Genomic DNA, 55409 nt, shown 5'->3' on the forward strand with positions numbered 1-55409 from the left:
TGTGACCGGAAAGGTTCACCGGCTCGCGACGCCCGGCACGGCACCTCGCGGCGTTGTCGCCTCACTCGAGTACATCCAGTACGCGGGTGACGCTCCGCCTTGCGATGCACCGCACCGGACGCCGCGAGCTTCCCGGCAAACCTTCCCAGCCACAGCACTAGGCGGTGGCCTCGGGGCCGACCTAGTGGGGACCGGCGGTGGTGCGGACCTCGCCGGTGCTGGACGGGTGGGCGTGAGCGGCCGCGAGGAGAGTGGCGGCGCCGCGAACGGCGGCCGTCAGGGGCGCGGGGACGGCCCGTACAGGGGCGTGCAACCGGTCGGCGAGCCGATCGGCGAACTCAGGACGCAGCGCACCACCACCGGCGAGCAGCGGCCCTCGGCGCAGCGCGTCGGCGGTCTGCGACGTGCGGTCCTGTCCCAGCATCGCGGTCACCATGCCGGCCACCGTGTCGACCGGATCCGGGACGGCGGTGGCGTCGTCGAGGTCGTCCGTGCCCAGGAACGTGGAGCGGGCGTCGACGACCGCGCCGTCCGCCAGCAGCACGACCTCGGTGAGCTGGGCGCCGATGTCCGCCACGAGCAGCGGGCGCGACAGATCGGCGCGCGCGGCACACGCCACGGCCCGCGCCGCCGGGACCGTCAGCACGCTCCGCGGACGCAGGACCTCGACGGCCGCACGGACGTCGGTCCGGAAGGCGACACCGCCCAGGGCGGGCACGGCCACGACCACCAGAGGACAGTGCGGGCCGGACAAGCGGTCGCCGAGCAGATGCTCGAGCACCCGGGCGGTACCCGGGGTGTCCACGATCGCACCGCGCCGCACGGGACGGACGGCGCCGGGGAAGGCGATGGTCGGCCGCTCCAGGACGGCACCCGCGCCGCAGATCCAGGCGCGCGTGCGGGCACTGCCCAGGTCGAGCGCGACGCCGGAGCACCTTCGGCACCTGGGCCACGACCCATGGCCGTCCGCGGTGGTACGGGGTCGGCGTGCCGTGCTCACCGGCCGGCCTCCCGCACCTGCTGGCAGCGGGAGCAGTAGCGGGCCTGGGGAACGATCATCAGCCGTTCACAGGCGATCGGACGCCGGCACAGATGACAGACGCCGTACCGCCCCTGGGCCATGCGCTCCAGGGCCGCCTCCACGTCGGCCAGTACCATGCGGGCGGAGGCGGCGAGCCTGACACGCACCTCGGCCCGCGAGGAGGACCACTGCCCGCGCGAGGCGTCCACGCAAGTTCGGGACGCGGCTGTCATCTGCCGCAGCTGTTCCCGGCGGAACGAGCGCTGCTCGTGCAGCAGCTCACGGAGCGCGGCGAGGTCCTCGACGGACAGAGCCGGCTTCGGCACGCCGGTGACCTGGTTGTTCACCACTTCACCCCACGGACGGGAGACGGAGGACGGCCGGTACGGCCGGGACACGGTCAGGAACTGTGGCGCTGGCACGCAACGCAGAACGGTGTGTACGGCAGGATCTCCAGGCGTTCCGCGGGCACGGGCCGGGCGCAGCCCAGGCACGTTCCATAGGTGCCGTCCTCGACGCGGTCGAAGGCCTCGTCGATCTGCTGGAGCACCTGCCGGATGGCTTCCTTCTGGTGGGAGACCAGCGGGTCGTCGTTCGCCGGGCCGGTCTCCCCGAGCGCCCGCAGCTGGATCAGCCGCGCGTCGCGGGCATGCTGGAGGCGCCGGCGCGCCTCGTCTGCGGTCGGAAGCTCGCTGCGGGACGTGTCGAGTGACAAGACGGTCCTCTCCTTCGGGCGGTCGGCTGCTCTTCCCCAGCCTGGCCGTCCGAACGGGGAAGTCCCATCGGGTGCGGGACCCATCTCCCGGGGGTCGGAGGACCCATCCGGGGGGAATGGGTGTCCCGCCCCCGGCGAAATGGGGTCCGGCTCCCATCGCCCCGTGCGCCGGGGTGGGACAGGCTGGCCGCGGACCCGACCGGAGCAGGGGACCGCGGGTCACTCCCGGACGCGCGATGACGGAGAGTGGAAGCAGACAGTGTCTGGAAGGAGGCGTACCCCTGTGTCGTTGTTCTGGCGGATCTTCGCGCTGAACGGCGTGGTGCTGGGCACCGCCACGGCACTGCTGCTGTGGGGCCCGGTCACCGTCTCGGTCCCCGTCGTGCTGACCGAGGCGGTGATCCTGGTGGGAGGTCTCGTCGTCATGCTCGTCGCCAACGCGGCCCTGCTGCGGCTCGGCCTGGCTCCGCTCGCCCGGCTCACCCGGCTGATGACCACCGTGGATCTACTGCGTCCCGGCCAGCGGCTGCCGGCGGACGGCAGCGGCGAGGTCGCCGAGGTGATCCGCACCTTCAACCTCATGCTGGACCGGCTGGAGACGGAACGGGCCACGAGCAGCGCCCGCGTCCTGCTCGCCGCCGAGGCCGAACGGCGCCGTATCGCCCAGGAACTGCACGACGAGGTCGGCCAGAGCATGACCGCGATCCTGCTGTCGCTGAAGCGGGCGTCCGACGAGGCGGACGAGCCGTTGCGCGGTGAGCTGCGGCAGGTCCAGGAGATCACCAGGGAGAGCCTGGACGACGTCCGCCGGCTGGTGCGCCGGCTGCGACCGGGAGTCCTGGACGACCTCGGCCTGGTCAGCGCCCTGACCTCGCTCAGCACCGAGGTCGCCGCGCACACCGGCCTGCGTGTGGTGCGCCGCTTCGACGCCGATCTGCCCGTACTGGATCCGGAGACCGAACTCGTGCTGTACCGGGTGGTTCAGGAGGGGCTGACCAACGTCGCCCGGCACGCGGACGCCTCACGCGTCGAGGTGAGCCTGAGCCACAGTCCGGGCACCCTGGAACTCGCCGTCACGGACGACGGCCGGGGCACGGCCGCCGCCTGCGAGGGCGCCGGAATCCGCGGCATGCGTGAGCGGGCCCTGCTCATCGGCGCCACGCTCGACATCTCCTCCGCGCCCGGGTCCGGCACGCGGATCCGCCTGGCTGTGCCCGTTCCGGTCCCGGCTCCCGAGCCCGGACCCGGCGACGCTTCCGCCCCCGAGCACCCCGCTCCCGTTCCCGGAAAGCAGTCATGACCGTCTCCGCCCCGTCCCCGATCCGCATCCTCCTGGCCGACGACCACGCCCTGGTACGTCGCGGGGTGCGGCTCATCCTCGACCGGGAGCCGGACCTGGAGGTCGTCGCCGAGGCCGGGGACGGCGCGGAGGCCATCGCGCTGGCCCGCACCCACGACATCGACCTCGCCGTCCTGGACATCGCCATGCCGCGCCTGACCGGTCTCCAGGCCGCGCGGGAACTGGCCGCGCTCAAGCCGGGGCTGCGCATCCTGATGCTGACGATGCACGACAACGAGCAGTACTTCTTCCAGGCACTGAAGGCCGGCGCCTGCGGATACGTCCTGAAGTCCGTGGCCGACCGGGACCTGGTCGCCGCCTGCCGGGCCGCGATGCGTGACGAGCCGTTCCTGTATCCCGGCGCGGTGACCGCCCTGATCCGCAACTACCTCGACCGGGTCCGCCACGGCGAGGAAGCCCCCGACCAGGTCCTGACGCCCCGCGAGGAGGAAGTCCTCAAGCTCGTCGCAGAAGGGCACTCCTCCAAGGAGATCGCCGAGCTTCTCTTCATCAGCGTCAAGACCGTCCAGCGGCACCGCGCGAACCTGCTGCACAAGCTTGGCCTGCGAGACCGTCTCGACCTCACCCGCTACGCCATCCGCGTCGGCCTCATCGAACCCTGAACCCGGCGACAACGGGACAGACGCCAGGAGGGAGGGGGAGAGGCATGCCCCGGTCACCGCGTGACGCCCCCGCCCGAGGCCGTCTACGGGCGGTGTGCGCGCTCGTGGTGCTGGTCGCGACGGTTCTGGCGCTGCTCGGCGCCGGCACGGCGGGCACACCGGGGATGGCACCGGTGCTGGCCTCCATGCTGAGTGCCCTGGTGATCACCGCGTCCTCGCCGAATGGGCCGTTGACCGTGCGTGGGTGCGGCGGCGCCTACGCCTCACCGGCATCGCGGGAACCGGTACCGTCCGCGACCGTCTCCTGCGCCGCAACCCCCAGCTGATGCGCCGCCCGCGGCGGTGGCTGGCCGCTTCCGCGGCCGTCCTCGTCCTGGCCGGCTCCGGCATCGCGGTGCGTGGTGTGGACCTCGGTGTCGAATTCACGGGCGGGCGGCTCATCGAGTACTCCACCGCGACCCCGGTCGACCCGGACCGGGCCCGCGCCGCCCTCGCGGACGCCGGGTTCCCGCGCGTCGTCGTCCAGTCCTCGGACGAGGAGCAACTCACGCTGCGCACCGGCCGGTTGACCGACCCCGAAGAGGCCCGGGTCACCGACACCGTACGCAATCTCGGGGGAACGGCGGACAAGGTCGGGGACCACATGGTCGGTCCGAGCCTCGGCAAGGAACTGCGGCAGGCGGCACTGAGCGCCCTCGTCCTGGCCCTCGGCGCCCAACTCCTTTACCTCGCCGCGCGGTTCCGGTGGGTCTTCGGTACGGCCGCGGTCACCGCCCTGGCCCACGACGTGATCGTTCTCGTCGGTGTCTTCGCGTGGCTCGGCAAGCCGATCGACGGCGTCTTCGTCGCCGCCCTGCTCACCGTCATCGGCTACTCGGGCAACAACTCCGTCGTCGTGTTCGACCGCATCAGGGAACGGTGGCGCTCCGGGGCCGGTGCGTCCTTCGCGCAGCTGACGAACCGGGCGATCCTGCAGACGCTGCCGCGCACCCTCAACACCGGCCTAGGGGCGGCGTTCATCCGCACCGCACTGGCCGTGCTCGGCGGCGAGGCGCTGGGCGACTTCGCCCTCGCCCTGCTCGTCGGACTGGTGATCGGCACCTACTCCTCGGTCTTCACCGCCGCCCCGGTGGCCCTGGAACTGCAGGCGCACATCTCCTCCACTCCTCGACGCAAATGACTTGCGTTTCTTGCGCTATTCTTGCGTGCATGACGCGACGACTTGCGGAAGTGGCGAAGAAGGTCGGGGTCAGCGAGGCCACGGTCAGCCGGGTGCTCAACAACAAGCCCGGGGTCTCCGAAGCCACCCGGCAGGCGGTGCTGTCCGCCCTCGACGTCCTCGGCTACGAGCGGCCGACCCAGCTGCGCGGCGAGCGGGCGCGGCTGGTCGGGCTGGTCCTGCCCGAGCTGCAGAACCCCATCTTCCCGGCGTTCGCCGAGGTCATCGGCGGCGCCCTCGCCCAGCTCGGTCTCACCTCCGTGCTGTGCACGCAGACCAAGGGCGGCGTCTCCGAGGCGGACTACGTGCGGCTGCTGCTGCAACAGCAGGTCTCCGGCGTCGTGTTCGCCGGCGGCCTGTACGCCCAGGCGGACGCGCCGCACGACCACTACCGGCTGCTCGCGGACCGCAACATCCCGGTGGTGCTGGTCAACGCGGCCATCGAACACCTCGGCTTTCCCGGCGTCTCCTGCGACGACGCCGTGGCCGTCGAGCAGGCGTGGCGGCACCTCTCCTCGCTGGGGCACGAGCGGATCGGGCTCGTGCTCGGGCCCGGGGACCACGTCCCGTCCGCGCGCAAGCTCGCCGCGGCGCGGGCGATCGCCGGGGAGTTGCCGGAGGAGTTCGTCGCCCGCGCCATCTTCTCGATCGAAGGCGGTCACGCCGCGGCGTCCAAGCTCATCGACCGCGGCGTCACCGGGTTCATCTGCGCCAGCGACCCGCTCGCGCTCGGGGTCGTACGCGCCGCCCGCCGCAGGGGACTTGACGTCCCGTCACAGATATCCGTCGTGGGATACGACGACTCGGCGCTGATGAACTGCACGGAACCGCCCCTCACCACCGTCCGGCAGCCCATCGAGTCGATGGGCAAGGCCGCCGTCGAGCTGCTGAACGCGCAGATCGGAGGCAGTTCCGTACCGGCCGACGAGCTGCTCTTCGAGCCCGAGCTGGTGGTCCGCGGGTCGACGGGGCAAGCGCCCCGTCGCTGAGATCCGCTCTACTGTCGAATAATTACAGATTCTGCGCGACATCTTGCGGACGGATGTCGGCGGTGCTTGAGTGTGCGGCGCCCACCGCTCCTGCCCAGAGGGGTCCACCGATGAGAAGCACCGGGTTCCGCCGTACCTTCGCAGCGCTCAGCGTCTGTTCCCTTGCCCTGGCCGTCTCCGCCTGCGGGTCGAGCGACGAGTCCTCCGGCGGCAAGACCCGCATCACGGTCAACTGCGAGCCACCCAAGAGCGCCAAGGTCGACCGTTCGTTCTTCGAGCAGGACATCGCGTCCTTCGAGAAGCAGAACCCGGACATCGACGTCGTCGCGCACGACGCGTTCCCCTGCCAGGACCCGAAGACGTTCGACGCCAAACTCGCCGGCGGTCAGATGGAGGACGTCTTCTACACGTACTTCACCGACGCGAAGCACGTCGTGGACATCAACCAGGCGGCCGATCTCACGTCGTACGTCAAGGAGGTGAAGAGCTACGACACCATCCAGCAGCAGCTGCGCGACATCTACACCGTCGACGGCAAGATCTACGGTATCCCGCGCACCGGCTACTCGATGGGCCTGATCTACAACAAGAAGCTCTTCGCCCAGGCCGGCCTCGACCCCGAGAAGCCCCCGGCCACCTGGGAGGAGCTCCGCGCGGACGCCAGGAAGATCGCCGCGCTCGGCAACGGCACCGTCGGCTATGCCGACTACAGCGCCCAGAACCAGGGGGGTTGGCACTTCACGGCCGAGCTGTACTCGCAGGGCGGCGACGTCGTCAGCGCCGACGGCAAGAAGGCCACCATCGACACCCCCGAGGGCCACGCAGTCCTGCAGAACCTGCACGACATGCGGTGGACCGACAACTCGATGGGCAGCAAGCAGCTCCTCGTCATCAACGACGTGCAGCAGCTGATGGGTTCGGGCAAGCTCGGCATGTACCTCTCCGCGCCGGACAACATCCCGATCCTGGTGAAGGAGAAGGGCGGCAACTACAAGGACCTCGCCCTCGCCCCCATGCCCGGCGGCAAGGGCACGCTCATCGGCGGCGACGGCTACATGTTCAACAAGAAGGCCACGCCCGCCCAGATCCGCGCCGGCCTCAAGTGGCTCGACCACATGTTCCTCACCCCCGGCAAGGGCTTCCTCGGCGACTACGCCCGCGCCAAGAAGCAGGACGCCCCGGTCGGACTGCCCGAGCCGCGCCTGTTCGCCGGCGCCGCCGACGCCAAGGACCAAGAGGTCAAGAAGGCCAACGCCAACGTCCCGGTGGAGAACTACCAGGCCTTCCTCGACGGCAACCAGAGCCTCGAGATGAAGATCGAGCCGCCGAACGCGCAGCAGATCTACTCCGTCCTCGACGGCGCGGTCTCCGCCGTCCTCACCAAGAAGGACGCGGACATCGACCAGCTGCTCAAGCAGGCCTCCGGCAAGATCGACAGCATCCTGGCCCGGAGCTGACGGAGATGACGAAGACGGCCGCACGGCGACCCGCCGAGGTCATCGCCGTACGCCAGGTCCCGGCACCGCCCCCGGTAGGGGGCCGGGGGCGGCGCCGCCTCCTCGACCAGGTCCACGCCTACGGCTTCCTGCTCGGCGGGGTGCTCTGCTTCGCGCTGTTCTCCTGGTACCCGGCGATCCGCGCGGTCGTCATCGCCTTCCAGAAGTACACGCCCGGCTCCCCGCCCGAATGGGTCGGCACCGCCAACTTCACCCGCGTCTGGCACGACCCCGAGTTCGCCGCGGCCTGGCGCAACACCCTCACCTTCACCCTGCTGGCCCTGCTCATCGGCTTCGCGATCCCGTTCGTCCTGGCCCTGGTCCTCAACGAGCTGCGGCACGCGAAGGCGTTCTTCCGGGTCGTGGTCTATCTGCCGGTGATGATCCCACCGGTGGTCAGCGCCCTGCTGTGGAAGTGGTTCTACGATCCGGGAGCCGGCCTCGCCAACGAGGCGCTGCGCTTCCTGCACCTGCCCACCTCGGACTGGTCCAACGGCGCCGACACCGCACTGATCTCCCTGGTGATCGTGGCCACGTGGGCCAACATGGGCGGCACAGTCCTGATCTACCTCGCCGCCCTCCAGTCCATCCCGGGCGAGCTGTACGAGGCCGCCGAACTCGACGGCGCCAACCTGCTCCAGCGCATCCGGCACGTGACGATCCCGCAGACCAGGTTCGTCATCTTCATGCTGATGCTCCTTCAGATCATCGCCACGATGCAGGTGTTCACCGAGCCGTTCGTCATCACGGGCGGCGGCCCAGAGAACGCGACGGTCACCGTCCTCTACCTCATCTACAAATACGCCTTCCTCTACAACGACTTCGGCGGGGCCTGTGCGCTCAGCGTCATGCTCCTGGTCCTGCTCGGCGTCTTCTCCGCCCTGTATCTGCGGCTCACCCGCTCCGAAGGGGACGCATGAGCACCCGGACCCTCGTCTCCCCGGCAACCCTGGCCCGCCCGCGTGGCAGGGCGGCGTACTGGACCGTCTTCACCACGGTCGTCCTGCTGTTCGCGCTCGCGTTCCTCTTCCCCGTCTACTGGATGGTGACCGGCGCGATGAAGTCGCCGGACGAGGTGGCGCAGACCCCGCCCACCCTCGTGCCGAAGCAGTGGCATCTCACCGGCTACACCGACGCCTGGGATCTGATGCAGCTCCCGCAGCACCTGTGGAACACGGTGGTGCAGGCCGCCGGCGCCTGGGTGTTCCAGCTGGTGCTCTGCACGGCCGCCGCCTACGCCCTGTCCAAGCTGAAACCCGCGTTCGGCAAGGTGATCCTCGGTGGCATCCTGGCCACCCTGATGGTGCCGGCCCAGGCCCTGGTCGTACCGAAGTACCTGACTGTCGCCGACCTGCCACTGATCCACACCAGCCTGCTCAACGACCCCCTCGCCATCTGGCTGCCGGCCGTCGCCAACGCCTTCAACCTCTACCTCCTGAAGCGGTTCTTCGACCAGCTGCCGCGTGACGTGCTGGAGGCCGCCGAGATCGACGGCGCCGGCAGGCTGCGCATCCTGTGGTCGATCGTGCTGCCCATGTCCCGGCCGGTGCTCGGTGTTGTCTCGATCTTCGCCCTTGTCGCCGTGTGGCAGGACTTCCTGTGGCCGCTGATGGTGTTCTCCGACACCGACAAACAGCCGATCAGCGTGGCCCTCGTCCAGTTGTCGCAGAACATCCAGCTGACCGTGCTCATCGCCGCGATGGTGATCGCCAGCATTCCGATGGCCGCGCTGTTCCTCGTCTTCCAGCGGCACATCATCGCCGGGATCAGCGCGGGCAGCACCAAGCGCTGACACGGCCCCCTCGACAGAAAGGCACACGCAGTGGGACAGCCCACCCATGCCCGAAACAGCCAGGAGTGGTGGCGCTCCGCCGTCATCTACCAGGTGTACGTCCGCAGCTTCGCGGACGGCGACGGGGACGGCACCGGCGATCTCGCGGGCGTCCGCTCCAGGCTGCCGTACCTCGCCGAACTCGGCGTGCACGCCCTCTGGTTCACTCCCTGGTATCTCTCACCCCTGAAGGACGGCGGCTACGACGTCGCCGACTACCGGGCCATCGACCCGGCCTTCGGGACCCTCGCCGAGGCGGAGAAGCTCATCTCCGAGGCGCGGGAGCTGGGCATCCGCACCATCGTCGACATCGTGCCCAACCACGTCTCCGACCAGCACCCCTGGTTCCAGGCCGCGCTCGCCGCAGGCCCCGGCAGCCCCGAGCGCGAGCTGTTCCACTTCCGGCCCGGACGCGGGGAGAACGGCGAACTCCCGCCCAACGACTGGCCGTCGCAGTTCGTCGGCTCGACCGAGCCCGTGTGGACCCGGCTGCCCGACGGCGACTGGTATCTGCACCTGTTCACGCCGGAGCAGCCCGACCTCAACTGGGCGCATCCGGCGGTCCGTCAGGAGCACGAGGACATCCTGCGCTTCTGGTTCGAGCGCGGCGTCGCGGGCGTGCGCATCGACTCCGCCGCGCTGCTCGCCAAGGACCCCGACCTGCCGGACTTCGTCGAGGGCCGTGATCCCAACCCCCTCGTCGACCGCGACGAACTCCACGACATCTACCGCTCCTGGCGGACGGTGGCCGACGACTACGACGGCGTGTTCGTCGGCGAGGTCTGGCTGCCCGACGCCGAACGCTTCGCCCGCTATCTGCGCCCCGACGAACTGCACACCGCCTTCAACTTCTCTTTCCTGTCCTGCCCCTGGGACGCCGGCAGACTGCGCGCGTCGATCGACACGACCCTCGCCGAGCACGCTCCGGTGGGTGCCCCGGCCACCTGGGTGCTGTGCAACCACGACGTGACGCGCACGGTCACCCGGTACGGCCGCACCGAGACCGGCTTCGACTTCGCCGACAAGGCCTTCGGTACCCCCACCGACCTGGCCCTCGGCACCCGCCGTGCCCGTGCGGCCGCCCTGCTGTCGCTGGCCCTGCCCGGCGCGGTGTACCTCTACCAGGGCGAGGAACTGGGCCTGCCCGAGGCCGACATCTCCGTCGACCGCATCCAGGACCCGATGTACTTCCGCTCGGGCGGCGCCGACCCCGGCCGGGACGGCTGCCGGGTTCCGCTGCCCTGGGTGGCCGGGGCGCCGTTCGCCGGGTTCGGCTCCCGCGAGGAACCGTGGCTTCCGCAGCCGGCCGGGTGGGCGGACTACGCCGCAGACCTCCAGGCAGCGGACCCGAAGTCGATGCTCGCCCTGTACCGGGCAGCGATTCGGCTGCGGCCCGCGTTCGGCGACGCCCCCCTGACCTGGCTCCCCGCCCCCCAGGGTGTCCTCGCCTTCATCCGCGCCGACGGCGTGACCTGTGTGGTGAACCTCGCCGACACCCCCGCCGACCTCCCCCCGCACACCCAACTCCTCCTCTCCAGCGGCCCGTTGGACGACCAGGGCCGGCTGCCGCAGGACACGGCGGCCTGGCTGCGCGCCTGAGCCGCCGCCGTACCACCCCTGCTATCCCCGCACCGTTCCTAAGGACTGGGCGGGAGTGAGTCCTGGTGCCAGAACCCGTGCTCAGCCGTATGCCCCGAACGGTGCTGGGCATGCTGGTCGCCCGCTTTCGCTCCGCGTCCAGCGCCGGCGGATCGTGTCCGTGGTCCGGGAATGCGGGGGCGGGGTCCCTCACGCCGTCGGGTGCCTGGTCCGGCCTGGGCGGTCCGAGGCCCGTGCCCATCGCTCTGGTGGGTGCGGGGCGGTGTCGTCCGTCGCCGGATCGGGTGCCCGAGGGCGCGTCTTCCGATCGCCACGGCGGCGGCGTCGTGGCGAGTGGTCTTCCTGGCGCTGGTGGTCAGTGGCTTTTGCCAGTGCTGGGCGCCCCACCGGGAGGTGTAGGCCGGGTCGACCGCGACGAGCGCGATGCCCTGCCCGGCGGGCGTGACGCTCACCCACGCACGCCGGCACCCACATGAACCCGCTCAACCGGAAGCAGCTCCGCACCCCCACCACGAAGGGATCAGCACATGGACAGCAGCACCCGCAGATATCCCTGCCCAGCGGCACCAGCCTGCGTCATATGCGGCTGACCGTCAGCGCCAACACCGGCTGGCCGGCGGGGCAGTTCAGTGAAGTGGAGGCGTATCTGACTTCGTGACCGTGACGACCGGTGTCCCGCGCTTCGCCGCCTGGATCTGCTCGTACACATGGGTCCGCAGTTCGGCGAAGCGCGGGGCCACCCGGGTGTGCAACTGGTCGCGCTCGTCGGGGAGATCGACCTTCAGCTGCTCCTGCACGACGGTGGGGGAGGCGGACAGGACGACCACGCGCTCGCCCAGGTACACGGCCTCGTCGATGTCGTGGGTGACGAACAGGATCGTGATCCCTCGTTCCCGCCACAGCCCCCGGACGAGGTCCTCCAGATCGGCGCGCGTCTGCGCGTCGACCGCGGCGAACGGCTCGTCCATCAGCAGGACACGCGGTTCGTAGGCCAGCGCCCGCGCGATCGCCACCCGCTGCTGCATCCCGCCGGACAACTGCCACGGATACGCCCCGGCCGCGTCCGCGAGCCCGACCGACCGAAGGGCGTCGGCGACCAGCTCCCGACGCCGAGACCTGCTCAAGTTCTTCTGTTTCAGCGGCAGTTCGACGTTCTCGCCGACCCGCATCCACGGGAACAGACTGCGTCCGTACTCCTGGAACACGAACGCCATCCCGGGCGGCGGTCCGGTCACCCGCCGGCCCTCCAGCAGGACATCGCCCGCCGTCGGTGCGAGCAGACCGCCCATGCACTTCAGCAGGGTCGTCTTGCCGCACCCCGACGGGCCGACGAGACACACCAGTTCCCCCGCCTCCACGGTGAAGGTGAGGTCGCGGACCGCCTCCACCCGGCGGCCCGACCCCTCGTAGACCTTCTTGAGGCCGCGTACGTCGAGCATGGAACGCCCTTTCGCGTCAGTCACGGCGTCCGCCGGGTCGAGGCGCGCAGACCGTGGTACCAGCCGAGCACCCGCCGCTCCACCAGCTGGAAGACGACGGACAGGAGGAAGCCGAGCAGACCGAGGACGAGGATCCCGGTCCACATGTCGGGGATGGCGAAGCTCCGCTGGAACTGGACGACGGTGAAGCCGATGCCGTCGCTCGCCGCGAACATCTCGCTGATGACCATGAGGATGATGCCGATGGACAGCGCCTGGCGCAGCCCCGCGAAGATCTGCGGGCTCGCCGAACGCAGCACCAGATGGCGCAGCCGGGTCACGCCCGTGATGCCGTACGAGCGGGCCGTCTCCAGCATCACGGAGTCCACCGCGCGCACGCCCTCGACGGTGTTGAGCAGCACCGGCCACACGCAGCCGCTCGCGATCACCACGATCTTCATCGTGTCGCCGATGCCCGCGAACAGCATGATGACCGGGACCAGCACGGGCGGCGGCACCGCGCGCAGGAACTCCAGGACCGGTTCGCACACCGCGCGCACCCGCCGGGAGGAGCCGATCAGTGTGCCGAGCCCCACGCCGACGGCGGCCGCGAGCGCGTAGCCCGCGGCCAGGCGCAGCACGCTCGGGAACACGTCCGTGCGCAGCCGGTCGGCGGTCCAGACGTCCGGGAAGGTCTTCAGGATCGTGCGCAGCGGTGGCCAGTAGACGTCCGTGCTGCCGTCGGAGGCGAACCACCAGGCCAGCAGGAGCAGCACGGGCAGGGCGAGGACGAAGACCGTCCGCAGCAGCAACCGCCTCACACCGCCACCTCCCCGCGCACCGACTGGTGCCAGGCCAGCGCCCGCCGCTCCACCGTACGCGCTCCCACGTTGATGCACAGCCCCAGCAGGCCCGAGACCACGATGAGCGCGTACATCTCCGGCACCGCCTGCGAGGTCTGCGCGACGGCGATCCGCTTGCCCAACCCCGGTGCCCCGATGACGAGTTCGGCGGTGATGGCGAGGATCAACGCCACCGAGGCCGCAAGCCGCACCCCGGTCATGACGTACGGCAGCGCCGTCGGCCACAGGACGTGGCGCACCCGCGCCCAGGTGCCGAGGCCGTACGAGCGTGCCGTCTCGTCGGCGACGGGGTCGACGTCCTGGACGCCGTACAGGGTCTGCACGAGGACCTGCCAGAAGGAGGCGTACACCACCAGGAGCAGCACCGAGCGCAGTTCGGTGCCGTACAGCAGCACGGCGAGCGGGATCAGCGCCACCGACGGGATGGGGCGCAGGAACTCGATCGTGGACGCCGTCGCCTCGCGCAGATACGGCACGACGGAGACGAGCACGCCCACCACGACGCCGGCGCTCACCGCGATGGCGAGGCCGAGCGCCCAGCCGGTGAGGGTGTCGCCGAGCGCCGTCCAGAACGCGCCGTCCCGCACCTCGTCCACCAGGGCGGAGGCGATCCGGCTGGTGGGCGGGAAGTAGGCCTCCTTGACCAGACCGAGCCGCGGTACCGCCTCGCCCAGGGCGAGGAAGGCCGCGAGTCCGGCCGTACCCAGTGCGATCCCGGAGCCCCTCACGGCAGCAGCTTGTCCAGGTCCGGGGCCGTCTTGAACAGGCCGTCCTGCTCGCCCAGCTTCTCCAGGGCCTCGATGGAGGCGCGGTTCGGGTCGGCCGGCCACTTCGGCAGGGTCACCTTCGCGAGCACCGTCGCCGGGATCTTCGTGTACGTCGTGACGATCTGCCGCACCTCGTCGGGGTGGGCGTCCGCGTAGGCCAGGGACTCGGCGGTGGCCTCCTGGAACTTCTTGACGAGGTCCGGGTTCTGCTGCGCGTACTGGTTGGACGTGAAGTACATGGCCACGGTGAGGTTCGCCGCGACGTCGACGAGGGAGGAGGTGACCTCGTGGCCGCCCTGGCTGAGCACCGTGGCGAGGGCGGGTTCGACCACCATGGCGGCGTCGATCTGGCCCTGGTCGAGCGCGGCCGGCATCTGGTCGAAGGCCATCTCGACGAACTTCACCTTGTCCGGGTCGCCGCCCGCCTTGCGCACCGACTTGCGCACCGCCGACTCGTTGATGTTCTTCAGGGTGTTGACGGCGACCTTCCTGCCCTCGAAGTCCTTCGCGGTCTTGATCGGGCTGCCCTTCTTCACGACGACCGCGCCGAAGTCCTTGCCCGCCACACCCGTCGAGGCCACACCGTTCGCGACCGCCTTCACCGGCACGTTCTGGGACTGGGCGATCATCAGCGAGGTCATGTTGGAGAAGCCGAACTGGAACTGGCCACTGACGACGCCCGGCACGATCGCGGCGCCACCCTGCGCGGTCGTCATGGCGAGTTTCAGGCCGTGCTTGGCATAGATTCCCTTCTGCCGGCCGAGGTAGATCGGGGCGACGTCGACGATCGGGATGACGCCCACCTTGACCGTGGTGGTGCCGCCCGGCGAGGCGTCCTTGTCCGATCCGCCTCCGCCGTCGGACGAGCCGCAGGCCGTCGCGGCGAGCAGCAGACTTCCGGCCGCCAGGCCGACGAGCAGACGACGCATGGCTCCTCCTGAGCAATGGGCGGTGCGACGGTGTTCCGGCAGGCTGTGCGCACAGCGCACAGTGGTGCTCGTTCGGTGCTGAGCCGGAAGGTAGAGCCGCGGCACGACCGGGTCAATGCCTCGTGCTCACAATATTGTTGACAGTTATCGAAATGGGAGGTTCCGTATGCCCGCAGCAGATCGTGAGCCCCACTTCGTCCGGTCCTTCGAACGCGGCCTGTCCGTCATCCGCGCCTTCGACGCCGATCACGCCGAACTGACCCTCAGTCAGGTCGCCCGCGCCTGCGACCTCACCCGCGCCGCGGCCCGCCGCTTCCTGCTGACCCTGGCCGACCTCGGATACGTTCGCACGGACGGCCGTCTGTTCCGGCTCAGCCCACGCGTCCTGGAACTCGGCTACGCCTACCTCTCGAGCCTGACGCTGCCGCAGATCGCGCAGCCACACCTGGAGCAACTCGCCGCACGGACAGGGGAGTCGGCTTCGCTGTGCGTCCTCGACGGCGACGACGTTGTGTACGTGGCGCGGGTGCCCACCCGGCGCATCATGACCGCGACGATCACCCTGGGCACCCGCTTCCCGGCGCACGTCACCTCCCATCCCCGTGCACGCCGGACGCACCTCACTGGAGTCCGTGCGCCGGGACCTGCTGCCGCATCTGCTCGACTCGGTCGCCCGGATCGGCGCCGACCTGGGGATGGCGAAGGGACCTACAGGTCGAGCACCAACCGCCGCCCACGGCACCGGGACACGCAGATCATCATCGTCTCCCCCGCCTCCCGCTCCGTGTCCGTGAGCACCGAGTCCCGGTGGTCCGGGGTGCCCTCCAGCACATCGGTCTCGCAGGTGCCGCAGGTCCCCTCGGTGCACGAGTAGAGCACGTCGACGCCTGCGGCCCGGACGGTGTCGAGAACGGAGACGCCGGGAGCGACGGTCAGCGTGCGGTCGCAGCGGGCCAGTACCACCTCGAACTCGACGTCCCCGCCAGCCTGTTGTTGCTCCTTGGGCCGGAACCGCTCGACGTGCAGTACGTCCGGCGGGCAGCGCTCCTCGACCGCGTCCAGCAGCGGCCCGGGACCGCAGCAGTAGACGAGGGTGCCCACCGGCAGCCCGTCGAGCACCGAGCCCAGGTCGAGGAGCCCGGTCTCGTCCTGCGGCGCGACGGTCACCCGATCGCCGTACAGCGCCAGTTCGTCGAGGAACGCCATCGACGCGCGGGTACGGCCGCCGTACAGCAATGTCCACTCGGCGCCCGCCGCCCGGGCCGCGGACAGCATCGGCACGATCGGCGTGATGCCGATGCCACCCGCGATGAACCGGTAGCGACGAGCGGGGCGCAGTGCGAAGTGGTTGCGGGGACCGCGCACCCGCACCTTGTCGCCCCGCCCCATCCGCTCGTGCACATGCGCCGATCCTCCCCGCCCCTCCGGCTCCCACAGCACCGCGATCCGCCACCCGGACCGGTCCGCCGGATCGCCGCACAGCGAGTACTGCCGCTCCAGACCCGGCCCCAGAACCAGGTCGACATGGGCGCCCGGCTCCCAGGCCGGCAGCTCCTCGCCGAGCGGATGGCGCAGGGTGAGGGAGAGCACGCCGTCGGCCACCGACTCCCGCCGGTCGACGACGAGTTCGGCCTCGAACTCGCTCATGACGCGACCCCGCGCGGTTCGTGCCCCTCGGGATGTCCGAGCATCCACTCCCACATCTCGACCGGGTCCGGTGCGGTGTGCTCGGCCCCGCAGTGACAGGTGCCGTGCAGCAGGTCGGTGCCCGGCACCCAGTCGATGCGGTAGATCTCGCCGGTGGGAGCGGTCACAGGGCCGGCTCCTGAGGCTTCTCGCCCTCCTCGACCAGCCGCGCCAGGATCCGGCGTGCGGCCAGCCCACCGGTGTCGATGTTGATGCTCAGCTCCTGGTAACCGGTGCGCTCCGTGCCGAGCGTGCGCTGCAGCAGGTTGAGCGCGTCCACGTCCTGCATGACCACCGTGTGGTTGTTGGCCCGCAGGAACTCGGTGACCTCGGCGTCGGCGGTCGCCCAGTCCCGGGAGACGGCCCAGAAGTCGTACACCTTGCCGTCTGCGGACGGCGTGATGGCGTACGTGATCTCGGTGTGGAAGCCGCCCGGGTCACTGCCGTCCGCCTCCGGCAGCACCCCGACCGGTGCGATCCGGCTGTGCAGCAGATACAGGCACGGCGCGTGGTACTCGATGTCCTGCCAGCGCGTGATCCGGCCCTCGATACCGGTGGACTTGGCGTAGAACGGCGGACACGCCGCGTCGGCCATGCGCCGGCTGACGCGTACGATCCCGGCGCCCTCGTCGACCTCGGTGGTGATCGGGGTCTCGGCGACCTCCGGGGTGCCGATGTAACCGCCGTGCAGATACGTCTCGTGCGACAGGTCGAGGAGGTTGTCGACGAGCAGGCCGTAGTCGGCGTCGATCGGCTCCATGCCGCGCACGCTGACCCAGCCGGGGGAGTCCAGGTGGCGGGCCCGGGGAATGGTGACCGGGTCGGCCAGCGCCGGGTCGCCGATCCACACCCAGATCAGGGAGTCCAGTTCGGCCACGGGGTAGGAGGCGACGCGGGCCGTGCGCGGGATGCGTTTCTGGCCCGGCACGTACACGCAGGTGCCCGTCGTGTCGTAGGTGAACCCGTGGTAGCCGCAGACGATCCGGTCGCCGTCGAGCCGGCTCGCGGACAGCGGGTAGCGCCGGTGCACACAGCGGTCGTGCAGGGCGACGGGCGTGCCGTCCTCCTCGGTCCGGTAGAAGACGAGCGGCTCCCCGAGGATCGTCCGGCCGAGCAGCTCCTCGCGCCCGACCTCGTGACTGTAGGCGGCGACGTACCACTGGTTCCTGGCGAAGGCGGTGGTGTGAGGCATGGATGCGGCTCCTGTCCCTGTCGGTGGCGTCATCGTCGGGACGGTCGCCACGGGACGGCAACGCTCCTTCCGCCTCACGGAAGGAGCGTTGGAAGACCGCCTCGTCCGCCTTCACGAACGGGGGACACCGGTATGCCCATGGGGACGTTCTCGGCCAACCGGAGCTTTCCGCATCGGAATTCACGGTCAACCACCGCTTGGCGAGATCTTGGGTGCACGTACCTCCGGCCGTCACATCCGCGCCACCCGACCCTTCCCTGCCGTTCGCTGCCCTTGGAACACTCGCACCGCGCGCATTCCGCCACGTTCCGGCGATCCCGCACCCCAGGATGAGAGGTTGTTCACGCATGTCCGAGGTCAACCGGCGCAGATTCCTCCAACTCGCGGGCGCCACCACCGCGTTCACCGCGCTGTCCAGCAGCATCGAGCGTGCCGCGGCGCTGCCCGCGAACCACCGCACGGGGTCGATCGAGGACGTCGAGCACATCGTCGTCCTGATGCAGGAGAACCGCTCTTTCGACCACTACTTCGGCTCCCTCAAGGGCGTGCGCGGCTTCGGCGACCCGCGTCCGGTGTCCCGCCCGGACGGCAAGTCGGTCTGGTACCAGTCGGACGGCACGAAGGACCTGCTGCCCTTCCACCCCGAGGCCGACGACCTGGGCCTGGCGTTCATCCAGGACCTGCCGCACGGGTGGAACGACGGACACGCGGCCGTCAACGGCGGCAAGTACGACAAGTGGGTGCCGTCCAAGGGCGCCACGACGATGGCGTATCTGAACCGCGGCGACATCCCGTTCCACTACGCGCTCGCCGACTCCTTCACCATCTGCGACGCGTACCACTGCTCCTTCATCGGCTCGACCGACCCGAACCGCTACTACATGTGGACGGGTTACACCGGCAACGACGGCCAGGGCGGCGGTCCGGTCCTCGGCAACGACGAGGCGGGCTACGGCTGGACGACGTACCCGGAGCGCCTGGAGAAGGCCGGGGTCTCCTGGAAGATCTACCAGGACGTCGGCGACGGCCTGGACGCGAACGGCGGCTGGGGCTGGATCGGTGACGCCTACCGCGGCAACTACGGCGACAACTCGCTGCTCTACTTCAACCAGTACCGCACTGCCAAGCCCGGCGACCCGCTGTACGACAAGGCCCGCACCGGTACCGACGCCCGCAAGGGCGAGGGCTTCTTCGACCAGCTGAAGGCCGACGTCAAGGGCGGAAGGCTGCCGCAGATCTCCTGGATCGCCGCCCCCGAGGCCTTCACCGAGCACCCCAACTGGCCCGCCAACTACGGCGCCTGGTACATCTCCCAGGTCCTGGACGCACTCACCTCCGACCCGAAGGTGTGGGCGAAGACGGCACTGTTCATCACGTACGACGAGAACGACGGCTTCTTCGACCACCTCGTCCCGCCGTTCCCGGCCGGCTCCGCCGCCCAGGGCAAGTCGACGGTCGACGCCGGTCCTGACCTCTTCAAGGGCGACTCCGGCCATGTGGCCGGCCCCTACGGCCTCGGCCAGCGCGTGCCGATGCTCGTCGTCTCCCCGTGGAGCAAGGGCGGTTTCGTCTGCTCCGAGACCCTCGACCACACCTCGATCATCCGGTTCATGGAGCGCCGCTTCGGGGTGCACGAGCCGAACATCTCGCCCTGGCGGCGCGCGGTCTGCGGCGACCTGACCGCCGCGTTCGACTTCTCCCGCAAGGACGCCAGGCCGGCCGCGCTCCCGGACACCGCCGGCTACGAGCCGCAGGACCACGACCGCCACCCCGACTACGTCCCGGCCCCGCCCGCCAACCCCGTCCTGCCCAAGCAGGAGCGCGGCCGCAAGCCCACGCGCCCGCTCAAGTACGCCCCGATCGTGGAGGGTTCGGCGGACGCCGCGGCCGGGAAGTTCACGCTCAGCTTCGCCTCCGGCGCCAAGGCGGGCGCCGCCTTCCTCGTCACCTCCGGCAATCGCACCGACGGTCCCTGGAGCTACACCACCGAGGCCGGCAAGTCCGTCTCCGACACCTGGAACTCGGCGAACTCGAACGGCTCGTACGACCTGACCGTGCACGGCCCCAACGGCTTCCTGCGCGTCTTCAAGGGCCCGGGCTGGTCCGCCGGACCCGAGGTCAGCGCGCGCCACACCGGCGACGACGTCGAGCTCGTCTTCACCAACAAGGGCTCGGGCACGGTGAAGCTGAAGCTGGCGAACGGCTACGGCGGCAGGCCGCGCACGGTCACGGTGCGGACCGGGGCGACGGTCAGGCAGACCGTGAACCTCGCGGACAGCGGGCGCTGGTACGACCTGACCGTCACGTCCGAGTCGGATCCGACGTTCCTGCGCCGGTTCGCCGGCCATGTGGAGAACGGCCGCTCCGGCGTCAGCGACCCGGCGATCGTCACGGAGTGACGAGGAGATGAACAGCGCCTCGTACGGGCTGGCCGGACACCGGTCGCATCAGGGTAGTGTGCCCCGGTGACCACTCATTCGAACACTCCTGCAGGCTGGTACCCGGACCCGCACGGGGCGCCCCAGACGCTCCGCTACTGGGACGGCGCGCAGTGGACCGAGCACACGAACCAGCAGGGCGCGGCGCAGCAGGCCGCGCCCCAGGCGGCCGTCCCGCCGCAGGCCGCGGCCGACCCGCGCGTGCAGCGCCAGGTGCAGCAGCAGGCCGGTGTCGCCGCGGGCGGCGCCGGCGGTGGCACGCTGTTCACCGAACCGGTCCTGGTCGTGAACCAGAAGGCCAAGCTCATCGAGCTGACCAATGAGTACAAGGTCATGGACCAGGCCGGCCGGGAGCTCGGCTCGGTCGTCGAGGTCGGGCAGAGCGCGTTCAAGAAGGTGCTGCGCTTCGTCTCCAGCCTCGACCAGTTCATGACGCACAGGCTGGAGATCCGTGATGCGTACGGGCAGCCGCAGCTGGTGCTGACCCGGCCCGCGAAGTTCCTCAAGTCGCGGGTGATCGTGACGCGTCTGGACGGCTCGCCGGTGGGCGAGATCGTCCAGCAGAACGTGATCGGGAAGATCAACTTCGCGATGAACGCGGACGGCCGGCAGGTCGGTGCGATCAAGGCGGAGAACTGGCGGGCGTGGAACTTCGCGATCGTCGACCACGCGGACAACGAGGTCGCCCGGATCACCAAGACCTGGGAAGGCCTCGCCAAGACGATGTTCACGACCGCGGACAACTACGTGCTGCAGATCCACTTCCAGCTCCCCGAGCCGCTGCTGAGCCTCGTGGTGGCGACGGCCCTGACCGTCGACACGGCGCTCAAGCAGGACTCCCGGGGCCTCGGCTGACCCGGCGGCCTGTTCGGCACAAGGGCAACGGCGGCCGGTGCGTGCGAAGTACAGCACGCGTCGGCCGCCGCCTTTGTGTCTGCACGGGGTTCGCTCAAAGAGGTGTGAGCCGTCCCGGATCCGGTCGTGGCTGCCGGGGTATCAATGCCGGTTCCGGTGATGCCGTGCCCGGTTCCAGGGCCAGCACCGCCGCGACCGGGTGTTCGGCATCGTGCTCAGGGGCTCTCGGCGTCACCCGGGTCAGCAGCACCACGCCCCACGACGCCACCGCCGCTCCGGCCAAGGCGAGAAGCACGCCCTCGGGGCCGCCCCGCAGGCCCTGGCCGAGCAGGGTGAGGCCGATGACCGCCGCCGCCACCGGGTTGGCCAGCGTCACCACCGCCAGCGGAGCGCCGAGGCCGCCGCGGAAGGCCGTCTGCGACAGCAGCAGCCCGCCGGTCGCGAACGCCGCGACCAGCAGTGCGACCACGACCACCTCCGCGCTCAGCGGCGGACCCGTGCGGTCCGTCGCCGCCACCGTCACCGTCTGGGTGAGCGCCGAGGCCACGCCGGAGGCGAAGCCCGACGCCGTCGCGTGCCGCAGGCCCGGCCGGGTGCCGGGCCAGGACAGCATGCCGATCAGAGCCGTGGTCGTACCGGCCACCGCCAGCGCCTCTGGCAGGGACAGCACCCGCGCGGGCGCCGGACCCGACGCCGTCACCAGCAGGGCCGCCAGCCCGAGCAGCGTGAGCGCGGTGCCCCGCCACTCGACCGCGCTGACCCTCCGCCCGGCGATCCGCGCCCCCATCGGCACGGCCGCGACCAGGGTGAGCGCGCCCAGCGGCTGGACGACAGTCAGCGGGCCGTACTTGAGGGCAACGACGTGCAGCACCGCTGCGCCGGCGTTCAGGCCGACCGACGTCCACCACGCCCGGGTGCCGAGCAGCCGCAGGAGGCCCGCACCCGCGTCGCGCGCGGCGAGCCGCTCCTGGGCGACGGCGGCGGCCGCGTAGGCGACCGCGGAGACGAGGGACAGGGCGACGGCGACGAGCATGGCGCTCATCGGCCCGCTCCGACCAGGACGTGCTCGTCGCGGATGAACCTGCGGGTGCCGCGCCCGGCCGTGGTGACCGTGCGGTGCGGCGGGTGGATCACGGCGAGGGCGACGCCGAGCAGCGCCGTGGCGGCGAGGGCGTCGAGCCAGTAGTGGTTCGCGGTGCCGACGATCACCAGCAGTGTGAGCAGCGGGTGCAGCAGCCACAGCCAGCGCCATCGCGACCGGGTCGCCACGATCAGGCCGATCGCCACCATCAGAGCCCACCCGAAGTGGAGTGACGGCATCGCCGCGTACTGATTGGAGAGATGGTCCGAGGTCGGCGGGCCGTACACCGAGGGGCCGTACAGCCGCGCCGTGTCCACCAGGCCCGTCGCGGCCAGCATGCGCGGCGGGGCGAGCGGGAACGTGAACGGCAGTACCAGCGCGGTGGCGGTGACCACGGCGAGGACTCGGCGGGCCCACACGTAGTGCGCGGGCCGCCGCAGGTAGAGCCAGACCAGGAAGGCCAGAGTGGCCGGGAAGTGGACGGTCGCGTAGTAGGTGTTCGCCAGGTGGACGAGGGTGTCTCCGTGCAGCAGCGCGGACTGCACGGAGACCTCGTCCGGAAGATGCACGGCCCGTTCCATGTCCCATACGCGGTGTGCGTTGTGGAAGGCCTCGCCGGTATGGCCCGTGGCCAGTTGCCGGCCGAGCTTGTAGACGAGGAAGAGTCCCGCGACGAGCAGGAACTCACGGATGAGCGGGGGCCGGACTATGGAGTCCGGCTCCTGTTCTGCAGGCTCGGTTCGGGCATTCATCCCCCGGCCCCTTCGCTGACGGTCGTGCGTGTGCTGGTGCGTGCTGAGACCCGGACCCCGGCCCGAACTCATCGATACGACCGTGTTCCGATACATCGACGTACCGATACAAGACCGTACCGATACGGTAGTGTACCGATACGCGTGGGTACCGGTACACTGACGTATCGATTGACGTACGACACACTGGAAGCAGGTTTTCGATCCGCCCGCGGGCGCGTCCCGAGGGGCCGCCCATGAGTGAGGAGAAGAGCAGATGACGTCGCAGGCCGCGGACGGACCGGAGACGGTCGCCGCCTCGCGCCGCTCCAAGATCACGCCCGAGCGTGAGCAGGAGTTCTTCGACGCCGTGCTCGAGCAGATCCGCGAATGCGGGTACGAAGCGGTCACCATGGAGGGAGTCGCCGCCAGCACACGCTGCAGCAAGTCCACGCTCTACCGGCAGTGGAAGACGAAGCCCCAGTTCGTGGTGGCCGCCCTGCGCTCCCGTCGCCGTTCGCGGCTCGCGGGTATCGACACCGGATCACTCGCCGGTGATCTGCGCGAGGCAGCACGGGCGGTGGGCCGCTGGTCGCTCAGGGACACCAAACTGCTGCAGGCGCTGGGCCATGCCGTCACCCAGGACGAGGAGCTGCTGCGCGCCCTGCGCGAGGCCCTGGTCGAGCCGGAGATCGGCGCGCTGCGGTCGATCCTGCAGCGCGGGGTGGAGCGCGGCGAGGTCGCCGCCGATCATCCGGCGCTGGAGTACATCCCGGCGCAGATGTTCGGCATCGTGCGTGCCCGGCCCATCGTGGACGGGGTGTACGCCGACCCCAACTATCTCGTCTGTTTCGTCGAGGCCGCCGTGCTGCCCGCACTCGGCCTCACCTGAGACCCAGGCCGCCGTCCACGGGATGACTGGACGGTGACCTGCCGGCGCCGCACCGTGGGGACGGGGGCGGCGCACCCCCCGGCCGGGTGGGGTTCCTCTTGAGCGGAGGGGACCCCACCCGGCCGACTGGCATCCGTCCTCGTCTGTCAGACGTTCTGTCCGTCGCCACCGCCGGACGACACCTTGATGCCCTGGGTGAGGGTGTCGATGACGGACTCCTTCTGCCCGACGTCGACACCGAAGCGCACCACCACGATCTGCCGGGCGTTCGCGGGCGACGGGAAGGCCAGCGACTCGACGTAGCCGTCGGCGCCCTTGCTGGTGACGGCCTTCCAGCGGACTAGGTAGCCCTTCTGCCCGGCCACGGTCACGGCCTTGGAGCCCAGCACCTCGTGCGAGGTGATGCTGCCGTAGGTCTTGCCGCCGTAGGACTCCTTGGCGTTGGCCGCGATGTCCGCCTTGGCGACCTCCTCGGCCGTGTCGCCCTTGGTGCCGAGCACGAGCGCCGGTGCCGAATAGGCGCCGCCCGCGGTGCAGCTCTGGGAGGTGTCGCCCGGACACTTGTAGGTGTCGCCGGACGTGACCTGCGCGCCCACGTTCAGCTGCTGCCCGGTCCAGCCCTCCGGCACGGGGATGCTGATCGCGTTGACCGGGTCGTGCACGGTGCCGCCGCCCTTGACCTTCGGCGGCTCGGACTGCCCCGGCCCCGGTGACTCCCCACCGGATCCCCCGGACCCACCGTCCGAACCACCCCCCGACTCACCGCCGGGCCCGCCGAAGGGCCCGCCCTTCTGCCCCTCCGAGCCGCCCCCGTCGCCCCGCCCCTGCTGCGAACCGGCGCGATCGCCGCCGCCGGACCCGTTGTCGGACAGCGCGTACACACCGACCCCGATGCACGCCAGGACCACGGCCGCCGCCGCGACGGCTATCCCGGTCCGCAACCCGCGCCGCGAGCCGGCCGGCGGCTGCGCGGGGTAACCGGGATAAGCGGGGTAGGGCCCGGCGCCCTGTGCCTGCGCCGGCGGACCCCACGCGGCAGCCGACCCGGCGGGGCGGGTCTGTTCCGTCCATGCCTTGCCGTCCCACCAGCGCTCGGTGGCCGGACCGTCATTCGTCTGCCCGGGGTCGGGGTACCACCCGGGAGGAGTCACCTGCGTCATGCCCCCACCGTAAGAGGCGTGGGTGAAAGCGGGATGAGAGCCCCCGGGAACGGTGCCGCGGCGAGGGCCGCGCATTCCGGCCGAGGCCACTCACTCCGGCCCGGGCCGGGACGCGGAACCCCTCCAGGCGATGCCCGAGGCGCGGCGGCCGTAGATCACGAACACCCGACCGCTCGCCCGACTCGCCCACCGGGCCCGCGGCCGGCGCCCGCGCAATCCGCTCGTCGCCTTCTCGGTCCCGCCTTCTCGAAAGTGGGCTTGTTTTCATGGTCTGTTGACGATTCGTCCGCTGCGGCGCGGCTGGTCGAAGGGGAGGTGCCTCGTCCCCGTACCCTGGTTCACCCGTCACGGCAAGAGCTGACGCGTCCCGCCTCCGTCCGGCCGCCGGGACGACTACGCTCGAGTTCCGTACGTCGTTCGGGCGACTTGGGGAGGTAACGGGATGACGGAGGGACGGCCCCGAGCGACCGCTTCGGCTTCCCTGTGGGAGCGCGACGCCGAGATCGCCGCCGTGACACGGGCGCTCGACGTGCTGTGCGCGGACCGGTCGTCCTCCGGGAACGTGCTCGTGTTCCGGGGCGAGGCGGGACTCGGCAAGACCGCTCTCCTGGCCGAAACCCGTCGCATCGCCGAACGGCGCGGCTGCACGGTGTGGTCCACCCGCGGCGGCGAGACCCTCAGGTCCGTCCCGTTCAATGTGGTACGGCAGTTGCTCCAGCGCGCACTGGTCTCCCTGATGCCCGAGGAGGCCCGCGAATACCTCGGCGACTGGTACGACATCGCGGGCCCCGCGCTCGGCATAGCGGATCCCGGCGACCGGCAGGCCGACCCGCAGGGTGTGTGCGACGGCCTGGTCGCCGCCGTGCGCCGCCTGGCCAGGCGGGAGTGGCCGCTCGTGCTGCTGATAGACGACGCGCACTGGGCCGACCAGGAGACCCTGCGCTGGCTCGCCGCCTTCACCGAGCGGCTCGACGACCTCTCCGTGCTCGTCGTGGTCGCCCGCAGACCCGGCGACGTGAGCGGCGAGAGCGCCGGTCACCTGGAGGCCGTGGCAGCCGCCGGCGACCCCGTCAGCAATCTCAGCGCCCTCACCCCGGAAGCCACCGCCGGCCTCACCCGCGCCACGCTCGGCCGGCACGCGGACGCTCCGTTCTGCCGCGAGGTCTGGGCCGTCACCGGAGGCAACCCGTACGAGACCGTCGAACTCCTCGCCAAGGTGCAGGACAGCGAGCTGCAGCCGGTCGAGGCCCACGCCGGTGAGCTGCGCCCCCTGAACCGCTCGAGCCGCGGCGGTGGACTCGTCGCCCGCCTGGAGGGCCTCGGTATCGACGCCACCCGGTTCGCCTGGGCGGCCGCCATCCTCGGCAACGGCATCACCGTGGACCTGGTCGCCCGACTCGCCACCCTGAGCCTCGAGAACGCCCAGCGCTGCGCCGAACTGCTGCGCAACGCCCGCATCCTGACGGAGGGGGACCCGGCCGGCGGCCCTTCCGGCGACGGCGAGCTGGAGTTCGTCCACCCGCTCATCGCGTCCGCCGTCTACAACTCCATCCCCGAAGCCCTGTGCACCGCCATGCACGGCATCGCCGCCCAGGTCGTCACCGACTCCGGGCGCGGTGCCGCCGCGGCGTCGCGCCATCTCCTGCAGGTCCACCCGGACGACGACGAGGAACTCGTCGAGCAACTCCGCGAGGCAGCCCGGGAACACCTCGCCGTCGGCGCCCCGGACGCCGCCCGCCGCTGTCTGGAGCGCGCCCTGCTGGAGCCTCCCCTGCCCGAGGTCCACGCGCGCGTGCTCTACGAACTCGGCTGCGCCACCCTGCTGACCGCCCCCGCCACCACCATCGAGCACCTGCAGAACGCGCTCGGCATGCCCGGACTCGGCGGCGACCAGCGCGTCGACGCCGTCTTCCGCCTCTCCCAGGCACTGCTCCACAACGACCAGTTGGAGGAGGCCGTCCACACCGTCGAGGCCGAGGCCGCCCGGCACGAACCCGGACCCGCCCGGATGCGGCTGCAGGCCGTGCACTTCATGTGGGAGGGCATCCGCAGCGAGAGCCTCACCCCCGGCCGCTCCGAACGGCTCGGCGCCCTCGCCGCGACCTGCACCGGCCGCGACAACTCCGAGCGCGCCCTGCTGATCCTGCGCGCCTTCGACGCCATGGCGCACGGCGAGAACGCCGAGGAGATCGTCGAACTGTGCGACCGCGTCCTCGTCAACGGCCGCCTGGCACCCGGCCTGAGCTGGACCGACTCCGAGTGGGGCATCGAACTGCTGATGATGCTCGGCAGTTCGTACGCCTACACCGACCGGCTCGACCGCGCCGAGAGCCTCTTCTCCGAAGCCCTGCGCACCTACACCCGCGCGGGCTGGAGCGGCGGTCATCTCTCCCTGGCCAACGCCTACCTCGGCCTCGCCTACCGCCGGCAGGGCCGCCTCAAGGACGCCGAGACCACTCTGCGCAACTCCCTGCGCCTCGCCGAGCGCGTCGGCCGCAGACTGCCCCTGTACTGGTCGGCGACCTGCGGCCTCGTCGACACCCTGCTCGCCCGCGGCCATGTCCAGGAGGCCTGGGACATCGCCCAGCGGTACGGCTTCGCACCGCCGTACCCGTCGACGATCGTGCTGCCCGACATCCGCTCGGTGCGCGGCCGGCTCCTGCTCGCCGTAGGCCGCACCGAGGAGGGTGTCAACGAGCTGGAGGCCGCGGAGAAGACGGCGGTCTCGCGCGGCGGCCACAACCCGGTCCTCGCGTCCTGGGCCGTCGACCTGGCCCACGCCCTCGCCACGACGGACCCGGCCCGGGCCGCCCAGCTCGCCGCCGACGCCCGCCGTCAGGCCGAGCGGTTCGGCACCGACACCGCCATCGGCGAGGCCCTGCGCTGCGCGGCCGCCCTGGAGACCGGGCAGGGCGCGGTGCGCCTCGCGGCCCAGGCTGTGACCTATCTGGAGTCCTCGCCCTGCCAGTACGAACACGCGGCGGCCCGCATCGAGTACGGCATCGCGTCCCGCTCGATCACCGAACTCAACCGCGGCATGGCACTGGCTCGTTCATGCGGGGCGGACGGACTGGTGACGAGGGCCAGGGACGTGCTGGACGCGGGACGCGGACTGGTCTGAGGGGAGCTGCCGCGCGCGCTCGCACGGTCGGAGGGCCGGCCCGACCGAGCCCGCCGGCCCGGTCCCTGATTCCGGGCTCGACCGGTCTCGCTCACACGCTCAACAGCTGCTCCGTCACGGCCGCCAGTCGCTTGCGTACCTCCGGGTCGTACGTCGCCTCGTCCGCCCGGGACAGCCGGGTGCCGTCGAAGTAGCCGCCCGTGCCCGACTCCCGCGTGGCCAGCATCAGGACACCCGGGGCGCCGTCGGCGACCGAGTTCCACGGGCTGATGCCGCTGTCGCGGACCATCGCCGTGTCCATGTAGGTCGCGGGGTGCAGCACGTTCACCGAGACCCCGCTGCCCGCCAGCTCCTCGGCGAGCGAGAACGTGTGGGCGGCGAGCGCGAACTTGCTGCGGCAGTAGGCCGACACTCCGTCGTAGCCGCGGGTCAGCTCGGGGTCGGCGAAGTCGAGCGGCGCCTGTCCGGCCGAGCCGACGTTGACGATCCGGGCCGGCGCGTTGTCGCGCAGCACCGGCAGCAGGGCCCGGGTCAGCGAGACCGGAGCCAGGTAGTTCACCGCCAGTCGCAGCTCGTGCCCGTCCGCGCTCAGCTCACGGCCCGCGCCGGACCGCCCGCTGCCCACGCCCGCGTTGTTGATCAGCACGTCCAGTTCGGGGTGCGCCTCGGCAACCCGGGCCCCCAACTCCCGCACCTGTGCCAGCGAGGCCAGGTCGGCGACGAACCCCTCGGCCGCGCCCTCGCCGCGCAGTTCCTCGACGAGCCGATCGGTCCGCACCGGGTCACGGCCGTGGGCGAGGACGACATGACCGGAGCGGACCAGACCGAAGGCGACGTACCGGCCGAGCCCGGAGGTGGCACCCGTGATCAGAACAGTGGACATGCCCCCACCCTAGGCACGGCCCGGCGGAAGGAGCGTGCTGCCGCTGAAGCTACGACCGGCAGGATCACCCTCCGTCCGGGCCGGCCTCCTCCTCGGCGAGCACCCGCTGGGCCGTGGCGAACGCCGAGTTGGCCGCCGGAACGCCGCAGTACACGGCCGTCTGCAGCAGCACCGCGCCGATCTCCTCCGCCGTGAGCCCGTTGCGCCGCGCCGCCCGCACATGCATCGCCAGCTCCTCGAAGTGACCGTGCGCGACCAGCGCCGTCAGCGTGATCATGCTGCGCTCGCGGCGCGACAGCGTCGGATCGGTCCAGATCTCGCCCCACGCGTAGCGGGAGATGAAGTCCTGGAAACGGGCGGTGAAGGGGGTCTGCCGGGCCTGCGCCCGGTCGACATGGGCGTCGCCGAGCACCTCCCGGCGCACCGCCATGCCCCGCCTCGCGCCCCCGTCGAGATGCGTCCGCAGCGCGGTGAGCACGGCCTCCGGGCACTGCGCGGGCGCCAGATGCGAGGCCCCCGGGATCTCGACGAGCGCGGCGCCCGGCACGGCGTCCGCGATCTCCCGCAGGTGGGCGGGTGGGGTCGCGGGGTCCTGCCGGCCGGCCACGAGCAGGGTCCGTACGGCGATGTCGGCGAGCCGGTCGCGCAGGTCGAACGCGGCCAGCGCGTCGCAGCAGGCGGCATACGCCCCGGGGTCGGCCTCCCGGTGATCCTGGACCAGCCGGGGCACGGTGAACCCGGCGGTGAACCAGCGCGCGTCGGCGCTCTCCACCAGCCGCTCCATGCCCTCCCGGCGGACCCGCTCGGCCCGCTCCCGCCACGGCTTCTCGCCGTTGAAGTGGGCCGAGGAGCACAGCACGGCCAGCGACTCCAGCCGCTCGGGGTGGTGCACGGCCAGATGCAGGCCCACCGCACCGCCGAGCGACACCCCCGCGTAAGCGAACCGCTCGATGCCGAGGGAGTCGGCGAGCGCCAGCACCAGGTCTGCCAGATCACCGACGGTCGCCCCCGCCCCGATCAGGTCCGCCGCCGACCCGCCGTGCCCCGGCAGATCCCAGCGGACCACCCGGTGGGCGGTCGACAGCTCGGGCGCGACCGCGTCCCAGAGGGCGTACGACGTGCCGAGCGAAGGCCCGAGCAGCAGCGGCGGAGCCGTGATCGGCCCCTCGGTACGGTAGTTGAGCATCGCACTTGTCAAGGTCGCTCCAGAGCACGGTCGGTCAGGGCTCCGGCGGAGCCGGTGTACTGGGTGGGGTCGGTCGCCTCGGCCAGGTCGAAGTCCTTCAACTCGGCCTCCTCCGCCAGGAGTTCCGCGAGGCTCCGGCCCTCGGTGTGGGTGCGGCGGGCCAGCTCGCCGAGCAGTTCCTTCGCGCGGGCACGGCCGAGGACCGGCGCCAGCTCGGCGGACAGCCGCTCCGAGACGATCAAGCCACGGGTGAGGTCCAGGTGTTGGCGCATTGTCCGCGGACGCACCCGCAGCCCCTCGGCCAGCTCCGCCGCGTCGCGCGCGGCGCCGCCCACCATGCGGAGCAGTTCGCGCAGCGGCTCCCACTCGGCATGCCAGGCCCCGGCCGGGCGCTCGTCCTCCGCAGCCATCGACCCGTAGAGGATCGCGGCGAGCTGCGGCGCCCGCCGGGCTGCGGCGGCGATCAGCGTGGACCGTACGGGATTCGCCTTGTGCGGCATGGCGGACGACCCCCCGCCACTGCCCTCGCCGACCTCGGCGATCTCGGTGCGGGAGAGCGTGAGGACGTCCACCGCGGTCTTGCCCAGCGCCCCGGCCGAGAAGGCGAGACATCCGGCGAGGTCGGCGATCGGCGTGCGCAGTGTGTGCCAGGGCAACAGCGGTGCCCGGAGCCCGAGTTCACGGGCGTAGGCCTCGGGGAGCGCGGTCGCGTCCTCGGCGCCGTACGACGAAAAGGCCGCCAACGTTCCGGCCGCGCCGCCGAGTTGGACCGGAAGTCGGTCCCGTACGGCTGCCGCACGGTCCCGCGCGTCCAGCACCAGCGACCGCCACCCTGCCGCCTTCAGCCCGAACGTCGTCGGTACGGCGTGCTGGGTGAGCGTCCGACCCGGCATCACCGTGTCCCGGTGCTCGGCCGCCAGCCGGGCCAACGCCCGCTCGGCGCGGGCAAGATCGGCCAGCACGAGGTCCAGGGTGCGTACGGCGACCAGCATCGTCGCCGTGTCCATGATGTCCTGGCTGGTCGCGCCCCGGTGGACGTACGGGCCGTATTCCGCCCCGACCCTCGCGGTCAGATCGGCGACCAGCGGAATGACCGGATTTCCGCCGGCGCGGGCGCGTGCCGCCAGCGAAGGCAGGTCGAACCCAGCCGGGTCGGCCGCCTCGGCGACCGCCGCCGCGGCCTCGGCCGGGACGATCCCCAGCGCGGCCTGCGCCCGGGTCAGCGCGGCCTCCGCGTCGAGCAGGGCCCGCAGATACGCGGTGTCGCTCGTCGCGGACGCCGCCGGGGAACCGGCCCACTCGGGAGCGAGCAGGCCGGTGTCGGCGTACGGAGGAGGGGTGGATGTCACTGGAACTCCAGGAAGACCGTCTCGCCCTCGCCCTGAAGGCGGATGTCGAAACGGTACGTTCCCCGGCCCTCGTCGGCGGCGATCAGCGTGCCGCGCCGCTCCGCGTCGACCTGCGAGAGCAGCGGGTCGGCGGCGAGGGCGGCGTCGTCACCCGGCAGATAGATCCGGGTGAACAGATGCATGAGAAGCCCGCGCGCGAACACGCACACACTCAGGCAGGGCGCGTTCCGGCCGAGCGCGCCGGGCCGCAGCGTGCGTGCGTACCAGTGTCCGTTCGCGTCCGTCTGGACGCGTCCCCAGCCGGTGAACTCCACGCCGTTGCGGCCCAGATGACCGCCGGTGGCGGCGTCGCGCCGCATCGAGCCGTCGACCTGCGGCACACGGCCGTCCGGGTCCGGGCCCCACAGTTCCACGAGCGCGTCCGGCAGCGGCTTCCCCTCGCCGTCGTACACGTACCCGTGCACGGTGATCGTGTCCGGGTGCCCGGCCGGCGCGATGTCACCGCCGCCGGAGAACGGCAGCGCGTACCCGTAGAAGGGGCCGACCGTGTGCGAGGGAGTCGGCAGCACGCTCTCGGGGCTGCTTGTGTCGATCTTCGTCATGGCAGGTCAGCGCCCTTCCTCGATCCAGGTGGCCTGCGGCCCGTCCAGCACGATGTCCCAGTGGTAGCCGAGCGAGAACTCCGGCACCGACAGACTGTGGTCGTACGTCGCCACCAGCCGCTGCCGCGCCGCGTCGTCCGTCACGGACTGCAGGATCGGGTCGTACGGGAACAGCGGGTCGTTCGGGAAGTACATCTGCGTCACCAGCCGCTGGGTGAACGCCGACCCGAACAGGGAGAAGTGGATGTGCGCCGGGCGCCAGGCGTTGAGGTGGTTGCGCCAGGGGTACGGCCCCGGCTGGATGGTGGTGAACCGGTAGAACCCGTCGGCGTCGGTGAGCGTGCGGCCGACACCCGTGAAGTTCGGGTCAAGTGGCGCGTCGTGCTGTTCGCGCTGATGGGCGTACCGGCCGGCCGAGTTGGCCTGCCAGATCTCGATCAGCTGACCGCGCACCGGCCGCCCGGTACGGTCGAGCAGCCGCCCGGAGACGGTGATCCGCTCGCCGATCGGCTCCCCGGTGTGCTGTCGGGTGAGGTCGTTGTCGATCTCGGTGATGTCCCGTTCCCCGAAGGCCGGAGCGTGCAGCTCCACGATCTCCGGGTCCTTGGTCACATCGATGGCGATCGGCGGCTGCTTCGGGTGCCGGAGCACGGAGGAGCGGTACGGCGTGTAGTCGCGCCGTGGGTGGTGCTCCACGGGCGCACCGTCGGCAAGCCGCTTCTCGTACGCGGCGTGTTCGGCCGCGATCTCCTGGTCGATGTCCTGTTGGGTGAGGGTCATGAGCTGTTCCTAGCGTTCGAGGACGAGGGCGAGGCCCTGGCCTACGCCGATGCACAGGGCGGCGATGCCGGTGCCGCCGCCCCTGCGGGCCAGCTGGTGGGCGACGGTCCCGGCGAGCCGGGCCCCGGAGGCGCCGAGGGGGTGGCCCAGGGCGATGGCGCCGCCCTGGGGGTTGAGGACGGCCGGGTCGAACTCGGGCCATTCGGCGAGGCAGCCGAGGACCTGGGCGGCGAAGGCCTCGTTCAGCTCGAGGACGTCCAGGTCGGCGAAGGTCCTGCCGGCCTTGGCCAGGGCGCGGTTGACGGCCTCGACGGGGGCCAGCCCGAAGTAGTGCGGGTCGATCGCGGACACGCCGGTGGCGGACACGCGGGCGAGGGGGGTACGGCCGGTGGCCTTCAGACCCGCTTCGTCGGTCAGCAGCAGTGCGGCGGCGCCGTCGTTGAGCGGGGAGGCGTTGCCCGCTGTCACCGTGCCCGTCTCGGTGCGGAAGGACGGCTTCAGCTTCGCCATCGCGGCCAGGGAGGCGTCCGGGCGGACCGACTCGTCGGCCGCGAAGGCGACCGGGTCGCCCTTGCGCTGGGGGACGGGCACGGGGACGATCTCGGCGTCGAACAGGGCCTCGGCCTGGGCCTTGGCCGCCTTCTGGTGGCTGTGCAGGGCGTATTCGTCCTGCTGCTCGCGGCTGATCTTGTGCTTGTCCGCGATGAGTTCCGCGGACTCGCCGAGCGGGACGGTCCACTGCGGGTTCATGCGCGGGTTGACCATGCGCCAGCCCAGGGTGGTCGAGTGCAGCTCCGCATGCCCGGCCGGGAACGGCTTGTCGTTCTTGGGCAGGACGTAGGGGGCGCGGGTCATCGATTCGACGCCGCCCGCCACGGTGATGGAGGCGTCGCCGACGGCGATGGCGCGGGCCGCCTGGATCACCGCCTCCAGCCCGGAGGCGCACAGCCGGTTGACGGTCACCCCGGGCACGCTGGTCGGCAGCCCGGCCAGCAGGCCGGCCATGCGGGCGACGTTGCGGTTCTCCTCGCCGGCCCCGTTGGCGTTGCCCAGGTACACGTCCTCGATCCGCGCCGGATCCAATGCGGGGGTGCGGCCGAGGAGTTCACGGATCGCGCGCGCGGCGAGGTCGTCCGGGCGGACGCTCGCGAGGCCGCCGTTGTAGCGGCCGATCGGGGTGCGCACGGCGTCGACGATGTAGACGGTCTTCACTTCAGGCCCTCCGTGACGGTCAACTTGGCGTCCGTCTTGGCGGTGATCTCGTCGACGGTCACGCCGGGTGCGGTCTCGACGAGCACCAGGCCGTCGTCGGTGACGTCGAGGACACCCAGATCGGTGATGACCCGGTTCACGCACGCCTTGCCGGTCAGCGGCAGCGCGCACTCCTGGAGGATCTTCGGGCTGCCGTCCTTCGCGGTGTGGGTCATCACCACGATCACCGTGCGCGCCCCGTGCACCAGGTCCATCGCCCCGCCGATCCCGGTGACCAGCTTGCCGGGCACCGCCCAGTTCGCCAGGTCGCCCCGCGCGGAGACCTGCATGGCGCCCAGCACGGCGACGTCGATGTGCCCGCCGCGGATCATCGAGAACGACAGCGCCGAGTCGAAGAACGACGCCCCCGGCAGCACCGTGACCGTCTCCTTCCCCGCGTTGATCAGATCCGGGTCCACCTCATCCTCGGCCGGGTACGGGCCGGTGCCCAGGATCCCGTTCTCCGACTCCAGCACCACCTCCACGCCCGCCGGCAGGTAGTTGGGGATGAGGGTGGGCAGGCCGATGCCGAGATTGACGTACTGCCCGTCCCGCAGTTCCCGCGCCGCCCGTGCGGCCATCTCCTCGCGTGTCCAGGCCATCAGCTGCTCACCGTCCGCTGCTCGATCTTCTTGTCCGCCGCCTGCTCCGCCGTCAGGACAACCACCCGCTGCACGAAGATCCCCGGCACATGCACCGCATCCGGGTCGATCTCCCCGGGCTCCACGAGTTCCTCCACCTCGGCGATCGTCACCCGGCCGGCCATCGCGGCGAGCGGGTTGAAGTTGCGGGCCGACTTGCTGAACACCAGGTTGCCGTGCCGGTCGCCCTTCGCGGCCCGCACCAGCGCGAAGTCGGTGCGGATGCCGCGCTCCAGGACGTACTCGGTGCCGTCGAACTCGCGGACCTCCTTCGCGGGGGAGGCCACTGCCACCCCGCCCGAGCCGTCGTAGCGCCACGGCAGCCCGCCCTCCGCGACCTGCGTGCCCACCCCGGCCGGGGTGTAGAAGGCCGGGATCCCGGCCCCGCCGGCCCGCAGCCGCTCCGCGAGCGTGCCCTGCGGGATCAGCTCCACCTCCAGCTCGCCGGCCAGATACTGCCGCGCGAACTCCTTGTTCGCCCCGATGTACGACCCCGTCACCCGGGTGATCCGCCCCGCCGCCAGCAGCACCGCAAGACCCGACTCCATCGCCCCGCAGTTGTTGGAGACGACCGACAGGCCACCCACCCCACGCCCGTACAACGCCCCGATCAGCACGTTCGGCACACCGCTCAACCCGAACCCACCGACCGCCAGCGACGCACCCTCCGGCACATCACCGACCGCCTCCACGGCCGACGCGACCACCTTGTCCATCCGAGAAGCCCCATCTCTTCCTGGCGCCCAACCCGAATTAGTCAGGGCACTGAGTATTTAAGCGTGGTGTCTTTCACGCTGCCACCGCAGGCACTGAGGCGTCAATACCTTGTCCAGCAGCTGTCGAGGCCGCAGACAAGGACGCAAGGTGCCGGGTATTCTTCAGTGCACGAACCATTTTACGATCGACCACGGGAGCGCACATGGCCGCGGTGGACCTCACCACCCACCCCGGGCACCTGGCCCGGCGGCTCCAGCAGGCGCACTACCTGCTCTGGAACACGATGGTCTCCGAGGAGATCACCTCGCCGCAGTTCGCGGTCCTGAACGCGCTCGTCGCCGAGCCGGGGCTCGACCAGCGCACCGTGGGGGAGCGAGTGGGGCTCGACCGGTCGACCATCGCGGAGGTGGTCAGTCGGCTCAGCCGTCGCGGGCTGCTGGACAAGGTGCGCGATCCGCAGGACGGCCGGCGCTTCCTGCTGCGCCTCACCGACGACGGACTGCGCACCCACCGCAAGCTGACCGTGCGCACCGCCCGCATGAACCAGGTCTTCCTCGCCCCGCTCTCCAGCGAGGAGCAGATCCTGTTCTTCGATCTGATCCGCCGGGTCGCGGACACGGCGGAGGGGCTCCGCAATCCCGCGGAGCCTCTCGTCGCACAGCCCTGACACTCAGGACGCGGCCCGCGCGAACACCACCCAGACCTGGCCCTTGGCGAAGTTCAGGGGCGCGCCGTCCGGGCCGGTGAACTCCGTGCCGTCGGTCGCCTTCGCGCGGTTCCAGGCGGCGTCGAAGACCTTGCCGTCCCGCAGGACCTTCGCCGTCCCCGAGCCGACGGTCTCGGTGTACGGCGTGTTGTTGCCGAGTACGTCGTGGTAGGCGGACTCGTGGATCTTCACGTACTGCACCACCACCGTCGCGGGAGCCACCCGCTTCCCGTCGCTCGTCTCGGTCGGAACGCCGTCCATCGAGACCAGCCAGCGGTGCCGGTCCCCGGACCAGGTGAAGGTGAAGCGGGCCGAGGGGTAGCGCACGGTGCGCGTGGTTTCGGTCCGGCCGCCCGAGGGGGCCGGACCGTAATGGAAGCCGGTGGTCAGGGACGCGGCGCCGGGCGGGGTGGACATGAGCCGTTCGGGGCGGAGGTAGAGGTTGTGCGGTGCGGGCTTGTCGGTGCCCCGGAAGTAGGTGTCGGAGCCCGCGCCCGGTGTCGCCGGCGTCAGCGGCGCCTTGTCGATCAGAGGCAGCAGCTTGTGCTGCGCGCCGGAGAAGGCAAGCGTCGGGCGGTCGAACTGGCGCAGCAGCTCCAGGTCGGACTCGCGAGCGCTGCGCACCGGTCCGACGACCTTGGGCAGCTGGGACGCGTACACCGCCATCAGACGGCTCAGCCCGCCCTCGACCTGTTCCGTGTAGACGACGTCCGCGGCGTTCAGCCCCGTCTGCGGGCGGGCCGCGCTCACGTTGTCGATCTTCACCGCCAGCACCGGACCGCTGTTCCCGGGAGGTGCGGTGCTCATGGTCGGAGTGGGGGCCTGGTTCTTGCCGCGGCCGTCGTCGGCGGGGACATGTGTGGCCGTACAGCCCGCCGCCAGGACGGTCGTGATGACGGCGGCCAGGGCGGCCGCCGTCATCGTGGCGCGTCGTGAAAGCGTGTTGTTCCCCATGCCCACCATTGCCATCCAGGCCGTCCTGTCCGTGCCGTCGATTGTGCGCTTATCTGTTCATCGATGGCCATACCCGATCAGTCCGGATCGCGCGCGTCCTATGAGCCGATCGGCTCAGTCGGCGGGCGGGGTGGCACCCAGAATCTCCGCGAGATCGTAGGTGACCGGTTCCTCCAGCTGGGCGTAGGTGCAGCTCTCGGGCGTACGGTCCGGGCGCCAGCGGCGGAAACGGGCCGTGTGCCGGAAGCGGACGCCGTTCTCCATGTGGTCGTACGCCACCTCCGCCACCCGCTCCGGCCTCAGCGGCACCCAGGACAGATCCTTCTTGCCCGACCAGCGGCTCGGCGCCCCGGGCAGCCGGGCCGTCTCATGGGCGGCCTCGTCCGACCAGGCCGCCCACGGATGCCCGGACACGTCGTCCAGGCGCAGCGGCTCCAGCTCCTCGACCAACTCGGCGCGCCGCTTCATCGAGAAGGCGGCGGACACGCCGACGTGCTGGAGGTTGCCCTGGTCGTCGTGGAGACCGAGCAGCAGCGAGCCCACCACCGGGCCGCTCTTGTGGAAGCGGTAGCCCGCCACGACGACGTCCGCCGTCCGCTCGTGCTTGATCTTGAACATGGCGCGTTCGTCCTGCAGATAGCGCAGTGTGGGCGGTTTGGCGATGACGCCGTCCAGGCCTGCCCCTTCGTACTGCTCGAACCACCGCTGGGCCACCGCAAGATCGGTCGTCGCCGGTGCCAGATGCACCGGAGCCGTCACCCCGGTCAGGGCCCGCGCGAGCAGGGCCCGCCGGTCCGTCAGCGGGACGTCCAGCAGCGACTCGTCCGCCAGTGCCAGCAGGTCGAAGGCGACGAACGAGGCGGGGGTCGTCCCGGCCAGCATGCGCACCCGGGACTCCGCCGGGTGGATCCGCTCGGTCAGCGCGTCGAAGTCCAGCCGGCCCTCACGGGCGATCACGATCTCGCCGTCCAGCACGCAGCGCGCCGGCAGCCGGTCCTTCAGCGCCTCCACCAGTTCGGGAAAGTACCTGGTCAGCGGCTTTCCGGTACGGCTGCCCAGCTCGACCTCGGCTCCGTCGCGGAACACGATGGCCCGGAACCCGTCCCACTTGGCCTCGTAGTGCATGTCCGGCGGGATCTTCGCCACCGACTTGGCGAGCATCGGCTTCACGGGTGGCATCACCGGGAGATCCATGGTCCGATTCTGCTCGCAATCGCCGGGCGCCGCCCGGTGTGCGCGGGATGCCGGTCGCGCCTACGGTGTCCGCATGGGTGCAGCGGTGGAACTGGAGGCGGGCGGCCGGACCGTACGGCTGTCCAGCCCGGACAAGGTCTTCTTCCCGGAACGCGGTTTCACCAAGCTGGACCTCGCCCGCTACTACCTCGCGGTCGCCCCCGGCATCCTGCGCGCCCTGCGCGACCGCCCCACCACCCTGGAGCGCTATCCCGACGGGGTGAGCGGCGAGTCCTTCTTCCAGAAGCGGGCGCCCAAGAACATGCCCGACTGGATCCCGACCGCCCACATCACCTTCCCCAGCGGACGCACGGCGGACGAGATGTGCCCCACCGAGGAGGCTGCCGTGCTGTGGGCGGCGCAGTTCGGCACGCTCACCTTCCATCCCTGGCCGGTGCGCCGCGACGACGTCGACCGCCCCGACGAACTCCGCATCGACCTCGACCCGCAGCCCGGCACCGACTTCACCGACGCAGTCCTTGCGGCCCACGAACTGCGGGCCGTCCTCGACGAATTCGGCGGACTGCGGGGCTTTCCCAAGACCTCCGGGGGCCGCGGACTGCACGTCTTCGTACCCATCGAACCGCGCTGGACCTTCACCCAGGTGCGGCGCGCCGCGATCGCCGTGGGCCGGGAGCTGGAGCGACGGATGCCGGAGCGGGTGACGATCAAGTGGTGGAAGGAGGAGCGCGGCGAGCGCATCTTCGTCGACTACAACCAGACCGCCCGCGATCGCACCATCGCCTCCGCCTACTCGGTACGGCCGCGCCCGCACGCCCCCGTGTCGGCACCCCTGCGCTGGGACGAGGTGGACCACGTCCACCCCCGTGACTTCGACCTCGCGACCATGCCCGCGCGCTTCGTCGAACTCGGCGACGTGCACGCGGACATGGACGAGCACGCCTTCTCCCTGGAGTCCCTGCTCGAACTCGCCCGCCGCGACGAGCACGACCACGGCCTGGGCGACCTGCCGTACCCGCCCGAGTACCCCAAGATGCCGGGGGAGCCCAAGCGGGTACAGCCGAGCAGGGCGAAGAAGGGGACGTCTCCCGAGGAGGCGCCTCCCGGCGAGGCGCCTCCCGCGGAACCCACAGCTCCTTGATCCTGACGTCACGGTGGGAGATGACGTCCGTCGTGCTGTGCACCTGGAGTCCGACGCAGCCGGAGGCGAGCCGGCGGCCGTCCAGATCGTCGGCCCCGCGGACTCCTTCGGCTTCCAGGTGCTCGCCGGGGGAGGGCCTCGGTGCGGGCGCCTGGATGTATCACTGCCACGTCCGGAGAACGCCACCGATGAGTTCCCGCGCTCGCCGCAGTCTGTGTCCACCGGAGGAGCACCTCGGAGTGGAGGGATGGATCGTGTCCGAGAAGAGAGCAGAGGCGCTGGAGCGCCTGGACGTCTTCGTCGGGGAGTGGGCCCTGGAGGTCCCCGACCAGCCGGCGCCGCCCGACGCAGGCGAGGACGTCCCAGTGGCGCGCAGCTGGTTCGAGTGGACCCTGGACGGGCAGTTCCTGGTGCAGCGCAGCGAGGTCAAGGTCCCCGGTGCGCCCGACGGCCTGATGATCGTCAGTGCCGATCCGGAGACCGGTGCGTACACACAGCACTACTACGACTCCCGCGGTGTCGTCCGCCTGTACGCGATGAGCTTCGACGGCCGGGTGTGGACCCTCACCCGGGAGGCGCCCGATTTCACGCCCCTGGACTTCGGTCAGCGCTTCACCGGCACGCTCAGCGAGGACGGGAACACCGTCACGGGCGCCTGGGAGAGCCGCCGCCCCGGCGGCGACTGGCAGCACGACTTCGCCCTCGACTACCGGAGGCTGGGCTGAGATGAGCACCGGCAGCGGGGCGGCGCGTACCGTACAGGAGATCATCGAGGCGAACTGCTATCTGGTCCTGTCCACCGCCGACTCGACGGGACGGCCATGGGGTTCGCCCGTCTACTTCGCGCATATCGACTTCACCGAGTTCTACCGGCTCTCCTCGCTCGAGGTCACGCATTCCCGCAACATCGCGATACGGCCCGAGGTGGGCATCGTGGTCTTCGACTCACAGGCGGCGGTGGGCGCCGGGCAGGGTGTCTATATGCCCGCCACCGCGAACCTGCTGGAACCCGGCGCCGGCACCGACCGGGCCATCGCGGCCTTCTCCCGCCGGTCGACAGCGCATGGCTATCGGGCGTGGACCAGCGAGGACGTCGAACCCGGCGCGGAATTGCGACTCTACCGAGCCATCGCCGCATCGCACTCGATCCTCGCCAAGGACGGCCGGCCCGACCACCGGATTCCCGTGCCTCTCGGCTAAGAGTCATCACGTAATTGCGGAAGTGCCCGATGGCCGGACGACGGCCGTGGGATCTCTCCGGGGCTGCAGGAGGCTCCGTCGAGTCAAGCGCGATGCCACGGCACACCTTCGGGCTGCCGGCCGCGGCAGCTGCTCCACCTGCGGTGACAGCAGCCTCTGCCCGGCACATCCGACAGGGAAGCAGCGCAACCCCGGATGAGACCCGACCCGCGACCACGCGGCACAAGGCCCGCGCCGGAGCGTTCTGCCCAACCATCGGACGTCACGTGAATTACGTGATGACTCTTAAGGCCGTTTCGTCCAGCCCCCATCGCCCCATCGGGGCGGGCCGGAGGAGGATGCCGGCGATGTGGAGTCCGGCCAGGTGGACGGCCGTGGCCTGCTCGTAGCGGGTGGCCATGCCGCGCCGCTGCCTGAGGCAACGTTTCGGGCCGCCGGTGGGGCACTCACGGGCCCGGCCGCACACTGATGCGCATGCGCCGGGGCGGCGCACGACTCGGGCCGCTCGCCTCGCTCCCCGCCAGGGAGCAGCATGGAGGTGAGCCACGAAGGGAGGCCCACCATGAAGACCGGAGCCTCGGACTACGACGGTCTGTACTCGCACACGCCCTCCCAGGCCGAGGGCGAGCGCGAGGAGCAGCCCGGACGTACGGCCGTGGAGGAGCACCCGGACGTCCCCAGGACGGAGCCGTCCCAGGCTGAGGGTGAGCGAACGGACGACATCGGTCCCGAGTGACCCGCGTAACCTGCCGTGACCGACGACCGTGGAGCGCGGCGTGCGGCGCCCAGTCCCGCCCGCTGAACGCCGCGCCCACGCCCGCGGCCGGTCGATCCGTCGGCTCGGGCGCCTCAACGGCCGTACGGCGACGCCCTCATCAGGTGTTCGACCCGGCGTTATCCTGATCGGCAACCGCCGGATGAGGAGTCCCGAAGTGACCGAGACAGCGCCGCGTCCCACGCTGGAGGCCGTGGCCGCGCGGGCCGGGGTGTCGCGGGCCACCGTGTCGCGTGTCGTCAACGGCGGGGAGGGGGTCAGGGAGATCCTCGTCGAGCGCGTCCGGCGGGCGGTCGAGGAACTGGGGTACGTCCCCAACCAGGCGGCCCGCAGCCTCGTGACGAAGCGGCACGACGCGGTCGCCGTCGTCATCGCCGAACCGGAGACCCGCGTCTTCACCGACCCCTTCTTCGCACTCCAACTCCGAGGCATCAGCAAGGAATTGACGGCGCACGACAACCAGCTCGTCCTGCTGCTGACCGAGGGCCGCGCCGACCACGCGCGGGTGGCCCGCTATCTCGCCGGTGGCCATGTCGACGGCGCGCTCGTCTTCTCCCTGCATCTCGACGACCCGCTGCCCGGGCTCATCCAGGGCGCCGGTGTGCCCACCGTCTTCGGGGGCCGGCCGGACTGGAAGGACGGCACCCCGGTGTACGTGGACAGCGACAACCGGGGCGGGGCCCGCGAGGCCGTACGGCATCTCGTCGCGCTCGGCCGGACCCGGATCGCGCACATCACCGGCGCCCTCGACCAGACCTCCGCGGTGGACCGGCTCGACGGATACCGGGACGTCATGCGGGACGTGGACCCGCGGCTCATCGTGGAGAGCGACTTCACCCCGGCCGGCGGTGAACGGGCCATGCGGGAACTGCTCGAGCGCTGCCCGGACGTGGACGCCGTGTTCGCCGCGAACGACCTCACCGCCGTCGGTGCGCTGGGCGTGCTGCGCGAGAGCGGGCGGCGGGTGCCCGAGGACGTGGCCGTGATCGGCTTCGACGACATGCTGCTCGTCGCGGAGCGCAGCGACCCGCCCCTGACGACGGTCCGCCAGGACATCGAGGACATGGGCCGGCTGATGGCCCGCCTGCTGCTGCGCGGCCCCGACTCCCTCGGCCGCGACCGGAACGACGAGAACCCGGCGGGCGCGTCGGCCGGTGTCATCCTGCCGACGACGCTGGTCCGACGCGCCTCCGCCTAGTCCCGCCGGCTACGCCTGCCGCCGCTCATTCCTGCGGGGGCGTGCTCCTGATCACCGCGAAGCGGGCGCCGTACGGGTCGTCCAGCCGGGCGATGCGGCCCACCCCGTCCACGCTCGTGGGGGGCATCCGGAGCGTGCCGCCCAGTTCCTCGGCCTTGGCGGCGACCGCGTCCGTGTCCTCCACCTCGAAGTACGGCAGCCAGTGCGCACTCGCCGCCTCCGCCGGGTCGGCGGAGAGCGGGACGATGCCGCCGAACATGTCGTCATCGCCGCCGTCGGCCGGATTGATCGAGGTGTAGGTGCCACCGGGGAAGGGCACGGCCGAGGTTTCCAGGCCGAGCGTGCGGTGGTAGAAGGCGGCGGCCGCCGCCTCGTCCGGCGTGTACAGCTCGACCCAGCACAGCGAGCCCGGCTCGCCGGCGACGTCGATGCCCTTCATCTGCGCCGGCTGCCAGATCCCGAACGGCACGCCGGCCTGGTCGGCGAGGACGGCCATGTGGCCCTGCCCCATCACGTCCATGGGCTGGACGAGCACGCTGCCGTGCGCCTGCTCGGCGGCCTTGGCCGTGGCCTGCGCGTCGTCGCTCTGGAAGTACACCGTCCAGGACGGCGGACCCATCTCGGCGGTGGTCTGCATAGCGCCGGCGACGGTCCGGCCGTCCAGCTGGAAAAAGCCGTAGCCCCCGGCATCGGGGCCCGCGGACTGGAACCGCCAGCCGAAGAGCGAGCTGTAGAAGGAGGTGGCGCCGTCGATGTCCGACGTGGAGACGTCGATCCAGTTCGGAGCGCCGTTGACGAAACGGGTGGTGAGCATGGCCGCCCTCCTCGGAAGGGGTCGGAAGGGTCCCGTTCTTTGCACTGCAGAGTCTGGCACCGCCCACTGACAATCGCTGTTGCGACGCCACCGCACGCCGGACGGACCGCGTCGGTCACCCTGGGCGACTGCCCATATTCCCCTTGTTTTCCCACGGCCCCGCGCGCCGCCGTGCGCCGCGGGGTCCGGGCGGAGCATCATCGGGGCGGCCGGAGGCCTGGGCGACGGCGTTGACCGGACGTTGATCGAACGTTTTTCGCCGCTCGGCACGATCCTGGTCATGCACATCGAAACGATCGCCTCGCTCGACCTCGCCTGGCAGGAGGGGGCGTTGTGCGCGCAGACCGGGGCGGACTTCTTCTTCCCCGAGCCCGGCAGCTCCGTACGGGAGGCCAAGCGGATCTGCGGCCTGTGCCCCATCCGCTCGGCCTGCCTGGAGTTCGCGCTGGACAACGACGAGCGCTTCGGCGTCTGGGGCGGCCTGTCCGAGAAGGAACGACTGGCGCTCAGGCGCACCACGAACTCACTCCGCGTCCCGTTCCGGGCGCCGTAAATCCGTGGGGCCTTCCCGGTGCGCCCGGTTAGGATCCGGGGGCGCGTCCGGACGTAGCGCAGCGGCAGGCGCATCGCCATGGCATGGCGACCACGCCGGTTCGAATCCGGCCGTCCGGACGCGCGTCGTACGGTCCCGTAGCGCAGAGGCAGCCGCGCCGCCTTCTCAAGGTGGAGACGCCGGTTCGAATCCGGCCGGGACCACGCAGGGCGGACGCGGGGCGGGGCGGGATGGGCGAGGCGATCACGGAGGCGGAACTGGCCGCCTTCCGCCAGGCCGTGGGCAAGCTGCGGGCGCTGCCCGTCGACGACCCGGTGCGCCTGCGGGCCGAGCAGGTCGCCGTGTCCTTCGCGCGTGACGGCCGGCTGCGCCGCCGCAAGGCCCGGGGCGCCGAGATCTCGGCGGCCGATGCAGCGGTCATGGCCGCCACCGCGACGGGCGCCCCGCACCGGCGCGAGGACGCGCCCCTCGCCGTGCCCGGCGCCGCGGGGACCTTCCGCAGACCGCGCACCTGCTACGTCTGCAAGTCGACCTATCGTCAGGTCGACTCCTTCTACCACCGGCTCTGCCCGGACTGCGCCGCCGACAACACGGCTCGCCGCGCCCTGAGCACCGACCTGAGCGGGCGCCGGGCGCTGCTCACCGGCGGCCGGGTGAAGATCGGCTTCCAGCTGGCGCTCATGATGCTCCGGGACGGCGCCGAACTCCTCGCCACCTCCCGCTTCCCGCACGACACCCTGCGCCGCTTGCGGGCCGCCGAGGGCAGCGCCGGGTGGCTGGACCGGCTCACCGTCCTCGCCGTCGACCTGCGAGACCCGCGCCAGATGCTCGGCCTGTGCGAGGAACTGCGGGCGGAGGGACGGCCGTTGGACATCCTGGTCAACAACGCCGCCCAGACCGTACGGCGACCGCCCGAGTCGCTCGCCCGTTCAGGCGAGGGCGCCCGCGGCCAGCACGAGTTGCGGGACGTTTCCGTGGTGTCTGCCGACGAGTCGCGCCAGCACCGCCCACGCCTCCTCACGGTCGCCCAAGTGGTCGTGGACGCAGGGGCGGAGGGCTTCTGCGGCCTCCTGGACCCGGGCCGGGAACAGGACATGCCCCAGGGACAGGACCTGCAGGACGCTCGCTGCGGGGCCGTACGACGTCGCGTACTCGGCCGGTCCGTCGAGCACACCGGCCTGGCACAGGCGGTGGGTGAACTTGCGGTGCGAGCCGAACTGCGTGCGCAGGGCGGGCGGGCAGTCCGGGCGTACGGCCAGGGCCCAGCGGGCGAAGCCGGGCAGCGGGCGCTCGTGGTCCGCCTCGGTGACCGTCCGCCAGTCGGAGCGGGTGAGGACCATGGACGCGGCACGGCGCGCCGCGCGCATCCCGCCGACGGCACGCAGGGCGCCGACGAGGCCGTGGTGGACGTAACTCGTGGGCACGACGGACTCCTGGTCCTTCAGCCTGTCGTCCACCGGTACGGCCTCCGTGCGGCCGGGACCGAACGGGACGCCGCGGGCGACCGCCCGGCGCAGCCCCGAGTCGGTCGGGATGTAGGGCCAGATCAGGGCGTTGAGTTCGGGGTCGTCCTGTTCCAGGACCCACAGCAGCACGGACGACGGCAACTCGCCCGACCACATCCAGGGGCGCTGCAGCCGACGCCGGACCACACTGGGATGCTCGGGCCCGGGCAGGCCGATCCGCGCCCGGACCCGATCCGCGGTCTCGTCGCCGACCAGACGGAGCAGAAAGCCGACGGCGTGCTCGGCGCCGCAGTGGTCACGCATGGCGGCATGATGCCCCACCCCACCGGCAGCACGCACCGACGAATCGGCGTGCCCCGGGCACCGTCGGTCAGACTCCGGGTGCCGCCGGCCGGGGCCACTGACGGTGGGTCGGGCCCGTGGGCCGTGAGTCAGCCCCCCCGGCGCCGGTCGGGCCCGGCGCGCGCCGCACGTCAGGTCCGTGAGCCGACGGTCGGACGCCGGGGCCGCATGTCAGCCCCGGGCCCGGCACCTTCAGCCCCAGGCCCGATTCGCTCGTTCAGACCCCGGCCCGCGCCGCCATCCGCGCCTTGCGCGCCGCCAGCTTCTCGTCGAACTTCAGGGCCTCCGCGTCCAGTCCGCCCATGAACAGCCCGAGTTCCTCCTGGGCCCGGCGTCCCTCGGGGCCGAGGCCGTCGATCTCCATGATCTTCAGGAAGCGCAGCACGGGCTGGAGGACGTCGTCGTGGTGGATGCGCAGGTTGTAGACCTCGCCGATCGCCATCTGGGCGGCGGCACGCTCGAAGCCGGGGATGCCGTGCCCGGGCATGCGGAAGTTGACGACGACGTCGCGGACGGCCTGCATGGTCTCGTCGGCTGCGATCTCGAAGGCCGCCTTGAGGAGGTTGCGGTAGAAGACCATGTGGAGGTTCTCGTCGGTCGCGATGCGGGACAGCATGCGGTCGCAGACCGGATCGCCGGACTGGTGCCCGGTGTTGCGGTGCGAGATCCGCGTCGCGAGCTCCTGGAAGGCGACGTAGGCGACCGAGTGCAGCATGGAGTGCCGGTTGTCGGACTCGAAGCCCTCGCTCATGTGGGACATGCGGAACTGCTCCAGCTTGTCCGGGTCCACCGCGCGCGAGGTGAGCAGGTAGTCGCGCATCACGATGCCGTGCCGGCCCTCCTCGGCCGTCCAGCGGTGCACCCAGGTGCCCCAGGCGCCGTCCCGGCCGAAGAGCGTGGCGATCTCGTGGTGGTAGCTGGGGAGGTTGTCCTCCGTCAGCAGGTTCACCACCAGGGCGGTGCGGCCGATCTCGGTGACCTTGGAGTGCTCCTTGTCCCAGGCCTCGCCGTCCTCGAAGTAGCCCGGGAAGTTACGGCCGTCGGTCCACGGGACGTACTCGTGCGGCATCCAGTCCTTGGCGACCTTCAGATGCCGGTTGAGTTCCTTCTCCACCACTTCCTCCAGCGCGTACAGCAGCCGCGCGTCGGTCCACACGGACGGGCTGTCGAGTTGGGGGGAGGCGATCGTCACGGGAACTCCAGGGGGGACGACGAACAAAAGAAAAGGAACTCGGGGCTTACCGGCGAGCGGTGCCGGAAACCTACGTGATCGTAGGCTACGAATCCGTAGGTTACGAGACCGTAGGTTAAGCGTGGCGTAAACCTCCCTGCTCAGACGGCGTGCGCATGATGAAAACGGACACGCCGAGTGGGCCAGGTATGCCAAGAGGCCCCGGGACGCGCAGGTCCCGGGGCCGACGCCGAAAGGATCAGCGGGTCAGGCGTACAGCTCTCGCAGCCGCACCGAGAGGCACGTCACACAGCCCTCGAGCTTCTCGAACTCGCCGATGTCCACCGCGACCACCTCGTGCCCGAGGTCGGTGAGGAGCTCGGCGGTCTTCGGCGCGCTGTCCGCCATCAGCAGCTTGCCGCCGCCGAGCAGCACCACATGGGCGCCGGACTGCTCGGGCACCGACAGGAAGCCCGGGAACAGGGACGGCCGGTCCACGCTCGGGATGTGCCCGAGCACGGTCCCGTCGGGCAACGCCGTGACCGCCGACTTCAGGTGGAGCACCTTGCTCACCGGCACGGCCACGACCCGCGCGCCCAGTGGCTCGAAGGCCGCCCGGACCTGCTGCACGCCGGCCGTGTTGGTGCGCCCGCCCCGGCCGACGTAGATGGTGTCGGCGATCTTCAGGACGTCACCGCCGTCCAGGGTGCCCGGCTCCCAGATCCAGTTCACCGAGCAGCCGAGGCTCGCCACGGCCTCCTCGACGCCCGGGGTCTCCTTCCGCCGGGACTCGGCGCCGGGGCGGGTGATCAGCGCGACGTTCCTGTACATCACCACCGTGTCCTCGACGAACACGGAGTCGGGGCAGTCGTCGGCCGGTTCCACCTCGATGGTCTCCCAGTCGTGCGCGCGCAACGCCTCGACGTACGCCTCCCACTGCTCGACGGCGCGGTCGACGTCGACCTTCTCCCGCTCGATGTGCGTCACCAGACCCTCGGCGAGACGCGGACCGGGGCGGCGGACGAGGGCCTTCTTGCTGGGCACAGCGGGTCTCCGTATCGGCGGGGCGGTACCGGCGCCCGAAGTGCGGCGCCGGTTCGCCATCATGCAGGGCAGCGCCCGCGTGGACAAAACCCTTCGTTGTCAGGCTGTGGCCCTCCTGAGATGCTCCGGGGTACCCCGCCCGCCCGGTTCCGCCGGCTCTTCCGGTGTCGTCTCCCGCAGTCGTCCCTCCTCCAGCAGCAGCCAGCGCGTGATGCCGAGCGATTCCAGGAACGGCAGGTCGTGGCTCGCGACGACCAGGGCTCCCTCGTACGACTCCAGAGCCGTCGTCAGCTGCCGCACGCTCGCCATGTCGAGGTTGTTCGTCGGCTCGTCGAGCATGAGGAGCTGCGGTGCGGGCTCCGCCAGCAGCAGCGCGGCCAGGGCGGCCCGGAAGCGCTCACCGCCGGACAGCGTCGCCGCCGTGCGGTCCGCCCGGGCACCTCGGAACAGGAAGCGGGCCAGCCGGGCCCGGATCCGGTTGTTCGTGGCGCCCGGCGCGAACCGGGCCACGTTCTCGGCGACCGTCAGCTCGCCGTCGAGGACGTCGAGACGCTGCGGCAGGAAGCGCAGCGGGACATGTGCCGTCGCCTCGCCCACCACCGGCGGCAACTCCCCGGCGATCGTGCGCAGCAGCGTCGTCTTGCCCGCGCCGTTGCGCCCGATCAGCGCGACCCGCTCGGGCCCGCGCAGCTCGAACAAGCCCTCCACGCGGGCGCCGTAGGCCAGCTCCAGGTTCCGGAGGGTCAGCACGTTCCGGCCCGGCGGGACGGCCGTGTACGGCAGGTCGACGCGGATCTCGTCGTCGTCCCGAACGGCCTCCACAGCCTCGTCGAGCCGCTCTCTGGCCTCGGCGAGCCTCTCCTCGTGCATGATGCGGTGCTTGCCCGCGGACTCCTGCGCCGCGCGCTTGCGCGCCTCCATGACGATCTTCGGCTCCCGTTTCTGCTCGAACATCTTCTGGCCGTACCGCTTGCGGCGGGCCAGTTTGACCTGGGCGTCGGCCAGTTCGCGCTGCTGTCTGCGCACGTCGTTCTCGGCGACGCGCACCATGCGCTGCGCCGCCTCCTGCTCGCCGGCCAGCGCCTCCTCGTACGAGGAGAAGTTGCCGCCGTACCAGGTGATCTCCCCGGAGCGCAGATCGGCGATCTGGTCGACCAGTTCGAGCAGTTCGCGGTCGTGGCTGACCACGACCAGCACACCCGGCCACGACGCGACGGCCGCGTACAGCCGCCGGCGTGCGTACAGGTCGAGGTTGTTGGTGGGTTCGTCGAGCAGCAGCACGTCCGGGCGGCGCAGCAGCAGCGCGGCCAGCCGCAGCAGCACCGACTCGCCGCCCGACACCTCGGCGACGGTGCGGTCCAGGCCGATGTGGCCGAGGCCGAGTTCGCCGAGGGCGGCGAACGCGCGCTCCTCGACGTCCCAGTCGTCGCCGACTGTCTCGAAGTGCTCCTCGGCCACGTCGCCCGCCTCGATGGCGTGCAGCGCGGCCCGCCGCTCGGCGATGCCCAGCGCCTCGTCGACGCGCAGCGCGGTGTCGAGGGCGACGTTCTGCGGGAGATACCCGACCTCGCCGGCCACCCGGACGGTGCCGTCGGACGGGGTGAGTTCCCCGGCGATCAGCTTCAACAGGGTCGATTTTCCTGAGCCGTTGACACCGACGAGCCCGGTGCGGCCCGGCCCGAACGCGATGTCGAGGCCGTCGAAGACGTGGGTGCCGTCCGGCCAGGCGAAGGACAGGGACGTACAGGTGAGGGACAGGGGTGTGGACATGGGCGCCTCGCGATTGCTGGATGCGGAAGGGGCAAACGCGTGTCGAGACACCGCACGGCGGCAACCAGGAAGGCGGGAAAGGCCACGAAAAAGGCCCTGTGCCGGAGGACGGCTCGAACGCCGAGGTCGCACGCTGCGCACACGCCCGAGGCGTGTGACGCGGTGACTCAGGACCTCAGACGAACAACGTCCTTCTCCTATCGACGGCAACAGAACCGTCCACCACGGTAAGAACGCCCTCGGGGACTGTCAACGCATTAAACCGGTGACCCGGGCGCACCTCGATGTCGGCTCGCCGGGCTCGGCGTGGCCTGGGGCAGCGCCGGTTCCGGGCACGCCCAGGCCGCGTATGCCGTCGTCCGCCGCGCCGCGCGGGAGCTGGTGGACGGCCGGACGTACGGCGCGCTCGCAGGCGGGCTCGACTACGGCGAGCTCGACGCCCTGTCGGCGCACGGACGCTGAGTCAGCGGGCGTCGCGCATCAGCTCCGCCAGGTCGTGGTCGAGGTCGAGCTGCTGGTGTTCGAGACCGGTGGGGACCAGGGCGCTGGTCGCCTCGAGGAACCGGCGTATCTCGCCCGAGCGGACGTGTACGACGGCGGTTCCCTCGGGGGCGTGGAACTCCAGGACGGTGCGGTCGTAGCCGTACGGCCGCACCCGTACGTCGCCGTGGCCCTCCGGGGCGTGCAGCCCGGCCGCGAGCAGCTCGCGGGAGAAGGTCCAGCGCACCTCCACCCCCTCCAGGGTGGCCGGGGCGGGGAAGGTCATCTGGACGGCGAACGGGTCGTGCCGGTCGTAGCGCAGCGTGGCGGGAATGCTCGGCATGCGCGGCGCGGCTGCGACGAGACGGGCCTCTACGGGCTGCTCGATGAGAGTGGACAACGCCTTGCTCCCTTGTGACGGCTGGACGAACTTCCGGGCGGACGGTTCCTCGTACTGGAAGAGACGACGGAATCGGCTCATCCGTGCACACACATTCCGAGTGACCTCGGTCACCGCATTCATGCACGGCAGTGGCGCGGTTGTCCCGCAGTGCTCCGAGGGGCAGTTGGGCCCTCTGGACGGCGGCGGGGCAGTGAGCTAGCTTCGCCCGCCATGAGGCGCTTGGGGAGCACGCGACGCAGGGGACGTACGAGCCGAGTGGTGGCCGCGGGGGTGGCGTGCGGGGCGGCGCTGGCCGCCCTGACGATCGGTCCCGCCGAGGCGGGGACGCCGGACCACCGCACCCCGCACTGGGAACTCAAGGACAGCGGCACCCCGGAGGTGCGCTACCGCGGACTGTCCGCCGTCGACCGCCGCACGGCCTGGGTGGCAGGCACCGGGGGCACAGTCCTGCGCACCACGGACGGCGGCGCGAGCTGGCGGAACGTCTCCCCGCCCGGCGCCACCGACCTCCAGTTCCGCGACATCGAGGCCTTCGACGCGCGCCGCGCGGTGGTGCTGGCCATCGGTGAGGGCGAGGCCTCCCGCGTCTACCGCACCGACGACGGCGGAGCGACCTGGACCGAGTCCTTCCGGAACACCGACGCGAGGGCCTTCTACGACTGCCTGGCCTTCTTCGACCGGCGGCACGGCCTCGCCATGAGCGACCCGGTGGACGGAAAGTTCCGCATTCTGTCCACCGCCGACGGCGGCCGTACCTGGCGGGTGCTGCCCGCCGCCGGCATGCCGGCCGCCCTGGACGGAGAGGCGGGCTTCGCGGCCAGCGGCCAGTGCCTGGTCACGTCCGGCCCGAAGGACGTCTGGCTGGCCACCGGCGGTGCGGCCCACGCGCGTGTGCTGCACTCCGCCGACCGCGGCCTGACCTGGAACGCGGCCGACACGCCGATCCCGGCCGGCGACCCGGCCCGGGGCGTCTTCGCCCTCGCCTTCCACGACCGCACCCACGGCATCGCCGTCGGCGGCGACTACCGCCCGGACCAGCCCTCACCGCAGGCCGCGGCCGTCACACCCGACGGCGGCCGCACCTGGCGGTCCGCCGTCACGCCCCCGCCCGCCTACCGCTCCGGCGCCGCTTGGCTTCCGCACAGCGGCACCACCGCGCTCGCCGTCGGCCCGACCGGCACCGACGTGACGACCGACGGCGGCCGCACCTGGCGCACGGTCGACACCGGGTCGTACGACACCGTCGACTGCGCGCCCGACCTGAGCTGCTGGGCGGCGGGGGAGCAGGGGCGCGTGGCACGACTCGAGAACTGACGTGAAGGACGCGGAACGCGGGTACTCGATCGCGGGACACGAAGCGAGAGGAAGTGAGCGGCCGTGCCACGCGGTTCCAGCCCCAAGCGGGAGCGTCAGTACGAGCACGTCAAGGAGAGCGCGCTGGAGCGCGGCGAGAGCACGCGGCGTGCCGAGGAGATCGCGGCCCGGACGGTCAACAAGGAACGGGCCCGGTCCGGCGAGTCGCAGCGTGCCAGCCGCACCTCCACCGAGGACATGTCGTCCGGCGAGCGCGGCGGCCGGCGCTCGCACCAGGGTGCCCAGGGGCTGACCTACGACCAGCTGTACGAGGAGGCCAAGCGGCGCAACATCCATGGCCGTTCGGACATGAACAAGGAGCAGCTGCAACGCGCGCTGGGCGGCAACAAGAGCTGACCCGGCGGGCTTCGGTGCCGGCGCGGGACCGTACAGTCGTGGTCACCATGACGACCGTACGCGTTCCCGCGGGCTGGCCCGTGACCGAGGAGCAGGCCCGCGCCGTCCAGGACGAGCTGCGCGGGCGGGTGGTCCTCGACGAGCCCGGACCGCCGCCCGGGACGGGCCGGGTGACGGGGGTCGACGTCGCCTACGACGACGCGCGCAACCTCGTCGCGGCGGCGGCCGTCGTGCTGGACGCGGCCACGCTCGAGGTCGTCGCCGAGGCGACCGCCGTCGGCCCGGTCCCCTTCCCGTACGTGCCCGGCCTGCTGGCCTTCCGGGAGATCCCCGCCGTGCTGGCCGCCCTGGAGGCACTGCCCTGCCCGCCCGGCCTGGTCGTCTGCGACGGCTACGGCCTCGCCCACCCGCGCCGCTTCGGTCTCGCCGGCCACCTCGGCGTGCTCACCGGCCTGCCCACGATCGGCGTCGCCAAGAACCCGTTCACCTTCGTGTACGACGACCCGGACCCCGCGCGCGGCAGCGTCTCCCCGCTCCTCGCGGGCACCGAGGAGGTCGGCCGCGCCCTGCGCACCCGGGACGCCGTCAAACCGGTCTTCGTGTCCGTGGGTCACCGGGTGAGCCTGGACAACGCCTGCGCCCACACTCTCGCGCTCACCCCGCGCTACCGGCTCCCGGAGACGACGCGCAGGGCGGACGCCTCGTGTCGCCGGGCACTTCGGGACGCGACGACGGACCACTCCGCGGCCTCGGGGTGAGTACGTCGTCTGAGTACCCGTACGGATGTGGCCGACCGGGCCGGCCCGGAAGGCTGGGCCGCATGACGACGCACCGTTCCGCGAAGCCCGTGAGCAACCCCGCCCAGCCCGTCGAGCGCGCCGTGACGGCCGCACTGATCCTCGCCGTACTGGCGGGGCTCGCCTGGATAGGCGGGATGATCTACACCGTGACCACGGGCCTCTAGGCGGTACCTCGTGCCCTGGGAACGGCCGGTGTGGTCGGCCTGTCCCGGCACGGGGTCAGGAACGCGGTCAGTGCCGAGAGCATCGCCTGGCCGTACTGAGCCGCGCCGTTGCTTCGGGCGCCGGGTTGCGCTCCGTGGCCCTGCTCGCGTGCACAACGGTGGGGAACGCTCTCGCCCGCGCGGCAGCCGAGCACGTCGCCCAGGACTGACGGGAAGCGCCGCTGGAGTGTCAGAAGGCCGCCGCCACCCGGAAAGTGATCCCCGCCCCGCGCAGTCGCTCGATGAGCGGGTCGCCCATCGCCACCGCCGTCGTGACCTGGCCGGCCGTCGGCGGCAGGTCGTCGAAGGCCAGGGACAGGGCCGACTCGGCGAACATCTTCGCCGTCTCGCCGTAGCCGGGGTCGCCGCCCGAGACCTCCGTGAACACCCGCCGGCCGCCGCCCTCGCCGACGAACCGCACCGTGAACCAGCTCTTCGCGCGCTTCTCGGCGCTCGGCCCGTCGCCCGGCCTGAGCCGGCCGGACAACCACCGCCGGGCGGCCGGTATCTGGGCCGCCGCGGCGACCGCGCCCACGGCGGCGACCCCGCCCAGGGCGACGGGCAGATGCCGTACGGCCGCATAGTGCCGGTAACGGAAGTCGGGACCGTACCGTTCAAGGGCCCGCGCCGATCTGCGCACGATCTGCGGGTCGATGGTCGGCAGCGGGAGCGCCCAGGCACCCACCTCCTTGGCGAACCTCGGCGCACCCGTCGGCGCGCTCGCCCGACGGCTCATCAGGCGTGGCTCGTGCCGGCCGCGGTCCCGTGCGGCGGCCAGCATCTGCCGGCCGCGCGCGAACTGGTCGAGCGCCGAGGCGAGGGTGCCGCCGGAGAAGGCCGCGTCGACGCTCACATGGCCGTCGACGGTCAGCGGCACGCCCTCCGGCAGCTGCTGGACGGTGAAGTACGCCCCGAGGTCGTGCGGGACCGAGTCGAAGCCGCAGGCGTGCACCATCCGGGCGCCGGTCTCACGCGCGCGTGCGTCGTGCCGGACGTACATGAGGTCCACGAACTCGGGCTCACCGGTCAGGTCGAGGTAGTCCGCCCCGGTGTCCGCGCAGGCGGCGACGAGTTCTTCGCCGTAGCGGATGTACGGCCCCACGGTCGAGGCCACCACGCGCGCGTGCTCGGCGAGCCCCCGCAGAGTGTCCGGGTCGGCGACGTCGGCGCGCAGCACGCCGACCTCGGAGCCGCCCGGCAGCTGCTCGCGCAGGGCCTGGAGCCTGCCCTCGTCACGGCCGGCGATCGCCCAGCGCAGGTCCTTCGGCGCGTGCGCGGCGAGGTAGTCCGCGGTGAGCGTGCCGACGAAGCCAGTGGCTCCGAAGAGGACGATGTCGTAGGGGCGGTCCGCCCTCTTTAGCCTGCTCATGACACCCCTTGGTCCGTGGCGCGCGCCGTTGTCCGTGGCTGAGGCTAGCGTGGGGAGCGAGCGGCCCGACGCTCGCCCCTGGCCGCAGGCTCGTCGGGGTAAGTTGGCTAAGCGCTTGCTCGCCACCTCTTGTGTCGGGTGGAACACGTTCTTAGCATCAGTGGTGTTACAGCGGTGGTGTCACATCGACTGGGGGCCGCATGACGACGGCAGGGACGCCGACGCCGGGACACGGCCCGCTCACGGGCGTGCGGGTGGTCGAGCTGGCCGGCATCGGGCCGGGCCCGTTCGCCGCCATGCTCCTGGCCGACCTGGGCGCCGACGTCGTGCGCGTGGACCGGCCCGGCGGCCCGGGGCTCGGGATCGACCCGGCGTACGACATCACCAACCGCAACAAGCGCTCCGTCGTCGTCGACCTCAAGGTGGACGGCCCGGACCGCGTCCTCGACCTGGCCGCACGCGCCGACATCCTGATCGAGGGCTACCGCCCCGGCGTCGCCGAACGCCTCGGTGTCGGCCCCGAGGCCTGCCACGCCCGCAACCCCCGGCTGGTCTACGGCCGGATGACCGGCTGGGGCCAGGACGGCCCGCTCGCCCCGCGGGCCGGCCACGACGTCACGTACATCGCCGTCACCGGCACCCTCGGCATGATCGGAGCCCCGGACGAGCCCCCGGTCGTCCCCGCCAACCTGGTCGGCGACTACGCGGGCGGCTCCCTCTACCTGGTCGTCGGCGTCCTCGC

Annotated in this window: 55 protein-coding genes, 2 tRNA genes and 4 pseudogenes (1 of these 61 running past the window's edge); 30 read left to right on the forward strand and 31 right to left on the reverse strand. The window is 71.4% G+C overall.

Features of this window, described 5'->3' with window-relative positions; all coding sequences use genetic code 11:
* Positions 1-181: 181 nt before the first annotated feature.
* Genes IEZ19_RS32645 through IEZ19_RS32655 form a run of 3 tightly spaced genes read right to left on the reverse strand, consistent with a single transcriptional unit; the run spans position 182 to position 1736 of the window.
* On the reverse strand, positions 182-1000 hold the full coding sequence (locus IEZ19_RS32645) for a rod shape-determining protein (protein ID WP_189314920.1): 819 nt from the start codon (positions 998-1000) through the stop codon (positions 182-184).
* On the reverse strand, positions 997-1371 hold the full coding sequence (locus IEZ19_RS32650) for a TraR/DksA family transcriptional regulator (protein ID WP_189315002.1): 375 nt from the start codon (positions 1369-1371) through the stop codon (positions 997-999). Before IEZ19_RS32650 ends, IEZ19_RS32645 begins: the two co-directional genes overlap by 4 nt.
* Positions 1372-1421: 50 nt before the next feature.
* Positions 1422-1736 (reverse strand): TraR/DksA family transcriptional regulator, encoded by a 315-nt coding sequence (locus IEZ19_RS32655; protein ID WP_229841135.1) that lies wholly within the window; start codon positions 1734-1736, stop codon positions 1422-1424.
* A gap of 283 nt (positions 1737-2019) precedes the next feature.
* Between IEZ19_RS32655 and IEZ19_RS32660 the strand changes: the two genes are divergently transcribed.
* From IEZ19_RS32660 to IEZ19_RS32695, 8 genes and pseudogenes are all read left to right on the forward strand, one after another.
* Complete coding sequence (locus tag IEZ19_RS32660; protein WP_189314922.1) at positions 2020-3036, forward strand: HAMP domain-containing sensor histidine kinase; 1017 nt, start codon at positions 2020-2022, stop codon at positions 3034-3036.
* Positions 3033-3698, forward strand: coding sequence for a response regulator (locus IEZ19_RS32665; RefSeq protein ID WP_189314923.1), 666 nt, complete (start codon positions 3033-3035; stop codon positions 3696-3698). Before IEZ19_RS32660 ends, IEZ19_RS32665 begins: the two co-directional genes overlap by 4 nt.
* Positions 3699-3730: 32 nt before the next feature.
* A pseudogene (gene secF, locus IEZ19_RS32670) lies at positions 3731-4878 on the forward strand (protein translocase subunit SecF); the annotation flags it as partial.
* Positions 4879-4907: 29 nt separating this feature from the next.
* A complete protein-coding gene (locus IEZ19_RS32675; protein WP_189314924.1) occupies positions 4908-5906 on the forward strand; it encodes a LacI family DNA-binding transcriptional regulator in 999 nt (332 codons plus the stop codon).
* Positions 5907-6016: 110 nt separating this feature from the next.
* On the forward strand, positions 6017-7363 hold the full coding sequence (locus IEZ19_RS32680; protein WP_189314925.1) for an ABC transporter substrate-binding protein: 1347 nt from the start codon (positions 6017-6019) through the stop codon (positions 7361-7363).
* Positions 7364-7368: 5 nt separating this feature from the next.
* Entirely contained in the window at positions 7369-8322 is a 954-nt protein-coding gene (locus tag IEZ19_RS32685) for a carbohydrate ABC transporter permease (protein ID WP_189314926.1), read from the forward strand.
* On the forward strand, positions 8319-9194 hold the full coding sequence (locus IEZ19_RS32690) for a carbohydrate ABC transporter permease (RefSeq protein WP_189314927.1): 876 nt from the start codon (positions 8319-8321) through the stop codon (positions 9192-9194). The genes IEZ19_RS32685 and IEZ19_RS32690 overlap by 4 nt, the downstream gene beginning before the upstream one ends.
* A gap of 30 nt (positions 9195-9224) precedes the next feature.
* Positions 9225-10832: a glycoside hydrolase family 13 protein gene (locus tag IEZ19_RS32695; protein WP_189314928.1), complete on the forward strand. Its 1608-nt coding sequence runs from the start codon at positions 9225-9227 to the stop codon at positions 10830-10832.
* A gap of 38 nt (positions 10833-10870) precedes the next feature.
* Here the strand turns inward: IEZ19_RS32695 and IEZ19_RS51305 are convergent.
* A pseudogene (locus tag IEZ19_RS51305) lies at positions 10871-11260 on the reverse strand (hypothetical protein); the annotation flags it as partial.
* A gap of 44 nt (positions 11261-11304) precedes the next feature.
* Between IEZ19_RS51305 and IEZ19_RS32700 the strand changes: the two are divergent.
* A complete protein-coding gene (locus IEZ19_RS32700) occupies positions 11305-11490 on the forward strand; it encodes a hypothetical protein (protein WP_189314929.1) in 186 nt (61 codons plus the stop codon).
* Here the strand turns inward: IEZ19_RS32700 and IEZ19_RS32705 are convergent.
* The 4 genes from IEZ19_RS32705 to IEZ19_RS32720 are packed head-to-tail and all read right to left on the reverse strand — an operon-like array spanning position 11459 to position 14809.
* On the reverse strand, positions 11459-12271 hold the full coding sequence (locus IEZ19_RS32705; protein ID WP_189314930.1) for an ABC transporter ATP-binding protein: 813 nt from the start codon (positions 12269-12271) through the stop codon (positions 11459-11461). The two genes, IEZ19_RS32700 and IEZ19_RS32705, sit on opposite strands and share 32 nt — an antisense overlap.
* A 20-nt stretch (positions 12272-12291) precedes the next feature.
* Positions 12292-13071, reverse strand: coding sequence for an ABC transporter permease (locus tag IEZ19_RS32710; protein WP_189314931.1), 780 nt, complete (start codon positions 13069-13071; stop codon positions 12292-12294).
* Positions 13068-13841 carry an ABC transporter permease gene (locus tag IEZ19_RS32715; RefSeq protein WP_189314932.1) on the reverse strand — a complete coding sequence of 258 codons (774 nt, stop codon included), beginning with the start codon at positions 13839-13841 and terminating at the stop codon, positions 13068-13070. The genes IEZ19_RS32710 and IEZ19_RS32715 overlap by 4 nt, the downstream gene beginning before the upstream one ends.
* The gene (locus IEZ19_RS32720; protein ID WP_189314933.1) at positions 13838-14809 is read right to left on the reverse strand and encodes an ABC transporter substrate-binding protein; all 972 of its coding nucleotides are present in this window, start codon (positions 14807-14809) and stop codon (positions 13838-13840) included. Before IEZ19_RS32720 ends, IEZ19_RS32715 begins: the two co-directional genes overlap by 4 nt.
* 166 nt (positions 14810-14975) lie before the next feature.
* Between IEZ19_RS32720 and IEZ19_RS53150 the strand changes: the two are divergent.
* Positions 14976-15603 (forward strand): annotated as a pseudogene (locus IEZ19_RS53150) (helix-turn-helix domain-containing protein).
* Here the strand turns inward: IEZ19_RS53150 and IEZ19_RS32730 are convergent.
* From IEZ19_RS32730 to IEZ19_RS32740, 3 genes are read right to left on the reverse strand one after another with little or no spacing between them, the layout of a single operon-like run.
* Positions 15518-16456 (reverse strand): PDR/VanB family oxidoreductase, encoded by a 939-nt coding sequence (locus tag IEZ19_RS32730; protein WP_189314934.1) that lies wholly within the window; start codon positions 16454-16456, stop codon positions 15518-15520. The pseudogene IEZ19_RS53150 and the gene IEZ19_RS32730 sit on opposite strands and share 86 nt — an antisense overlap.
* Complete coding sequence (locus tag IEZ19_RS32735) at positions 16453-16623, reverse strand: hypothetical protein (protein WP_189314935.1); 171 nt, start codon at positions 16621-16623, stop codon at positions 16453-16455. The genes IEZ19_RS32730 and IEZ19_RS32735 overlap by 4 nt, the downstream gene beginning before the upstream one ends.
* On the reverse strand, positions 16620-17687 hold the full coding sequence (locus tag IEZ19_RS32740) for an aromatic ring-hydroxylating dioxygenase subunit alpha (protein WP_189314936.1): 1068 nt from the start codon (positions 17685-17687) through the stop codon (positions 16620-16622). The genes IEZ19_RS32735 and IEZ19_RS32740 overlap by 4 nt, the downstream gene beginning before the upstream one ends.
* A 347-nt stretch (positions 17688-18034) precedes the next feature.
* Between IEZ19_RS32740 and IEZ19_RS32745 the strand changes: the two genes are divergently transcribed.
* Both IEZ19_RS32745 and IEZ19_RS32750 read left to right on the forward strand, forming a co-directional pair.
* Positions 18035-20086 carry a phosphocholine-specific phospholipase C gene (locus IEZ19_RS32745; RefSeq protein WP_189314937.1) on the forward strand — a complete coding sequence of 684 codons (2052 nt, stop codon included), beginning with the start codon at positions 18035-18037 and terminating at the stop codon, positions 20084-20086.
* A 66-nt stretch (positions 20087-20152) separates the two neighbouring features.
* The gene (locus tag IEZ19_RS32750; RefSeq protein WP_189314938.1) at positions 20153-20980 is read left to right on the forward strand and encodes an LURP-one-related family protein; all 828 of its coding nucleotides are present in this window, start codon (positions 20153-20155) and stop codon (positions 20978-20980) included.
* A 94-nt stretch (positions 20981-21074) separates the two neighbouring features.
* Here the strand turns inward: IEZ19_RS32750 and IEZ19_RS32755 are convergent, their stop codons facing one another.
* Positions 21075-22022 carry a DMT family protein gene (locus IEZ19_RS32755; protein ID WP_189314939.1) on the reverse strand — a complete coding sequence of 316 codons (948 nt, stop codon included), beginning with the start codon at positions 22020-22022 and terminating at the stop codon, positions 21075-21077.
* Positions 22019-22813, reverse strand: coding sequence for a phosphatase PAP2 family protein (locus IEZ19_RS32760; RefSeq protein ID WP_189314940.1), 795 nt, complete (start codon positions 22811-22813; stop codon positions 22019-22021). The genes IEZ19_RS32755 and IEZ19_RS32760 overlap by 4 nt, the downstream gene beginning before the upstream one ends.
* A 256-nt stretch (positions 22814-23069) precedes the next feature.
* On the opposite strand from IEZ19_RS32760, the gene IEZ19_RS32765 reads away from it, so the two are divergent.
* Entirely contained in the window at positions 23070-23684 is a 615-nt protein-coding gene (locus IEZ19_RS32765; RefSeq protein WP_189314941.1) for a TetR/AcrR family transcriptional regulator, read from the forward strand.
* 146 nt (positions 23685-23830) lie between these two features.
* On the opposite strand, the gene IEZ19_RS32770 is transcribed toward IEZ19_RS32765, so the two are convergent.
* Positions 23831-24844 carry a DUF2510 domain-containing protein gene (locus tag IEZ19_RS32770; RefSeq protein WP_189314942.1) on the reverse strand — a complete coding sequence of 338 codons (1014 nt, stop codon included), beginning with the start codon at positions 24842-24844 and terminating at the stop codon, positions 23831-23833.
* A 442-nt stretch (positions 24845-25286) separates the two neighbouring features.
* Here IEZ19_RS32770 and IEZ19_RS32775 point away from each other — a divergent pair, with 442 nt between their 5' ends.
* Positions 25287-27965: an ATP-binding protein gene (locus IEZ19_RS32775; protein ID WP_189314943.1), complete on the forward strand. Its 2679-nt coding sequence runs from the start codon at positions 25287-25289 to the stop codon at positions 27963-27965.
* A gap of 91 nt (positions 27966-28056) precedes the next feature.
* Here IEZ19_RS32775 and IEZ19_RS32780 read toward each other — a convergent pair whose 3' ends face one another.
* From IEZ19_RS32780 to IEZ19_RS32815, 8 genes are all read right to left on the reverse strand, one after another.
* On the reverse strand, positions 28057-28848 hold the full coding sequence (locus tag IEZ19_RS32780) for an SDR family NAD(P)-dependent oxidoreductase (RefSeq protein ID WP_189314944.1): 792 nt from the start codon (positions 28846-28848) through the stop codon (positions 28057-28059).
* Between the two features lie 64 nt (positions 28849-28912).
* Positions 28913-30046: a bifunctional 3-oxoadipate enol-lactonase/4-carboxymuconolactone decarboxylase PcaDC gene (gene pcaDC / locus IEZ19_RS32785; protein ID WP_189314945.1), complete on the reverse strand. Its 1134-nt coding sequence runs from the start codon at positions 30044-30046 to the stop codon at positions 28913-28915.
* Positions 30043-31383, reverse strand: coding sequence for a 3-carboxy-cis,cis-muconate cycloisomerase (pcaB, locus tag IEZ19_RS32790; RefSeq protein WP_189314946.1), 1341 nt, complete (start codon positions 31381-31383; stop codon positions 30043-30045). Before pcaB ends, pcaDC begins: the two co-directional genes overlap by 4 nt.
* Positions 31380-31985 (reverse strand): protocatechuate 3,4-dioxygenase subunit alpha, encoded by a 606-nt coding sequence (gene pcaG, locus IEZ19_RS32795; RefSeq protein WP_189314947.1) that lies wholly within the window; start codon positions 31983-31985, stop codon positions 31380-31382. Before pcaG ends, pcaB begins: the two co-directional genes overlap by 4 nt.
* Before the next feature lie 6 nt (positions 31986-31991).
* Positions 31992-32765 (reverse strand): protocatechuate 3,4-dioxygenase subunit beta, encoded by a 774-nt coding sequence (gene pcaH / locus IEZ19_RS32800; RefSeq protein ID WP_189314948.1) that lies wholly within the window; start codon positions 32763-32765, stop codon positions 31992-31994.
* 9 nt (positions 32766-32774) lie between these two features.
* Positions 32775-33977, reverse strand: coding sequence for a thiolase family protein (locus IEZ19_RS32805; protein ID WP_189314949.1), 1203 nt, complete (start codon positions 33975-33977; stop codon positions 32775-32777).
* Positions 33974-34618 carry a CoA transferase subunit B gene (locus IEZ19_RS32810; RefSeq protein WP_189314950.1) on the reverse strand — a complete coding sequence of 215 codons (645 nt, stop codon included), beginning with the start codon at positions 34616-34618 and terminating at the stop codon, positions 33974-33976. Before IEZ19_RS32810 ends, IEZ19_RS32805 begins: the two co-directional genes overlap by 4 nt.
* Positions 34618-35373 (reverse strand): CoA transferase subunit A, encoded by a 756-nt coding sequence (locus IEZ19_RS32815; RefSeq protein ID WP_189314951.1) that lies wholly within the window; start codon positions 35371-35373, stop codon positions 34618-34620. The genes IEZ19_RS32810 and IEZ19_RS32815 overlap by 1 nt, the downstream gene beginning before the upstream one ends.
* Positions 35374-35576: 203 nt before the next feature.
* Between IEZ19_RS32815 and IEZ19_RS32820 the strand changes: the two genes are divergently transcribed.
* Complete coding sequence (locus tag IEZ19_RS32820; protein ID WP_189314952.1) at positions 35577-36041, forward strand: MarR family winged helix-turn-helix transcriptional regulator; 465 nt, start codon at positions 35577-35579, stop codon at positions 36039-36041.
* Between the two features lie 3 nt (positions 36042-36044).
* On the opposite strand, the gene IEZ19_RS32825 is transcribed toward IEZ19_RS32820, so the two are convergent.
* Complete coding sequence (locus IEZ19_RS32825; RefSeq protein WP_189314953.1) at positions 36045-37049, reverse strand: DUF3048 domain-containing protein; 1005 nt, start codon at positions 37047-37049, stop codon at positions 36045-36047.
* A gap of 99 nt (positions 37050-37148) precedes the next feature.
* Positions 37149-38228: an ATP-dependent DNA ligase gene (locus IEZ19_RS32830; protein WP_189314954.1), complete on the reverse strand. Its 1080-nt coding sequence runs from the start codon at positions 38226-38228 to the stop codon at positions 37149-37151.
* 73 nt (positions 38229-38301) lie between these two features.
* Between IEZ19_RS32830 and ligD the strand changes: the two genes are divergently transcribed.
* The 5 genes from ligD to IEZ19_RS32855 all read left to right on the forward strand — a co-directional run bounded on the left by ligD (position 38302) and on the right by IEZ19_RS32855 (position 42542).
* Positions 38302-39369, forward strand: coding sequence for a non-homologous end-joining DNA ligase (gene ligD / locus IEZ19_RS32835; RefSeq protein ID WP_189314955.1), 1068 nt, complete (start codon positions 38302-38304; stop codon positions 39367-39369).
* Positions 39370-39623: 254 nt separating this feature from the next.
* Complete coding sequence (locus tag IEZ19_RS32840; RefSeq protein ID WP_229841137.1) at positions 39624-40094, forward strand: DUF1579 family protein; 471 nt, start codon at positions 39624-39626, stop codon at positions 40092-40094.
* Between the two features lies 1 nt (position 40095).
* Complete coding sequence (locus IEZ19_RS32845; protein WP_189314957.1) at positions 40096-40569, forward strand: pyridoxamine 5'-phosphate oxidase family protein; 474 nt, start codon at positions 40096-40098, stop codon at positions 40567-40569.
* A gap of 562 nt (positions 40570-41131) precedes the next feature.
* Positions 41132-41305 (forward strand): hypothetical protein, encoded by a 174-nt coding sequence (locus tag IEZ19_RS32850; protein WP_189314958.1) that lies wholly within the window; start codon positions 41132-41134, stop codon positions 41303-41305.
* 196 nt (positions 41306-41501) lie between these two features.
* Positions 41502-42542 (forward strand): LacI family DNA-binding transcriptional regulator, encoded by a 1041-nt coding sequence (locus IEZ19_RS32855; RefSeq protein ID WP_189314959.1) that lies wholly within the window; start codon positions 41502-41504, stop codon positions 42540-42542.
* Between the two features lie 25 nt (positions 42543-42567).
* Here the strand turns inward: IEZ19_RS32855 and IEZ19_RS32860 are convergent, their stop codons facing one another.
* A complete protein-coding gene (locus IEZ19_RS32860; RefSeq protein ID WP_189314960.1) occupies positions 42568-43356 on the reverse strand; it encodes a VOC family protein in 789 nt (262 codons plus the stop codon).
* Positions 43357-43636: 280 nt separating this feature from the next.
* Here IEZ19_RS32860 and IEZ19_RS32865 point away from each other — a divergent pair, with 280 nt between their 5' ends.
* The 4 genes and pseudogenes from IEZ19_RS32865 to IEZ19_RS32880 all read left to right on the forward strand — a co-directional run.
* Positions 43637-43909, forward strand: coding sequence for a WhiB family transcriptional regulator (locus IEZ19_RS32865; RefSeq protein WP_189314961.1), 273 nt, complete (start codon positions 43637-43639; stop codon positions 43907-43909).
* 47 nt (positions 43910-43956) lie between these two features.
* Positions 43957-44028 (forward strand) — tRNA-Ala (locus IEZ19_RS32870).
* Positions 44029-44040: 12 nt separating this feature from the next.
* Positions 44041-44112: transfer RNA gene (locus IEZ19_RS32875), tRNA-Glu, on the forward strand.
* A 27-nt stretch (positions 44113-44139) separates the two neighbouring features.
* Positions 44140-44847: pseudogene (locus tag IEZ19_RS32880) on the forward strand (SDR family NAD(P)-dependent oxidoreductase); the annotation flags it as partial.
* Here the strand turns inward: IEZ19_RS32880 and IEZ19_RS32885 are convergent.
* From IEZ19_RS32885 to IEZ19_RS32900, 4 genes are all read right to left on the reverse strand, one after another.
* A complete protein-coding gene (locus tag IEZ19_RS32885; RefSeq protein ID WP_189314962.1) occupies positions 44839-45678 on the reverse strand; it encodes a hypothetical protein in 840 nt (279 codons plus the stop codon). The pseudogene IEZ19_RS32880 and the gene IEZ19_RS32885 overlap by 9 nt on opposite strands.
* 256 nt (positions 45679-45934) lie before the next feature.
* Complete coding sequence (locus IEZ19_RS32890) at positions 45935-46909, reverse strand: acyl-ACP desaturase (protein WP_189314963.1); 975 nt, start codon at positions 46907-46909, stop codon at positions 45935-45937.
* Positions 46910-47155: 246 nt separating this feature from the next.
* Complete coding sequence (ddaH, locus tag IEZ19_RS32895) at positions 47156-47932, reverse strand: dimethylargininase (protein WP_189314964.1); 777 nt, start codon at positions 47930-47932, stop codon at positions 47156-47158.
* Between the two features lie 99 nt (positions 47933-48031).
* Entirely contained in the window at positions 48032-49702 is a 1671-nt protein-coding gene (locus IEZ19_RS32900; protein ID WP_189314965.1) for an ABC-F family ATP-binding cassette domain-containing protein, read from the reverse strand.
* A gap of 306 nt (positions 49703-50008) precedes the next feature.
* Here IEZ19_RS32900 and IEZ19_RS32905 point away from each other — a divergent pair, with 306 nt between their 5' ends.
* Positions 50009-50164, forward strand: a complete 156-nt coding sequence (locus IEZ19_RS32905; RefSeq protein ID WP_189314966.1) for a hypothetical protein — start codon at positions 50009-50011, stop codon at positions 50162-50164.
* Between the two features lies 1 nt (position 50165).
* On the opposite strand, the gene ssgD is transcribed toward IEZ19_RS32905, so the two are convergent.
* A complete protein-coding gene (ssgD, locus tag IEZ19_RS32910) occupies positions 50166-50582 on the reverse strand; it encodes a spore wall synthesis regulator SsgD (protein WP_189315003.1) in 417 nt (138 codons plus the stop codon).
* 213 nt (positions 50583-50795) lie between these two features.
* On the opposite strand from ssgD, the gene IEZ19_RS32915 reads away from it, so the two are divergent.
* The 4 genes from IEZ19_RS32915 to mmpA all read left to right on the forward strand — a co-directional run bounded on the left by IEZ19_RS32915 (position 50796) and on the right by mmpA (position 53259).
* On the forward strand, positions 50796-51899 hold the full coding sequence (locus IEZ19_RS32915; RefSeq protein WP_189314967.1) for a WD40/YVTN/BNR-like repeat-containing protein: 1104 nt from the start codon (positions 50796-50798) through the stop codon (positions 51897-51899).
* Between the two features lie 63 nt (positions 51900-51962).
* Positions 51963-52295: a plasmid stabilization protein gene (locus tag IEZ19_RS32920; RefSeq protein ID WP_189314968.1), complete on the forward strand. Its 333-nt coding sequence runs from the start codon at positions 51963-51965 to the stop codon at positions 52293-52295.
* Between the two features lie 47 nt (positions 52296-52342).
* Positions 52343-53053 carry an endonuclease V gene (locus IEZ19_RS32925; protein ID WP_189314969.1) on the forward strand — a complete coding sequence of 237 codons (711 nt, stop codon included), beginning with the start codon at positions 52343-52345 and terminating at the stop codon, positions 53051-53053.
* A gap of 62 nt (positions 53054-53115) precedes the next feature.
* Positions 53116-53259: a morphogenic membrane protein MmpA gene (gene mmpA / locus IEZ19_RS32930; RefSeq protein ID WP_189314970.1), complete on the forward strand. Its 144-nt coding sequence runs from the start codon at positions 53116-53118 to the stop codon at positions 53257-53259.
* A 229-nt stretch (positions 53260-53488) separates the two neighbouring features.
* Here the strand turns inward: mmpA and IEZ19_RS32935 are convergent, their stop codons facing one another.
* On the reverse strand, positions 53489-54667 hold the full coding sequence (locus IEZ19_RS32935; RefSeq protein WP_189314971.1) for a saccharopine dehydrogenase family protein: 1179 nt from the start codon (positions 54665-54667) through the stop codon (positions 53489-53491).
* A 200-nt stretch (positions 54668-54867) separates the two neighbouring features.
* On the opposite strand from IEZ19_RS32935, the gene IEZ19_RS32940 reads away from it, so the two are divergent.
* Positions 54868-55409: the 5' end (the start) of a CaiB/BaiF CoA transferase family protein gene (locus tag IEZ19_RS32940; protein ID WP_189314972.1), read on the forward strand. Its footprint extends 613 nt past the window's final position; only the first 542 of its 1155 coding nucleotides appear in the window; the start codon lies at positions 54868-54870; its stop codon lies off the right edge, out of view.

Source organism: Streptomyces brasiliensis (genome assembly GCF_014647875.1).
GTDB classification, from domain to species: Bacteria; Actinomycetota; Actinomycetes; order Streptomycetales; family Streptomycetaceae; genus Streptomyces; species Streptomyces brasiliensis.

Bases quoted from the DNA above. Each gene is read 5' to 3' on its own strand.
- IEZ19_RS32665 (WP_189314923.1), top strand. From the start codon at position 3,033: ATGACCGTCTCCGCCCCGTCCCCGATCCGCATCCTCCTGGCCGACGAC.
- IEZ19_RS32675 (WP_189314924.1), top strand. From the start codon at position 4,908: ATGACGCGACGACTTGCGGAAGTGGCGAAGAAGGTCGGGGTCAGCGAG.
- IEZ19_RS32680 (WP_189314925.1), top strand. From the start codon at position 6,017: ATGAGAAGCACCGGGTTCCGCCGTACCTTCGCAGCGCTCAGCGTCTGT.
- IEZ19_RS32685 (WP_189314926.1), top strand. From the start codon at position 7,369: ATGACGAAGACGGCCGCACGGCGACCCGCCGAGGTCATCGCCGTACGC.
- IEZ19_RS32690 (WP_189314927.1), top strand. From the start codon at position 8,319: ATGAGCACCCGGACCCTCGTCTCCCCGGCAACCCTGGCCCGCCCGCGT.
- IEZ19_RS32700 (WP_189314929.1), top strand. From the start codon at position 11,305: ATGAACCCGCTCAACCGGAAGCAGCTCCGCACCCCCACCACGAAGGGA.
- IEZ19_RS32705 (WP_189314930.1), bottom strand. From the start codon at position 12,271: ATGCTCGACGTACGCGGCCTCAAGAAGGTCTACGAGGGGTCGGGCCGC.
- IEZ19_RS32720 (WP_189314933.1), bottom strand. From the start codon at position 14,809: ATGCGTCGTCTGCTCGTCGGCCTGGCGGCCGGAAGTCTGCTGCTCGCC.
- IEZ19_RS32730 (WP_189314934.1), bottom strand. From the start codon at position 16,456: ATGAGCGAGTTCGAGGCCGAACTCGTCGTCGACCGGCGGGAGTCGGTG.
- IEZ19_RS32740 (WP_189314936.1), bottom strand. From the start codon at position 17,687: ATGCCTCACACCACCGCCTTCGCCAGGAACCAGTGGTACGTCGCCGCC.
- IEZ19_RS32745 (WP_189314937.1), top strand. From the start codon at position 18,035: ATGTCCGAGGTCAACCGGCGCAGATTCCTCCAACTCGCGGGCGCCACC.
- IEZ19_RS32755 (WP_189314939.1), bottom strand. From the start codon at position 22,022: ATGAGCGCCATGCTCGTCGCCGTCGCCCTGTCCCTCGTCTCCGCGGTC.
- IEZ19_RS32760 (WP_189314940.1), bottom strand. From the start codon at position 22,813: ATGAATGCCCGAACCGAGCCTGCAGAACAGGAGCCGGACTCCATAGTC.
- IEZ19_RS32765 (WP_189314941.1), top strand. From the start codon at position 23,070: ATGACGTCGCAGGCCGCGGACGGACCGGAGACGGTCGCCGCCTCGCGC.
- IEZ19_RS32770 (WP_189314942.1), bottom strand. From the start codon at position 24,844: ATGACGCAGGTGACTCCTCCCGGGTGGTACCCCGACCCCGGGCAGACG.
- IEZ19_RS32775 (WP_189314943.1), top strand. From the start codon at position 25,287: ATGACGGAGGGACGGCCCCGAGCGACCGCTTCGGCTTCCCTGTGGGAG.
- IEZ19_RS32780 (WP_189314944.1), bottom strand. From the start codon at position 28,848: ATGTCCACTGTTCTGATCACGGGTGCCACCTCCGGGCTCGGCCGGTAC.
- pcaG (WP_189314947.1), bottom strand. From the start codon at position 31,985: ATGACGAAGATCGACACAAGCAGCCCCGAGAGCGTGCTGCCGACTCCC.
- pcaH (WP_189314948.1), bottom strand. From the start codon at position 32,765: ATGACCCTCACCCAACAGGACATCGACCAGGAGATCGCGGCCGAACAC.
- IEZ19_RS32810 (WP_189314950.1), bottom strand. From the start codon at position 34,618: ATGGCCTGGACACGCGAGGAGATGGCCGCACGGGCGGCGCGGGAACTG.
- IEZ19_RS32815 (WP_189314951.1), bottom strand. From the start codon at position 35,373: ATGGACAAGGTGGTCGCGTCGGCCGTGGAGGCGGTCGGTGATGTGCCG.
- IEZ19_RS32820 (WP_189314952.1), top strand. From the start codon at position 35,577: ATGGCCGCGGTGGACCTCACCACCCACCCCGGGCACCTGGCCCGGCGG.
- IEZ19_RS32825 (WP_189314953.1), bottom strand. From the start codon at position 37,049: ATGGCAATGGTGGGCATGGGGAACAACACGCTTTCACGACGCGCCACG.
- IEZ19_RS32830 (WP_189314954.1), bottom strand. From the start codon at position 38,228: ATGGATCTCCCGGTGATGCCACCCGTGAAGCCGATGCTCGCCAAGTCG.
- ligD (WP_189314955.1), top strand. From the start codon at position 38,302: ATGGGTGCAGCGGTGGAACTGGAGGCGGGCGGCCGGACCGTACGGCTG.
- IEZ19_RS32845 (WP_189314957.1), top strand. From the start codon at position 40,096: ATGAGCACCGGCAGCGGGGCGGCGCGTACCGTACAGGAGATCATCGAG.
- IEZ19_RS32850 (WP_189314958.1), top strand. From the start codon at position 41,132: ATGAAGACCGGAGCCTCGGACTACGACGGTCTGTACTCGCACACGCCC.
- IEZ19_RS32860 (WP_189314960.1), bottom strand. From the start codon at position 43,356: ATGCTCACCACCCGTTTCGTCAACGGCGCTCCGAACTGGATCGACGTC.
- IEZ19_RS32865 (WP_189314961.1), top strand. From the start codon at position 43,637: ATGCACATCGAAACGATCGCCTCGCTCGACCTCGCCTGGCAGGAGGGG.
- IEZ19_RS32885 (WP_189314962.1), bottom strand. From the start codon at position 45,678: ATGCGTGACCACTGCGGCGCCGAGCACGCCGTCGGCTTTCTGCTCCGT.
- IEZ19_RS32900 (WP_189314965.1), bottom strand. From the start codon at position 49,702: ATGTCCACACCCCTGTCCCTCACCTGTACGTCCCTGTCCTTCGCCTGG.
- IEZ19_RS32915 (WP_189314967.1), top strand. From the start codon at position 50,796: ATGAGGCGCTTGGGGAGCACGCGACGCAGGGGACGTACGAGCCGAGTG.
- IEZ19_RS32925 (WP_189314969.1), top strand. From the start codon at position 52,343: ATGACGACCGTACGCGTTCCCGCGGGCTGGCCCGTGACCGAGGAGCAG.
- mmpA (WP_189314970.1), top strand. From the start codon at position 53,116: ATGACGACGCACCGTTCCGCGAAGCCCGTGAGCAACCCCGCCCAGCCC.
- IEZ19_RS32935 (WP_189314971.1), bottom strand. From the start codon at position 54,667: ATGAGCAGGCTAAAGAGGGCGGACCGCCCCTACGACATCGTCCTCTTC.